This window comes from Bradyrhizobium sp. USDA 4538 (assembly GCF_024171045.1).
In the GTDB taxonomy this organism is placed as follows: Bacteria; Pseudomonadota; Alphaproteobacteria; order Rhizobiales; family Xanthobacteraceae; genus Bradyrhizobium; species Bradyrhizobium australafricanum.
Genome location: NZ_JALJZE010000001.1, coordinates 7,842,240 through 7,897,801, shown reverse-complemented (window position 1 = coordinate 7,897,801; position 55,562 = coordinate 7,842,240). Strand labels below are relative to the sequence as shown.

57 protein-coding genes and 1 tRNA gene (1 of these 58 only partly in view) are annotated in these 55,562 nt (G+C 64.8%); 20 read left to right on the top strand and 38 right to left on the bottom strand.

Features of this window, described 5'->3' with window-relative positions:
* Both J2R78_RS36350 and J2R78_RS36345 read right to left on the bottom strand, forming a co-directional pair.
* Window positions 1–948 carry the 5' portion of a TRAP transporter large permease subunit gene (locus J2R78_RS36350; RefSeq protein WP_253608599.1) on the bottom strand. It extends 939 nt beyond the left edge of the window, so only the first 948 of its 1,887 coding nucleotides appear in the window; its start codon is at window positions 946–948; its stop codon lies off the left edge, out of view.
* A 27-nt stretch (window positions 949–975) separates the two neighbouring features.
* A complete protein-coding gene (locus J2R78_RS36345; RefSeq protein WP_028344051.1) occupies window positions 976–1,995 on the bottom strand; it encodes a TRAP transporter substrate-binding protein in 1,020 nt (339 codons plus the stop codon).
* A gap of 767 nt (window positions 1,996–2,762) precedes the next feature.
* Here J2R78_RS36345 and J2R78_RS36340 point away from each other — a divergent pair.
* The 4 genes from J2R78_RS36340 (at window position 2,763) to J2R78_RS36325 (ending at window position 5,603) form a co-directional block, all read left to right on the top strand.
* Window positions 2,763–4,010 carry a DUF763 domain-containing protein gene (locus tag J2R78_RS36340; RefSeq protein ID WP_253608598.1) on the top strand — a complete coding sequence of 416 codons (1,248 nt, stop codon included), beginning with the start codon at window positions 2,763–2,765 and terminating at the stop codon, window positions 4,008–4,010.
* Window positions 4,011–4,043: 33 nt separating this feature from the next.
* A complete protein-coding gene (locus tag J2R78_RS36335) occupies window positions 4,044–4,796 on the top strand; it encodes a DUF72 domain-containing protein (protein WP_253608597.1) in 753 nt (250 codons plus the stop codon).
* A gap of 50 nt (window positions 4,797–4,846) precedes the next feature.
* Entirely contained in the window at window positions 4,847–5,038 is a 192-nt protein-coding gene (locus tag J2R78_RS36330; protein ID WP_253608596.1) for a hypothetical protein, read from the top strand.
* Between the two features lie 133 nt (window positions 5,039–5,171).
* The gene (locus J2R78_RS36325) at window positions 5,172–5,603 is read left to right on the top strand and encodes a CBS domain-containing protein (protein ID WP_057018654.1); all 432 of its coding nucleotides are present in this window, start codon (window positions 5,172–5,174) and stop codon (window positions 5,601–5,603) included.
* Window positions 5,604–5,795: 192 nt separating this feature from the next.
* Here J2R78_RS36325 and J2R78_RS36320 read toward each other — a convergent pair whose 3' ends face one another.
* From J2R78_RS36320 to J2R78_RS36260, 13 genes are all read right to left on the bottom strand, one after another.
* Window positions 5,796–6,125, bottom strand: coding sequence for a four-helix bundle copper-binding protein (locus tag J2R78_RS36320; protein WP_253608595.1), 330 nt, complete (start codon window positions 6,123–6,125; stop codon window positions 5,796–5,798).
* A 9-nt stretch (window positions 6,126–6,134) separates the two neighbouring features.
* Window positions 6,135–6,359 (bottom strand): hypothetical protein, encoded by a 225-nt coding sequence (locus tag J2R78_RS36315; protein ID WP_253608594.1) that lies wholly within the window; start codon window positions 6,357–6,359, stop codon window positions 6,135–6,137.
* A 56-nt stretch (window positions 6,360–6,415) separates the two neighbouring features.
* Window positions 6,416–7,498, bottom strand: a complete 1,083-nt coding sequence (locus J2R78_RS36310) for a YihY/virulence factor BrkB family protein (RefSeq protein WP_253608593.1) — start codon at window positions 7,496–7,498, stop codon at window positions 6,416–6,418.
* 2 nt (window positions 7,499–7,500) lie between these two features.
* The gene (locus tag J2R78_RS36305; protein ID WP_253608592.1) at window positions 7,501–8,013 is read right to left on the bottom strand and encodes a hypothetical protein; all 513 of its coding nucleotides are present in this window, start codon (window positions 8,011–8,013) and stop codon (window positions 7,501–7,503) included.
* A gap of 95 nt (window positions 8,014–8,108) precedes the next feature.
* Window positions 8,109–8,552, bottom strand: a complete 444-nt coding sequence (locus J2R78_RS36300) for a hypothetical protein (RefSeq protein ID WP_233475468.1) — start codon at window positions 8,550–8,552, stop codon at window positions 8,109–8,111.
* A 5-nt stretch (window positions 8,553–8,557) separates the two neighbouring features.
* Window positions 8,558–8,779 carry a hypothetical protein gene (locus J2R78_RS36295; RefSeq protein ID WP_050385371.1) on the bottom strand — a complete coding sequence of 74 codons (222 nt, stop codon included), beginning with the start codon at window positions 8,777–8,779 and terminating at the stop codon, window positions 8,558–8,560.
* A 33-nt stretch (window positions 8,780–8,812) separates the two neighbouring features.
* On the bottom strand, window positions 8,813–9,661 hold the full coding sequence (locus J2R78_RS36290; RefSeq protein ID WP_253608591.1) for a hypothetical protein: 849 nt from the start codon (window positions 9,659–9,661) through the stop codon (window positions 8,813–8,815).
* A 246-nt stretch (window positions 9,662–9,907) separates the two neighbouring features.
* Window positions 9,908–10,162: a hypothetical protein gene (locus tag J2R78_RS36285; protein ID WP_156436345.1), complete on the bottom strand. Its 255-nt coding sequence runs from the start codon at window positions 10,160–10,162 to the stop codon at window positions 9,908–9,910.
* A gap of 359 nt (window positions 10,163–10,521) precedes the next feature.
* The gene (locus tag J2R78_RS36280; protein WP_028331978.1) at window positions 10,522–10,722 is read right to left on the bottom strand and encodes a hypothetical protein; all 201 of its coding nucleotides are present in this window, start codon (window positions 10,720–10,722) and stop codon (window positions 10,522–10,524) included.
* A 300-nt stretch (window positions 10,723–11,022) separates the two neighbouring features.
* Window positions 11,023–11,769 (bottom strand): Crp/Fnr family transcriptional regulator, encoded by a 747-nt coding sequence (locus J2R78_RS36275; protein WP_253608590.1) that lies wholly within the window; start codon window positions 11,767–11,769, stop codon window positions 11,023–11,025.
* On the bottom strand, window positions 11,770–14,940 hold the full coding sequence (locus tag J2R78_RS36270; protein WP_253608589.1) for a CheR family methyltransferase: 3,171 nt from the start codon (window positions 14,938–14,940) through the stop codon (window positions 11,770–11,772).
* 364 nt (window positions 14,941–15,304) lie between these two features.
* Window positions 15,305–15,574: a hypothetical protein gene (locus J2R78_RS36265; protein ID WP_253608588.1), complete on the bottom strand. Its 270-nt coding sequence runs from the start codon at window positions 15,572–15,574 to the stop codon at window positions 15,305–15,307.
* Window positions 15,574–16,584: a chemotaxis protein CheB gene (locus J2R78_RS36260; protein WP_253608587.1), complete on the bottom strand. Its 1,011-nt coding sequence runs from the start codon at window positions 16,582–16,584 to the stop codon at window positions 15,574–15,576. Before J2R78_RS36260 ends, J2R78_RS36265 begins: the two co-directional genes overlap by 1 nt.
* On the opposite strand from J2R78_RS36260, the gene J2R78_RS36255 reads away from it, so the two are divergent.
* Both J2R78_RS36255 and J2R78_RS36250 read left to right on the top strand, forming a co-directional pair.
* A complete protein-coding gene (locus J2R78_RS36255; protein ID WP_309145052.1) occupies window positions 16,478–17,098 on the top strand; it encodes a hypothetical protein in 621 nt (206 codons plus the stop codon). The genes J2R78_RS36260 and J2R78_RS36255 overlap by 107 nt on opposite strands.
* Before the next feature lie 86 nt (window positions 17,099–17,184).
* Window positions 17,185–17,364 (top strand): hypothetical protein, encoded by a 180-nt coding sequence (locus J2R78_RS36250; RefSeq protein ID WP_253608585.1) that lies wholly within the window; start codon window positions 17,185–17,187, stop codon window positions 17,362–17,364.
* 313 nt (window positions 17,365–17,677) lie between these two features.
* Here the strand turns inward: J2R78_RS36250 and J2R78_RS36245 are convergent, their stop codons facing one another.
* The 3 genes from J2R78_RS36245 to J2R78_RS36235 form a co-directional block, all read right to left on the bottom strand.
* Window positions 17,678–17,857, bottom strand: coding sequence for a hypothetical protein (locus J2R78_RS36245; protein ID WP_253608584.1), 180 nt, complete (start codon window positions 17,855–17,857; stop codon window positions 17,678–17,680).
* Between the two features lie 223 nt (window positions 17,858–18,080).
* Window positions 18,081–18,278, bottom strand: a complete 198-nt coding sequence (locus tag J2R78_RS36240) for a hypothetical protein (RefSeq protein ID WP_253608583.1) — start codon at window positions 18,276–18,278, stop codon at window positions 18,081–18,083.
* A 192-nt stretch (window positions 18,279–18,470) separates the two neighbouring features.
* On the bottom strand, window positions 18,471–18,818 hold the full coding sequence (locus J2R78_RS36235; protein WP_057018642.1) for a response regulator: 348 nt from the start codon (window positions 18,816–18,818) through the stop codon (window positions 18,471–18,473).
* Between the two features lie 107 nt (window positions 18,819–18,925).
* Between J2R78_RS36235 and J2R78_RS36230 the strand changes: the two genes are divergently transcribed.
* From J2R78_RS36230 to J2R78_RS36220, 3 genes are all read left to right on the top strand, one after another.
* Window positions 18,926–19,066, top strand: a complete 141-nt coding sequence (locus J2R78_RS36230; protein WP_253608582.1) for a hypothetical protein — start codon at window positions 18,926–18,928, stop codon at window positions 19,064–19,066.
* Window positions 19,067–19,468: 402 nt separating this feature from the next.
* On the top strand, window positions 19,469–21,874 hold the full coding sequence (locus tag J2R78_RS36225) for a phosphoketolase (RefSeq protein WP_253608581.1): 2,406 nt from the start codon (window positions 19,469–19,471) through the stop codon (window positions 21,872–21,874).
* Between the two features lie 3 nt (window positions 21,875–21,877).
* Window positions 21,878–23,062, top strand: coding sequence for an acetate/propionate family kinase (locus J2R78_RS36220; protein WP_253608580.1), 1,185 nt, complete (start codon window positions 21,878–21,880; stop codon window positions 23,060–23,062).
* A 227-nt stretch (window positions 23,063–23,289) separates the two neighbouring features.
* Here the strand turns inward: J2R78_RS36220 and J2R78_RS36215 are convergent, their stop codons facing one another.
* Entirely contained in the window at window positions 23,290–24,096 is an 807-nt protein-coding gene (locus J2R78_RS36215) for an enoyl-CoA hydratase/isomerase family protein (protein WP_253608579.1), read from the bottom strand.
* Window positions 24,097–24,170: 74 nt separating this feature from the next.
* On the opposite strand from J2R78_RS36215, the gene nthA reads away from it, so the two are divergent.
* The 4 genes from nthA to J2R78_RS36195 all read left to right on the top strand — a co-directional run bounded on the left by nthA (window position 24,171) and on the right by J2R78_RS36195 (window position 27,635).
* Window positions 24,171–24,800 (top strand): nitrile hydratase subunit alpha, encoded by a 630-nt coding sequence (gene nthA / locus J2R78_RS36210; protein WP_028344028.1) that lies wholly within the window; start codon window positions 24,171–24,173, stop codon window positions 24,798–24,800.
* A complete protein-coding gene (gene nthB, locus J2R78_RS36205; protein WP_076828791.1) occupies window positions 24,797–25,456 on the top strand; it encodes a nitrile hydratase subunit beta in 660 nt (219 codons plus the stop codon). Before nthA ends, nthB begins: the two co-directional genes overlap by 4 nt.
* The gene (locus tag J2R78_RS36200; protein WP_229161973.1) at window positions 25,456–25,833 is read left to right on the top strand and encodes a nitrile hydratase accessory protein; all 378 of its coding nucleotides are present in this window, start codon (window positions 25,456–25,458) and stop codon (window positions 25,831–25,833) included. Before nthB ends, J2R78_RS36200 begins: the two co-directional genes overlap by 1 nt.
* A 485-nt stretch (window positions 25,834–26,318) precedes the next feature.
* Window positions 26,319–27,635: an ISNCY family transposase gene (locus J2R78_RS36195; protein WP_253608578.1), complete on the top strand. Its 1,317-nt coding sequence runs from the start codon at window positions 26,319–26,321 to the stop codon at window positions 27,633–27,635.
* Window positions 27,636–27,837: 202 nt separating this feature from the next.
* Here J2R78_RS36195 and queC read toward each other — a convergent pair whose 3' ends face one another.
* Window positions 27,838–28,557 carry a 7-cyano-7-deazaguanine synthase QueC gene (gene queC / locus J2R78_RS36190; protein WP_253608577.1) on the bottom strand — a complete coding sequence of 240 codons (720 nt, stop codon included), beginning with the start codon at window positions 28,555–28,557 and terminating at the stop codon, window positions 27,838–27,840.
* A 128-nt stretch (window positions 28,558–28,685) separates the two neighbouring features.
* Between queC and mazG the strand changes: the two genes are divergently transcribed.
* Window positions 28,686–29,531: a nucleoside triphosphate pyrophosphohydrolase gene (gene mazG / locus J2R78_RS36185; RefSeq protein WP_253608576.1), complete on the top strand. Its 846-nt coding sequence runs from the start codon at window positions 28,686–28,688 to the stop codon at window positions 29,529–29,531.
* A gap of 172 nt (window positions 29,532–29,703) precedes the next feature.
* Here the strand turns inward: mazG and mgtE are convergent, their stop codons facing one another.
* The 8 genes from mgtE to dusB form a co-directional block, all read right to left on the bottom strand.
* The gene (mgtE, locus tag J2R78_RS36180) at window positions 29,704–31,074 is read right to left on the bottom strand and encodes a magnesium transporter (RefSeq protein WP_225162186.1); all 1,371 of its coding nucleotides are present in this window, start codon (window positions 31,072–31,074) and stop codon (window positions 29,704–29,706) included.
* 154 nt (window positions 31,075–31,228) lie between these two features.
* The gene (gene hflX / locus J2R78_RS36175) at window positions 31,229–32,611 is read right to left on the bottom strand and encodes a GTPase HflX (RefSeq protein WP_253608575.1); all 1,383 of its coding nucleotides are present in this window, start codon (window positions 32,609–32,611) and stop codon (window positions 31,229–31,231) included.
* Window positions 32,612–32,622: 11 nt separating this feature from the next.
* Entirely contained in the window at window positions 32,623–32,871 is a 249-nt protein-coding gene (hfq, locus tag J2R78_RS36170) for an RNA chaperone Hfq (RefSeq protein ID WP_006020546.1), read from the bottom strand.
* Window positions 32,872–33,245: 374 nt separating this feature from the next.
* Complete coding sequence (locus J2R78_RS36165; protein ID WP_028331957.1) at window positions 33,246–34,616, bottom strand: sigma-54 dependent transcriptional regulator; 1,371 nt, start codon at window positions 34,614–34,616, stop codon at window positions 33,246–33,248.
* A 17-nt stretch (window positions 34,617–34,633) separates the two neighbouring features.
* A complete protein-coding gene (locus tag J2R78_RS36160) occupies window positions 34,634–37,117 on the bottom strand; it encodes an ATP-binding protein (protein WP_253608574.1) in 2,484 nt (827 codons plus the stop codon).
* A 189-nt stretch (window positions 37,118–37,306) separates the two neighbouring features.
* Window positions 37,307–38,749 carry a nitrogen regulation protein NR(I) gene (ntrC, locus tag J2R78_RS36155; RefSeq protein ID WP_050419700.1) on the bottom strand — a complete coding sequence of 481 codons (1,443 nt, stop codon included), beginning with the start codon at window positions 38,747–38,749 and terminating at the stop codon, window positions 37,307–37,309.
* A 9-nt stretch (window positions 38,750–38,758) separates the two neighbouring features.
* Window positions 38,759–39,934, bottom strand: coding sequence for a nitrogen regulation protein NR(II) (locus tag J2R78_RS36150; RefSeq protein WP_026192783.1), 1,176 nt, complete (start codon window positions 39,932–39,934; stop codon window positions 38,759–38,761).
* Complete coding sequence (gene dusB, locus J2R78_RS36145; RefSeq protein WP_253610012.1) at window positions 39,931–40,932, bottom strand: tRNA dihydrouridine synthase DusB; 1,002 nt, start codon at window positions 40,930–40,932, stop codon at window positions 39,931–39,933. Before dusB ends, J2R78_RS36150 begins: the two co-directional genes overlap by 4 nt.
* Window positions 40,933–41,217: 285 nt before the next feature.
* On the opposite strand from dusB, the gene J2R78_RS36140 reads away from it, so the two are divergent.
* From J2R78_RS36140 to J2R78_RS36130, 3 genes are all read left to right on the top strand, one after another.
* The gene (locus J2R78_RS36140) at window positions 41,218–42,429 is read left to right on the top strand and encodes a bifunctional 2-C-methyl-D-erythritol 4-phosphate cytidylyltransferase/2-C-methyl-D-erythritol 2,4-cyclodiphosphate synthase (RefSeq protein WP_253608573.1); all 1,212 of its coding nucleotides are present in this window, start codon (window positions 41,218–41,220) and stop codon (window positions 42,427–42,429) included.
* Between the two features lies 1 nt (window position 42,430).
* Window positions 42,431–43,030 carry a CinA family protein gene (locus J2R78_RS36135; protein ID WP_038386736.1) on the top strand — a complete coding sequence of 200 codons (600 nt, stop codon included), beginning with the start codon at window positions 42,431–42,433 and terminating at the stop codon, window positions 43,028–43,030.
* 174 nt (window positions 43,031–43,204) lie between these two features.
* A complete protein-coding gene (locus J2R78_RS36130) occupies window positions 43,205–43,600 on the top strand; it encodes a BA14K family protein (protein ID WP_253608572.1) in 396 nt (131 codons plus the stop codon).
* A gap of 86 nt (window positions 43,601–43,686) precedes the next feature.
* Here the strand turns inward: J2R78_RS36130 and J2R78_RS36125 are convergent, their stop codons facing one another.
* The 3 genes from J2R78_RS36125 to lipA all read right to left on the bottom strand — a co-directional run bounded on the left by J2R78_RS36125 (window position 43,687) and on the right by lipA (window position 45,743).
* Window positions 43,687–44,154, bottom strand: a complete 468-nt coding sequence (locus J2R78_RS36125; RefSeq protein ID WP_076828775.1) for a type II toxin-antitoxin system RatA family toxin — start codon at window positions 44,152–44,154, stop codon at window positions 43,687–43,689.
* On the bottom strand, window positions 44,154–44,693 hold the full coding sequence (locus tag J2R78_RS36120) for a DNA topology modulation protein (protein ID WP_253608571.1): 540 nt from the start codon (window positions 44,691–44,693) through the stop codon (window positions 44,154–44,156). The genes J2R78_RS36125 and J2R78_RS36120 overlap by 1 nt, the downstream gene beginning before the upstream one ends.
* 90 nt (window positions 44,694–44,783) lie before the next feature.
* Entirely contained in the window at window positions 44,784–45,743 is a 960-nt protein-coding gene (lipA, locus tag J2R78_RS36115) for a lipoyl synthase (protein ID WP_225646693.1), read from the bottom strand.
* 164 nt (window positions 45,744–45,907) lie between these two features.
* Here lipA and J2R78_RS36110 point away from each other — a divergent pair, with 164 nt between their 5' ends.
* Entirely contained in the window at window positions 45,908–46,513 is a 606-nt protein-coding gene (locus tag J2R78_RS36110; protein ID WP_092084129.1) for a DNA-3-methyladenine glycosylase, read from the top strand.
* Window positions 46,514–46,531: 18 nt separating this feature from the next.
* Here the strand turns inward: J2R78_RS36110 and J2R78_RS36105 are convergent, their stop codons facing one another.
* The 7 genes from J2R78_RS36105 to J2R78_RS36075 all read right to left on the bottom strand — a co-directional run bounded on the left by J2R78_RS36105 (window position 46,532) and on the right by J2R78_RS36075 (window position 54,227).
* Window positions 46,532–49,399, bottom strand: a complete 2,868-nt coding sequence (locus J2R78_RS36105) for a valine--tRNA ligase (protein WP_253608570.1) — start codon at window positions 49,397–49,399, stop codon at window positions 46,532–46,534.
* Window positions 49,400–49,590: 191 nt separating this feature from the next.
* Window positions 49,591–50,325 (bottom strand): PopZ family protein, encoded by a 735-nt coding sequence (locus J2R78_RS36100; RefSeq protein WP_253608569.1) that lies wholly within the window; start codon window positions 50,323–50,325, stop codon window positions 49,591–49,593.
* A gap of 334 nt (window positions 50,326–50,659) precedes the next feature.
* Window positions 50,660–52,063 carry a TolC family outer membrane protein gene (locus J2R78_RS36095; protein ID WP_028331944.1) on the bottom strand — a complete coding sequence of 468 codons (1,404 nt, stop codon included), beginning with the start codon at window positions 52,061–52,063 and terminating at the stop codon, window positions 50,660–50,662.
* A gap of 215 nt (window positions 52,064–52,278) precedes the next feature.
* Window positions 52,279–52,944: a protein-L-isoaspartate O-methyltransferase gene (locus tag J2R78_RS36090; protein WP_253608568.1), complete on the bottom strand. Its 666-nt coding sequence runs from the start codon at window positions 52,942–52,944 to the stop codon at window positions 52,279–52,281.
* A gap of 135 nt (window positions 52,945–53,079) precedes the next feature.
* A complete protein-coding gene (locus J2R78_RS36085; RefSeq protein WP_016842100.1) occupies window positions 53,080–53,259 on the bottom strand; it encodes a hypothetical protein in 180 nt (59 codons plus the stop codon).
* A gap of 135 nt (window positions 53,260–53,394) precedes the next feature.
* Window positions 53,395–53,469 (bottom strand) — tRNA-Asn (locus J2R78_RS36080).
* 272 nt (window positions 53,470–53,741) lie between these two features.
* A complete protein-coding gene (locus J2R78_RS36075; protein ID WP_253608567.1) occupies window positions 53,742–54,227 on the bottom strand; it encodes a DUF1772 domain-containing protein in 486 nt (161 codons plus the stop codon).
* A 94-nt stretch (window positions 54,228–54,321) separates the two neighbouring features.
* Here J2R78_RS36075 and J2R78_RS36070 point away from each other — a divergent pair, with 94 nt between their 5' ends.
* The gene (locus J2R78_RS36070; RefSeq protein ID WP_253608566.1) at window positions 54,322–54,966 is read left to right on the top strand and encodes a TetR family transcriptional regulator; all 645 of its coding nucleotides are present in this window, start codon (window positions 54,322–54,324) and stop codon (window positions 54,964–54,966) included.
* Between the two features lie 396 nt (window positions 54,967–55,362).
* Window positions 55,363–55,545 (top strand): hypothetical protein, encoded by a 183-nt coding sequence (locus tag J2R78_RS36065; RefSeq protein WP_016842103.1) that lies wholly within the window; start codon window positions 55,363–55,365, stop codon window positions 55,543–55,545.
* Window positions 55,546–55,562 lie beyond the last annotated feature (17 nt).

Below are 55,562 nucleotides of genomic sequence, written 5' to 3'. Positions count from 1 at the left end.
TCCGGAGATGCCGGAGACCAGATACATGGCGCCGACCAGCACATAATGCAGGCCGCCGCGGACATGGCCGAGCAGGCTCGCCAGGAACGCCACCATAGCCCGCGCCATGCCGGTCATCTCGATCAGGAGGCCGAGGAAGACGAACAGCGGCACCGACAGCAGGATCAGATGGCTCATGCCCTCGTCCATCCGGCCGACCAGCACCATCAGCGGCGTCCGGGTGGTCAGCGCCAGGTAGCCGAAGATCGCCATGCCGAAGGCAAAGCCGATCGGCACGCCGGCGAACACGCAGAAGCCGACCACGCCGACGAAGAAGATGATCAGATTGAGGTTGCCGAGCGGCCGCAGCATCGGCTGTGCCAGCCAGAACGCGCCGATCAGCGCAGCCACGGTCAGCGCGGCCAGCAGGAAGGTCCTGAAATCGCCGACCCGGGCCAGCCGCAGCAGCGCGAACAGCGCCATCAGGCAGGTGCCGACCGGCAGCGCCGCCGCGCGCCAGGTGTTGGAAATCTGCAGCGCCGGCGTCGTGATGAAGCTTTCCTCGTAGGCGTATTCATAGGCCGGCCGCACGATCAGGATCAGGAACGCCAGTGCGGCGCAGGTTGCGACGACGTCGAGATAGGCCCACAGCCGCGGTCCCGCGCTTGCGACCAGCGCCGTCATCCGCATGTGCTCGCCACGGCGGAACGCCACCGCCGAGCCGAGCATCGCGAGCCACAGGAACAGGATCGACGCCAGTTCGTCGGACCAGATCAGCGGCGCATGGAGCACGTAGCGCGACACCACGCCGGCGAACAGGATCACGACCTCGGCGACGACAAGGATCGCCGCCGGGATTTCCACCAGCATCCCGAGCGCCGCGTCGATGGAACCGAGGACGGAGCGGCGGCGAGGGGGCTGCGACGCCGCCTCGCCGGCCACGGCCGGCGTCATCTCGACATGAGCCATGGCAAGCCTCCTGCTTGATTTGATCGATCAGGACAGTTTGCCGACGGACTTCTCGAGCAGATCCCAGGCCTTCTCGCCGTACTTGCCCTTCCACTCGGCGTAGAAGCCGGCGGTGCGGAGCTTGTCGCGGAACGGCCCGACCTCGGGCTGGTTGAACACGAGCCCCTTGCCCGTGAGCTCCTGCTTCACGGTGGCGTTCAGCTTCTCGGTGTCCTCACGCTCCTTGACGGCCGCCGCGTTGACGTTCTTGGCGACGATGGTCTTGATATCGTCCGGCAGCGCCGCCCAGGCCCGGCGGTTCATCAGGAACCAGAAGCCGTCCCACATGTGGTTGGTCATCGAGCAGTATTTCTGCACCTCGTAGAGCTTCGCCGCCGAGATCAGCGCCAGCGGGTTCTCCTGGCCCTCGACGATCTTGGTCTGCAGCGCCGAATAGACCTCGCTGAAATTGATCGAGGCGGGCGATGCATCGAACGCCTTGAACATCGAGGTCCACAGCGGTGACACCGGCACGCGAATCTTGAAGCCCTTGAGATCGTCGGGACCGGTGATCGGCTTGGTCGACGACGTGGTCTGGCGGAAGCCGTTGTCCCAGATCTTCTCCATGACCTCGAGGCCGGCCTTGTTGATCTCGCCGCGCACATAGGCGCCGAGCTCGCCGTCCATCGCCTTCCAGACCGTGGGATAGTCCGGGAATGCGAAGCCGATGCCGTTGATCGAGGCGGCCGGCACCAGGGTCGCCAGGATCAGGCCGGACAGCGTGAAGAACTCGACGCCGCCGGAGCGCACCTGGCTCAGCATGTCGGTATCGGAACCGAGCTGGCTGTTCGGGAACACCTGCAGGTCAAACCGGCCGTTGGTCTCGGTCTTGATCGCCGCGGCCATCTCCCGGGCGCGCGCCACGAACGGATGCGACTCCGGCAGGTTGTTGGCGAACTTGTAAGAGAACTCGGCCGACTGGGCGCGCGCGACATAGGGCGCGCCGATCCCGCCGAGGACGGCGGAAGCGGCGGAAACCTTCAGCAGCGTGCGTCGTGAAAAGCTCATTGGTTGCTCCCTCAAGAGGCTTGTTGTTGTTCTGAGATGCCATCCTATACGGACCTGATGCCGCGGGGTCACCAGCGATCTCTGCACAGCTGGGGCTTATTGCAGCGTCCGTACGCGGCGGCAATATCGGCTTTCAGACGAGATGCGCGCGCGTGCATCGCTGCGGCACCAGCACCGGCTAGGCGACAGTTCGGGACACACCATCACGCGCGCCAACTTGCGGACCAGTGCGAAGATTTCCCACTAAATATCTGATCTAATTGTAGATATAAATATTCCATAATATACCTTATGCGAATTACGGATATGGGCCTAGCCATGATCGCCGGCAGCTTTCCCATTGCTCCGCTCACCTTCGCCGCGACGCCGAGAATCAGGAACCTTGGCACCGTCTGACAGATCGACGGCCCAGTCCTACCTTCCAGCGGTTGAGCGATGAGCCGTATCAGCCAGGCGCGCCTGCCTCGACTTGTGCGGTTCGGTCATCTCGATCGTCTCGCATGGTCAATCGCTGTCGGGACCAGAACGGCTGCCTCGCAGCTACGCATCGCCAGCGTCAGCTCAGCCCCAGGAAGCAGGTATTGCCACCCCTGCTCCGATCGCCCTGATACCAGTACCTCGTTTCGGATGAAGCGCTCACCAAGCTCGCCGTCAGCGGCATCAACGCCGAAGCCGCCTGACGAGACGCGCGATGAAGCGACGTCCGCTTTGTACACACGCTCGCATTTGCTGGTAGATTGGACGTCGATTCAGCATCTGGGAGCCCGATGGCCCGACGCACCGGCAGCGCCGATCTTCCGCTCCATGGTGGCCGCGTGCCGCCATGGCTGGCGGCGCGCATGGCGACGCTGGGTGGCATCATCACCCAGGCCATCGTCCACCATTACGGCCGCGATGCCTTTTTGCAGCGACTGTCGCATCCGTTCTGGTTCCAGTCGTTCGGTGCCGTGATGGGCATGGACTGGCACTCGTCCGGCATCACCACCAGCGTCATCGGCGCGTTGAAGCGAGGTCTGGCGCCGCTGCAAGGCGAACTCGGAATCCACGTCTGCGGCGGGCGCGGCAAGCATTCGCGCCGCACGCCCGATGAACTGTCCGTCCTCGGCGACCGCGTCGGATTCGACGGTGCCGCCCTGACCCGCGCGAGCCGGCTGGTGGCCAAGGTCGACAGCGCCGCGGTGCAGGACGGATTCGAGCTCTACCTGCACGGCTTCTTCGTTACCGACGACGGCAAATGGACCGTCGTCCAGCAAGGCATGAACGGCGACAAGCGGCAGGCCCGCCGCTATCACTGGCACTCCGAAGGCCTGCGCAGCTTCGTCGACGAGCCGCACAGCGCGATCGACGGCCCGACGCAGGGCGAGATCGTCAATCTCACCGATCACCGCGCCGAAAGCTCACGCCAGGCGCAGCTCGATCTGCTCGCTGCGCTGGGGCCGGACGGCATCACGCGCGAATATGCCGAGCTGACGCAGAGTGCGACCGCGCAGCCGGATCTCCTGCACCTGATCATGCCCGCGCATCACGACGTGCGCTCGAGCGACGTGTTCGTCCGACGCCTGCACGGCACCCTGGCCGCGGCTGCCGATCGCGGGCCGCTGGATTTTCCCGAACTGCTGCTGACGCCCGGCGTCGGCGCCCGCACGGTGCAGTCGCTCGCGATGGTCGCCGAGGTCGTTCACGGGACGCCCTACCGCTTCCGTGACCCGGCGCGCTTCTCGCTCGCCCATGGCGGCAAGGACCGTCATCCCTTCCCGGTGCCGATCAAGGTCTATGACGAGACCATCCGCGTGCTGAAGTCGGCCGTGCAGCAGGCAAAGCTCGGCCGCGATGAGGAGATGCAGGCCCTGAAGCGGCTCGACGATCAGGCCCGCAGAATGGAACGAACCGCCACCGGCCCCTCCTTCGAGGCGTTTGTCGCGAACGAGCGCGCCCGTTCGCCCGCGCTCGACGGCCGCTCGGTGTTCGGCTGGGAAGCCGACCTTGCCGAGCGCGACGGGATCACCAAGCCTTAAAGCGAAGGCTTGATCCACCGCTTGGACCATCGCATGGCGCGCGTATTGATTGGCACCTCCGGCTGGCACTATTCTTCCTGGCACGGTCCGTTCTTTCCCAGGGGCTTGCCGCTCAAGCGGCAACTCGACTACTACGCGACGCAGTTTCCAACGACTGAGCTGAACGGCGTCTTCTACCGCACGCCGACCGAACAGGCGGTCACAGGCTGGCGCGATGCGACCGATGCGGAATTCGTCTTCGCCTGGAAGGCGTCGAAATTCATCACGCACTGGAAGCGCCTCTCCGCGAACTCGGTCAACAGTCTCCAGCTGCTGGAAGAGCGTCTGTCGTTGCTGCGCAACAAGGCCGGCCCGGTCCTGTTTCAGCTGCCGCCGAACTTCACGATCGATGCCGATCGGCTGGCCTCGTTCCTGACGCTGTTGAAGCGGCGGCGGCGCTATGCGTTCGAATTCCGCCACCCCAGCTGGTACGCGCCGCATGTCCTGAAGCTGCTGGCGGATCGCAATATCGCGCTCTGCATTTCCGATCATCACGATGCGCCGGCGCCGTGGAAGCGGACCGCGGATTTCGTCTATGTCCGCGGCCATGGCCCGGGCGGCCGATATCGCGGGCACTACAAGCCGGCCGAGCTTTCCGACTGGGCCAAACGCATCCGCGGCTGGAAGCGGCAGGGATGCGACATCTATGTCTATTTCGACAACGACCAGAAGAGCGCAGCGCCGGCGGATGCCAAACGGCTTTGCGCGCTGCTCGGCTCCGCCGTTCCGCGGCGGCGTTCGCAATAGGAACGAACGGTTCCAGCCTGCATTGGCTCCCAAGGAAAGGAGCCGGTGCGATGCCATCCGATGCGGTGAAAGCCATTGCGCTGAACTACACGCTGAAGCGGGGCAAGGATCCCTCCCCGACCCACTACAAGGACCTCGAAAAGCCCTACGACAAGACAGTGCAGACCACCGCCATGCTTGCGGCCAACGCGGCACATCTTGCACGCCTGCTGAAGTCGGCGACCTATCCCGGCGTAGCCTAGGCACGGAGCGGGACATGCCGCTTCATCCGACCTGGACCAACATCGCCATCCGCCTCGCCTTGATAGGAACGCCGTTCCGGGCGGCATCGTTAGGCCGTTGACGCAACCAGCCAAATCAAATGGAGAGGCTATCATGAAGGTTTGCGACGCGATGACACCTGACGTCCAGCTGTGCACCCCCGACGATACGCTCCGCGATGCCGCAGAAGCGATGGCAGCGCTCGGTGTTGGCCTGCTGCCGGTTACCGATAGCGAGCGCCTGGTCGGCATGATCACGGACCGCGACATCGCGCTTCGCGGCATCGGAATGGGTCGCGGCCCCGACTCGCGGGTCGGCGACGTCATGACGGCCGAGGTGAAGTATTGTTTCGAGGATCAGGAGCTCGACGACATCGCGCAGAACATGGGTGCGATCCAGGTTCGGCGCCTGCCGGTGCTGAGCCGGGACAAGCGCCTGGTCGGAATCATCGCTCTCGGGGATATCGCCCTGATCCAGGCCAGCGATGGTACGGGCATGGCGCTCAGCCAGATCTCACGCCCGACCACCCAACACGCGCAACTCTAGACTTACACGGCTCCGCTTCGCGGCCCTGGCTCGCAAAGGCTCGGCTCGCGAAGCGGAGCGTCAGGCGGGCCCATGGCCGACTATGTACCGTGGATTGTGATTGCCGCCGGGGTCATTGCCCTGATCGTCACGGCGCTGCTCTGGCGCGCCCATTACGTCAGCTCCGATTGACCGAACGGGGAGCTCGCGCCGTCAGGCCGCCATCCTGCGGCAGGATTCCGCGCATACACGGCACATCGCCACGCATTCGTCCATGCCGCCGATGCGAGCGCAATCCTCGGCGCATTCACTGCAGATCTCCGCGCATTCCCGGCAGGTGTGCTTGTGGTGCGGGGTGTTGATCAGCATGAAATGGGCCGCCGTCCGGCACATTTCCGCGCAAGCCATCATCAATCGGAAATGCGCCGGCTCGACATGCTTGCCGCCGGTGACGAGACAATGGTTCATGGCCGTGCCGAGGCAGGTCCTATAGCAGGACAGACAGGTCTCGACGCACCGGTTCATTTCCTCAGAGAATGCCATGTCGATACCTCACGCCTGCGCCAGCAGCTGGCGCAGGTAGCAGAGCCCGTCAAGGGTCAGCTTCGACTCGCGGACCTCGCCCTGTGCGATCTCGGCGTCGAGGAAGGTCTCGAGCTCGGGAAGCGCGCGGTCGAACCTGTCCGCGATGCCCATCAGCTCGCAGGTTTGCTTGATCCGCTCGATCGGTTTTTCCAGCACGTTGATCTCAACCATTTTGGCATAAGCGCGGGTCATGCCGTTGGTTCCTATGCTCATTGCCGGGGGGTGCGCTGCTGCGGGGTCTGCGCCGGCTAAGATGCCCTGCCGACCGTGTCGGCCATGGTTGCGCCACGCGCTCCGAGCGGCTTGCGGCGGCCCTCGGTCGAATCGAGCATGGTCTGATGCTCGATCTCTGAATTCAGCTCTGCCCCGCACAGCACAATGATGGCGGACATCCACATCCACGTCATCAGACCGATGGCAGCCCCCAGCGAGCCATAGGTCGCGTTGTAATCGCCGAAGTTCGCCAGATACCAGGAGAACAGCACCGAGCCGGCCAGCCACAGCACGGCCGCTGCGACGGCGCCGACGCTGAGCCACTGCCAGCGCGGCCTGGTTCGGCTCGGACCATAGCGGTACAGCACCGCGAGCGCGGTGAGGAGCAGGAGCACCAGGATCGGCCACCGTCCGAACCGGATGACGAGCTCGGCCGTCGTGCCCAGTCCGACCTGCTGTAGCAGAAGCGGGACGACGACCACCGCTCCGACCATCAGCATGATGGAAATCAGCCCGGCGATCGTGAACGAGAGGGACATCAGATTGAGTTTGACGAAGCTGCGCTTTTCCTTCTCGTCATAGACGACGTTGAGCGCATCGAAGATCGCCTTCATGCCGGCATTGGCGCTCCAGATCGCGATCAGCAGGCCGGCGGCAAAGGTCAGGCCGAGCGTCGAGGTCCCCTTCGCGAGCACGCGCGCGATCTGGTCCTGGACGATCGCAAACGAGCCTTCCGGCAGCATCAGCGCCAGGCTCTGCAGGTTCGATGAGATCGTGGACGGATCGGCGAACAGGCCGTAGCTCGAGACCAGCGCGGTGATCGCCGGGAAGATCGCGAGCAGGCCGTAGAACACGACGCCGGCCGCGGTCGCCAGCAGGCGGTCCTCGTCGATCTGCTGATAGGTGCGGAGCAGAATGTCCTTCCAGCCGGCAGTTGGAATCTCGAGCGGCGTGTCGGCGAGCCGTCCACGATCCTGCGTTTCGGCCAGCGCGGGTTCGACGCCCTGCTCCCGAGCGGACGGCCGCTCCGATCGGGACAACTGGCGAGAGATCGCCAACGTCGCCAGAGCCGTTGCACCAGCGAGCATCAGGTCGTTCGTCCAATTGCGCGGCGCCATCGCTAGTCCTGGATCGCGTCGCGCTGACGCCGGGCGCGCGATGCAGCAAACCAGCCGACAAGCATGATTGCAGCCCCGGCGGCCAGTGCGCGGGTGGTGGGATCTACGCTCGCCCCTGCTCCCGTCCGAGTGGTGGCGATCAGCCGCGCGGCGACGGGCACTGCGATCGCGCGCTTGAGCATGTCGACCTGTCGGCCCGGGCGCGGCACGGCCGGCGCAGGACGTGCGAGCAGCACGCGGCCCATGAGCAGCCCCAGGATCCCGAGGAGGACAAAGGCGCCGCCGATCGCGGCATATGCGATCCAGATGCCGTAATGCATTTCAAGGGCGTGGAAAGCCGCGCCAACCCCGATCCCGGTCGCGATCAGAAGCGAGACCGCACCCGCCAGCATGAAGCTGCACGCAAATGCGTAGCCGGTCACCAGGCGCGTCAGCCATTGTCGCAAGTCCGCAAGGTAGGAGCGGAAGATCAGGCTCAGCGAAGACGACGTGTTGACGCGCATGACGAGGTCCATTGCAAGTCGGCATCCGACAACCCGGCGGGAAGATCGACGTTCCTCCCCGGCAACGCGCAACAGTTTGCGCCATGCGGGACAGCGCGAACCGAGCGCTAACTGACCGGAGGGAGATTTGCGCGTGGCGGCATGGAGCTCGGGAATGGCTTCGCGACCATGAGCGTCCCGCGCTCGTCGGTTTCGAGCGCGATCTTCTGGGCGAGCATCACGTCGCCCGCCGCCAGCGCGCCGACGGGCCGGAAGCACCAGCCCAGCACGATACGATCGCCGCCGTCCATCTCATAGACGTTGGTCGAGGTGCCGTAGCAAATCCGGTATCGCTTGCCGGAGTCCGAGCCGATGACGTCGAAGCGCTTATACTTTTCGAACTGCGCCCGCTGCTCGGGTGACAGCCACGCGGACAGCAGCGCAAGTCCGCGCGCCTCAATTCGCTCATAGGCCTGCCAGCGATCCCAGATCGCGGCCAGCGTCGCACCCAGCGTGCCGGCGGCGCGCCGGAGCACGGACCGCAGGGACATCTCGCGCAGACGGGCGAGCATTGGCGTCAGCCGCCGACCAGCCTCGGATAGAACAGGGTTTCCTCGGCGGTCGGATCGAGCGCGCGGACCAACTTCGCCTCTCCGGTCGCTTGCCGGATTGCGGCGGTGTAGCCGTCCGACGTGAGCTGGGTGAAGCGAGCATTCGCCCAGGCCAGCTGCTCACTGTTGTCGGGGTCGAACTGCTGTCTCGTGTCGCCGGAGTGGTCCATCACCAAGATCGTTGCCATCATCGTCTCCCTTGAAGGACATTCACAACTGCATCAGACAATCGGCACGGCCGTCGTCGGCCTGCCGCCCATCCACTCCGGCAGCGCGGCGCCGTCGCGGTGACGGCCACCCGCGCCGGCCGCGGCCCACGCGGCGACCGCACCGAACAGCAGCGCCGCTGCAACCGAGAACGCCAAAATCACCGCGCTGCGCCGCGACCGCTGGATGGCGGTCCTGGCATCGCCCATCACGCTGTCGACGCGCTTCTCCGCCTCCGCAGCAGGCAGACCGGTCGCGGCCGCCACCTGCTGGATCAGATAGCTGCGATCGTCGGAGCTGACGCCACTGCGGCTGGAGCTCGTCAGCAGGATGCGACCGGCCTCTGCCCGCTCATAGCCGATATCGAGATTGGCCGGACGCCGCACTGACCGGTACAGGCGGTCGAGCTCGGCGCTCAGCAGCGGCTCCGCGGCCGTCGCAGATGGCCGGTTCTGAACCACCGGACGCGCGGTCGACAGGCCAACCAGCCCGACGATCGTAGCACCGAGGATGACGGCGAGCGCCCAGGCGGTCAGGCCGTGAAGCCCGTCGCGGCTGTCGATCTCGTCGGATGGCGTCGCGCCGATCACGCGCTGAGCCCGGCCGGCGATGTAGCCGCCGACGCCGAAGCTCACCAGCGCCTGCAGGATCAGATACAATCCCGACAGCAACGCGAGCGCGGCTGATGCGTCGCGCCATGACGGCGAGCTTGAACTCACACCCAACCCGACCGCCGCGCCGAAGCCGATCAAAATCACCGACAGCGCCGCCGCGGCCAGCGCGCCGGCAATGACCGGGCTCCATTGCAGCCGAAGCCCGGTCCTGTTGGCGGCGGACACGGCAAGCCCTCGCTCGCTATCCATGACGCGCCTACCGCAGCCCGAAGAACGACAGTATCGCCAAAATGACCACGATCAGTCCGACCAGATAAATCAACTGGTTCATGAAAACCTCCTCCGTCCTTCTCGTCCTGACAATCTGGTGGAGGAGCCAAGGTTCCTACGCCGACGAACGGGCGCGATGCGGCAAGCCAACAAAAAAGGGCCCCGCCGAAGCGAGGCCCTCATTGGTCGTCGCGATCTGCTCATCACGACGTGCGACCAGCACCGTTAGTCGTCGTCCCAGTCATGACCACGGATCACGAAGCCGCGGTCGCGGTAGTAGTCGCGATGATGGTTGTACCAGCCGTGGTGCCAGCCCCGGTCATGCCGGTATACGTCGACGCGCGGGCCACCATAATATCGATCGCCGTAGTAGCCGTGGTCGCGGCCGACATAGATGCCCACACCCTGCGCGCTCGCAACGGTCGGTGCCGCTATCGAGAGTGCCGCAGCCGCGGCAAGAGCGTAAGTAAGCTTCGTCATGGCATCCTCCTTTCTAGTACGCCGTGATAACGACCGGCGTCCGCGCATGTTGCAGGAACAGGATCGGAACTTTCCTGAACGTTCCTTCACCATCATGGCGGCTGGACGTGACCGGAGGACGAGATCGAGGAGCCCTCGATGAGCTCTGCTCGATCGCTGTGGCTCCACTCTCTGTTCGACACAAGTGACCCCAGCTCAGGGGTGGAGAGCTGGGGTCGTAGCGGGGTTCTCCTGGTTAGCGCTGACGGCCGGTCGGCGCGTCAGCTCGCGAGAGCATGCGCGTCGCAATCAGTTCCGGCACTAACGTCTGCAAATGTGCGACGCACAATCGTGCCGTTGCGATTGCCCGATCAGACCGCCTAGCGCCACATGCTCGGGGCGGTGCGCAACGCGGCCTGGCCTGCGATGCGCAGCTCATCGATTGACGAGCGTCCCTCGCGAATGGCCTGCAGCAATCCAGAGGCGACGTTGGTCCGCTTTGTCGTATCCGAACGCGGCACGCCTCCGCAGACCTCGTCGAGCACCGCGCGAAGCACTGCCGCCGTCTCTCCATCGAGCATGATTGCCTCCCTGCCCTCGTGGATCGAACTGCATCGTAGCGTGAGACCGCGCGAGAGGAGTTCAAGTATGTTAACAGCCGTATCCAAATCTTGCGCGGCCGACCGTCGCGCTGTCTTCGTCGTGACAAATCACTGTCACGTTCAGATCGTCAGTGCGCTCTGCAAAACGACGCGCCCGCGTCAGTCCCGCTGCGCCATTTCAAGGATCGCATCAGCGAACGCCTGCGGCGCCTCGCGCACCCGCCGCACCGGCATCCATCGCGATTTCAGGGGAGCAGCACAGAGCCGCCTTGTCGCGTCTCAGCCGCGCCGCTTGGTGTGCAGATAGTCGGCCGAAAACAGCGCCGTGTCCTTGAGCAGCTTCAGGTCGTTGATCGTCAGCATGCGGTCGCGCAGCACGATCAGGCCGGCGCCGCGCAGCTCCTGCAGCGTCCTGTTGACATGGACCACCGACAGGCCGGTGGCATCGGCGAGATCCATCTGCGTGACCGGGAACAGGCAGGAATCGCCGTCGATCATTCCAACCGGCAGCAGGCGCTCATGGAGTTCGCACAACAGATGCGCGACCCGCTCCAGCGCCACGCGCCGCCCGATATTGACCGTCCATTCCCGCTGGATCGCGCTGTTCACCATGGTTTCGCACCACAGCGCTTCCTCCAGCGAACGGTCGCCCGCCAGCAACTGCTCGAACGCCGGGCGCTTGATGTCGGCGTAGGTGACCGGGGTCAATGCGCCGATCGAATGATCCATCACCGACAGCAGATAAACGCAGGCATCGCAGCTGTCGCCCGGCAGGATGAAATTGACGATCTGGCGGCGGCCGTCCGGCAGCGTCTTGTAGCGGCAGAGCCAGCCCGACAGGATGATCCTGACGCTCTCGACCGGATCGCCTTCGGTCGCGAGGTCTTCGCCCGGGCGGGCGCGGTGCAACCCCTCCTGGATCGCCTGTTGCAGCAACGCGATCCCGCGTTCGGACAATTGCCGCAGGGCATTGAGCCGCCGGATCACCGGCTGCGCCAGATTTCCCTCGAGGATCGGGGGGTGCATCTAGCTCCCCATGCTCGGCGTATGGATCGCTTGCGGGTTCATCGGTATGGCGATCGTGCAGTGCAGTCCCGACGGATTGAACTCGAGCGTGCTCTTGCCCTTGAACTCGAACGCCAGCGTCCGCTCCAGGAGATCGGATCCAAATCCCCTGCGGCGCGGCGGCGCCACCGCGGGCCCGTTGCGCTCGCGCCAGTCGAACAGCAGTTGCCGCGGATCGGCCGCATCATCGATGCGCCATGAGACGTCGATGCGCCCGGCCGTATCGCTCAGCGCGCCATACTTCAAGGCATTGGTTGCGAGCTCGTGGAGTGCCAGCGCGAAGGTCTCCGCGGCCTTGGGCTGGAGCCGGATCCTGGGACCTGCGACCTTCAGTTGCTCGCCTTCCTTCGCGTTGTACGCAAGCAATTCCTCGACCACGAGATATTCGAGGTCGACGCCGCCTTCCGGATCGCGGGTCACCAGCGACTGGGTCCGCGCGAAGGCGTTGAGCCGGCCGTCGAGATGCGATGCGTAGTCCTCGACGTTCGCACTGGTCTCGGCCGAGCGGCGCGCGATCGAGCGGACCACGCCGAGCGTGTTGCGGACGCGATGCTGCAGCTCGGCGAGCAGCAGCCGCTGCCGCTCCTCCGCCCGCGTGATCGCGGTGACGTCGATGAAGGTGATCACGACGCCGGCGATGAAATTGTCGATGCTGCGGTACGGCAGGATGCGCACGATATAACGCGTGCCGCTGTCGGGCGCGGTCAGCTCGCGCTCGGCGCTGGCCAGCGTCCGCAGCACGCGCCGCACATCGTCGTAGAGCTCCTCGATCGGAATCCGCGCCTTGATATGCGCGATCGGGCGGCCGACATCGGTCTCGACCAGATGCAGCAAATGCGTGATCGCCGGCGTGAAGTTCATCACCTTCAGATCGTTGTCCAGGAACACGGTCGCGATCTGCGTGCTCTCGAGGAAGTTCTTCAGGTCGCTGGTAGCGCGGGTCAATTCCTGCACGCGGTGCGCCAGCTCGCCGTTGACGGTCGTCAGCTCCTCATTGACCGACTGCAATTCCTCGCGCGAGGTCTCCAGTTCCTCATTGGCGGATTGCAGTTCCTCATTGAGCGATTGATATTCCTCGTTGGAGGATTTCAGTTCCTCATTGGTGCTTTCGAGCTCCTCGATCGTGGCCTGCAACCGCTCGCGGGTGGCGCGCAGCTCGCTCTCCAGCCGCTCGACATGCTCGGTCCTGACCAGAACGTTGGGATTGGTTTCGGCGCGATCCACAGGGCGGATCGGCCCATCCTTGAACAGCACGACGAAATTCCGGTGACCCGCAGGGCCGTCGAGAATTGGTTCGGCCGTGATGTCGACCAGCACGCGATGCCCGTTGACGCCGAGTTGCACCTGCTCGGCATGCGCGGCCTCGTTGGTTTCCGCGGCACGGCTGAGCGCCGTGCGCAGCTCAAGTCTGAGGTCGCGGTGCACGAGTTGCAGCAGGTCGAGGGTCGCCGTGCCTGCGGTCGGCTCGATATAGCGGCCGGTGCGGCCGGAGAAATGCAGGATGTGAAAGTGGTCGTCGGTGATCACATAGGCCGGCGCATAGCGCTCGGCGATGCGCTGGGCGCGGCGCTCGAGGCCGACATCGGGGCCGATGGAGCGGACCGGTGGTATGTCGATCGCGGCGCGCCCGGCCGCCGTCGTGATCGGGAATTCCGGCGGCAGCCGCGTCCCGGTCTCGAGCTTCTTGAAGATGCGTGCGCGCCGGTCGACCGGCGCGAACAGCTTCGGATGCCGGGTGACGTTCTCGGAATTGCCGAGAAACAGGAACCGGTCCGGCAGCAGCGCAAAATGGAACAGCGGGATGACGCGATTCTGCAGCTCGGCATTGAGATAGATCAGCAGGTTGCGGCACGAGATCAAATCGAGCTTGGAGAACGGCGCGTCCTTGATGACGTTGTGCTGCGAGAAGATGCACATCTCGCGCAGCTCCTTGACGACGCAGTAGGTGTCGCCTTCGCGTACGAACCAGCGCGCCAGCCGTTCCGGCGTCATATCGTTCTCGATGCTGGTGCGATAGCGCCCGACGCGCGCGGCGGCGAGCGCGCGCCCGTCGATGTCGGTCGCGAAGATCTGCACCTGCGGCACCGAGTCGAGACCGGCCATATGCTCGCGCAGCAGGATGCCGATCGAATAGGCCTCTTCGCCGGTCGCGCAGCCAAGCACCCAGACACGCACCTGCTGGCCGACGCCCTTCCCTTCGAATATCTTCGGGATGATCTGGGTTTCCAGGACATCGAACTCCTTCTTGTCGCGGAAGAATTCCGTGACGCCGATCAGGAGGTCGTTGAACAGATGTTGCGCCTCGTCCTTGTCGTTTCTCAGGAAATCGACATAGGCGGAGATATCGTCGATCTGCACCACCTGCATGCGGCGCTGGACGCGGCGCAGGAAGGTGTTCTGCTTGTAGCCGTGGAAATCGTTGCCGGTCTTGTTGCGGAGGATATCCGCAATGCGCGCAAGCGAGGTTGCCGCCGCGGCCAGCACCTCGTCGAACCCCTGCTTCTCCTCGAGCCGGCGCAGGTGGCGGGCATAGACGTCGATATGCTCGGGAATGGCCTCGGGCGGCAGGACGAAATCCGCAATCGCGACGGCCGAATTGCCTTCGGCGTGCGGATCGGGTTCGCCATCCCCGATGCGCTCGGCGATCGCCAGGCCGCCATGATCCTTCAGGGTCGCGACCCCGAGCGTGCCGTCGCCACCGGTGCCGGCCAGCACCACGCCGATCGATTCCTCGGCGCGCTCCTCCGCCAGCGACACCAGGAAGCTGTCAATGGTTGCCCGCTCGGCGCGCGCCTGCTCGGCGCGCCGCACGGCGAAACGGTCGCCATGAACGGTGGTGATCATGTCAGACGGACACAGATGGATCACGCCGCCCTCGACGAGCTGTCCGTCGCTGATTTCGGACAGCCGGGCGCCTTCCGATCGCTGCAACGCTTCGCGCAACCGGGTGTCCTCGATGGCATCCCGGTACTGCAACACAAGCACGACGGCCTGGTCCGGATTGAGCCGCAGCTTCGAGAAGAACCGCTCGATGCTGTCGAGGGTGCCGGCGGACGCGCCCACACCTATGATCAGCGGCGCCTTGGACTGGCGCTCTTCGTCTCCGCTCTGGGGTTGGCCAACGTCATCCATGATTGCAGCGGTTCTCACTCTTCTGCAGGCGTCTCGCCTGCGTCTGCTGATAGCAGAGTTTAGTCCTATCCCAATGGGATAGGTAGGAATTCTCCAACCTCGCCGGAACCTCGCCTTCGGGACCGATTGCCGTCCAAAGCCGGAAGGGTCATAGTTAGGTGATGGCAGCCGACCCGACGATAGATGGATCCGGAGAGCTCGCGGCCCTGATCAGGCGCGCGGAACGGGCGACCGCAGAAGCCCATCGCCTCATCGACGAGAATGACCTCTGGCGCCGGCGCGTCCTCCAGCAGTTTGACCACATGTTCGAACTTGGAGCGGAGTTCAGGGCACTGAGGCGCATCCCCGATCCTCCTCCAAGGCGCTAGTGTGATGTCACCCGCTCCTCGAGATATGCGACCCGCTGCACGATCAGGGTTCGATGCCGCTCCCACTCGATCAAGGTCTGCTTGAGCAAGCCGACCAGCCGCTCGGCTTGCACAGTGTCGTGACCGGCCCGCTGCAGCCAATCCAGCAGATCTTGCTGGCTGCGCAGCCGCCTCCAGCCCTCCTCGATGTCGACGTCCGCCTTGACCAGCAACTCGCGCTCGGACCGCAACTGTTCGGCCCAGTTCGCATGCTCAGCGCTGGCCATCACGGTTCCTTCCGCGCCGGTCGCTTCGGATCGAGCGATTGTAGCATGACTCGCCGGATCATGTCGGCGTATTCGCGGTATTCAGCGGCGCGCGCGTCATACATTTGCGCGACCGCCGGGCGACCGCTCTGGCGGCCGTCCTCGGCCATCCGGTGCACCAGTTCGGCGCGCTCCTCGATGATGCGGAGCGCGACCCGGAGCGCCTCGTCGACCCGGCCCTCCTGCTCCTTGGCAAGCGCGTCGGCCGTATAGGCGTGACCGACCTGACAGCGAAATCGCAGCGGGTGCCCCACCTTGAGCTCGGAAAGGACGCCGCCGCATCCCGGACAGGTCAGCGGTGCTGGATCGGCAATCTCGACCAGCGTATCGCTGCCGATGCGCTCGCCCGCCGCAATTTTCACCTCCAGCACGATCTCCGGCGGAATCGGCAGGATCGCGCCGGGCCGCTCCCGAGCCAGATCGGACAGCACATCGCCAAGTCGTGCACCCGGGATACAGAGGTCAACCGTGGTCGCTTCCAATGCCCTGAGCGGCATTTCATCGGACATCGCGTCCCGGGGCTCCTGAACCAGCGCGACCCCACCGCAGCGCTTGATCGCGTTCAGGCCCGCCGCGCCGTCGGACAGCAGGCCGCTGAGCACAACGCCAATCACGCGCGGTCCATAGTGCAGTGCGGCCGAGCGAAACAGCGCGTCGATCGCCGGCCGGACCAGATTTTCGCGTGGCCCGCGGCCGAGCATCAGGTGGCCGTCCTGGATAAGCAGATGGTGGTCCGGCGCCGCCAGATAGACGTGACCATTTTCGATGACCATGCCGCTTTCCGCCTGCCGGACCGGCAGCTTGCCGGCTGCGCTCGCGACCGTGGAGAGAATGCCGATGCCCTGAGACGGTATGTGCAATACGATGAAGACCGCGGCCGGCAGATCCACCGGCAGCCGGCCCAGAATCTGCTTCAACGGTGCAGTCGCCCCAGCCGAACCGCCGATGACGATGATGTCCCGATTGGACATGGAACCTGCCTTTTCCAATATTGTTTACAACAAGGCGAGCATTCTGCTTATGTTCCAATTTTGCGACGACATCACACCGGGTACGGCCGGAATCGACATGTCTGAATTTGCACCTTTGCGCGAACGCCCTCTCCTGACCGGCCGGCGCGTCCTGATTGTCGAAGACGAATATTTCCTTGCCGACGACATGCGCAGCGCGCTGCGTGCGCTCGGTGCCGATATCGCCGGGCCGGCCGGTGACATCGACGATGCGCTTCGTATCCTTCACGACGGCGGCGTGATCGATGGTGCGGTGCTCGATGTAAACATCCGCAGGCAGACGATCTATCCGGTCGCGCGCGAGCTGCAGGCGCGCGGCGTGCCGATGGTGTTCACCTCGGGATACGACAAGATCGTGCTGAGCAGCGAGTTCGCGGACGTTCCGTTGTGGGAGAAGCCGTTCGATCATCGCGCCATGGCGCACGGGCTCGCCGGCATGATCCTGCGCGGCAATGACGCTGCCGGACACGAATAATCCGCTGGAGCATTTGCAAATGTTAGTGCGGAGGTCTGCAGAGGGCCTCACGATACCCCGGTCACGATATCGGACGGGGGTGCGTAATGACCGAGATCGAAAGACGTATCGAGCTGCTGGAGCAGACGGCCGCAGAAAGCGCGCTGATCGCCGACCTCTCAACCGTCACGGAAACCCGCATCCGTAACGCCCAATTGGCAGACGAGTTGCGCCTCGTCGTCGCGCAGCTCAGGACTTTGAGGCCGGGTGACGCTCATATTGTCTGATTGTCTCGGTCCACGATCTCCGGTGAACCGGCGGCGTGATGCATCCTCCCATCGTTTTCAGGAAGGACAACGACACTGCACGATTCAACGGATCGGATCGCGGAATGCCGGCAACTGGCCGACGAGGCCGACCGTCTGGCCTCGACGTCCGGCGTCGAAAGGACGCGCAAGGATTACAAGTTGCTGGCCAGGTCCTGGCGACGATTGGCGCTGAGCTACGAATTGTCCATGCATCTCGAGCGATTCATCAAAGCCCGCTAGTCGGCTTGTCGATAGGGAATATTGCCCGTGCCCGCCCCCACCAGCGAAAGCGTTACGCACTGTTGTCGCGGTGGGCCTTGATCTCCATGCGCGTACTCGCGGAATTACGCACCGATTGCCGCAACTCGGCGAGCTGATCGTCTCGCTGATCCGCGAGCGATCGCTTCTGTGCGCGCAAAGTGAGACTTTCTTCAATGGCAAGCTGAGCGCGGGCGAACAGAGGATCGATCATCGACGAAACATGTCACCCGATCGCTGCCGCCGCCCTGTCATGTGATAAGTCCGAAGCGGGTTTGCTCCGAGGCAGTGCGACAAACGTATCTCATGAGACATCGAAGATTGTTCGAACGCGGCCGTCGCCGGCGTCGATGCGCCGCTTCATGGCCTGCTTCCTTGCGGGGCTGATAAAGTAATCACCCATCCAGCATGGTTCCGCCCCCGCAAGATGCGAAAGCTCAACACAGGTCAGGATTCAGGATTCCATATTGGCTTTCCGCCTGCGGGAAGGGTTCCTGCGTCTTGCGGCCCAGAAACGTGCTGGCGCGGCTTTCGGCGAGGAGCTTGCGCGCGTGCTCGACGACCTGGATCATCCGCTCGGTATCGTTGAGATCACGGTATTTGGAAAGACGATAGATTTGCCGCTCGATGGGCATGGCGTGCTCCCTGTTATGCAGGCGGGAGCACAATCGGTCTCTCAGCCACCGACGCCTACGGACAGAGCCTTGGCCGGTGATGAGGAGACAACAAACCTCGGCCGGGAAAGTTGCCATCGCGCCGCGAGAACGAAATTGCATGTCCGCGGTGCGGCGGGTCTGCAGCGCATCGATCCGAGTCCAGCCGACCAGCTATTCGGCGACGCTCATCTGCTTGCACAAGATCCCGAGAGCCTCCGCACACCCGCGCGGCTTGGTTACCACGGGGAGGTGCGCATACTTCTCGGGCAGCGTGCTGGGGTCGTAGCCGGTATACAGGGTGACCGGTGTTCCCATCGCAAGCAGGGTATCGATCAACTTGTAGGACGAGGTTCCATTGACGTTGATGTCGATCAGCGCGCCGGACGCTCCGGACGCGTGCGGGCGGGCTTCGTCGATCGAAGCGAACGGGCCGACGACGTGATAGCCGGCCTGTCGTGCCAGCGTGGCACAGTCATCGGCAATGAAATACTCGTCCTCCACGATCAAGATCGTACGCATAGCAGTACCTCTGCCAGTTGATCTTCGCGGATGATCGAGGCGTTAACGTTCTCCCGCCGGTTGGGTTTCCCAGGCGCGTCGTTCCGCGCACCGTTAGGACAGCGGTCATGGCCCATTTCAAGGAGCGGGAATTCAAGGCGGAGGGTGGTCCCGATTTTCCAGGCGCGCGCCGTCAGCTACCGGCCACCAGCAACCCGACGTACAGCCAGAGTACAATTGTCACAGTGATCGTTGCGGCGAAAAAGTAGCGGTCGATGAGATTCATCAACTGCACCTTCGGCTGACTATGGCGGATATCGAATCGCGGTCGAAACATCAGTCGCTGCCGCTTGTCATCTCTCTGCCTGGTTCCGGCATTTACATATGAGAGACCGGTGATCCCGCCCGGAGATGGCTCGTTTGCCGATGCCGAAGAACAAACCAGTCGCCGTCACCGCTAGGCTGCAGCGGGTGCGCCGCTCCAAGGCGGCAAACGAAGGAACGAGGGTCGGCGCCTGCGGTTGGAGCCAGCGAACGCAATGCATCAGCCAAGAACCGCCGCCGCTATCGCTGCCCGACGTCCCGCCCGGCCCCGCCATCAGTCGAGCGCGATCATCACCGGCCGGATCAACCTGTAGCTGTTGTGATAGTTTTGGGGAGGAGTTGGCTCCATGAAAGCAACCATCGAACAAAGAACGACCGCCAGCAATCTCGACCTGCTCGACCGCTACTGGCGCGCCGCCAATTACCTTTCGGTCGGGCAAATCTATCTTCTCGACAATCCGCTGCTCGGCGAGCCGCTGCGCAAGGAACACATCAAGCCCCGCCTGCTCGGCCATTGGGGCACCACGCCGGGCCTGAATTTCGTCTATGCCCATCTCAATCGGGTCATTCGCGCGCTCGATCTCAACGTCATCTACATTTGCGGTCCGGGACACGGCGGTCCGGGCATGGTGGCGAACACATATCTCGAAGGCACCTATAGCGAGATCTATCCCGATGTCGGCCGAGACACGGACGGTCTGCGCAAACTGTTCCGGCAGTTTTCCTTCCCCGGCGGTATCCCAAGCCACGCCGCACCGGAAACGCCCGGCTCCATCCATGAGGGTGGCGAACTCGGCTATTCGCTGGTCCACGCCTATGGCGCGGCATTCGACAATCCGGATCTGATCGTGGCCTGCGTCGTCGGCGACGGCGAGGCGGAAACCGGTCCGCTCGCTGCATCCTGGCACTCGAACAAGTTCCTGAATCCCGCGCGTGACGGCGCGGTGCTGCCGATCCTGCATCTCAACGGCTACAAGATCGCCAATCCGACGGTGCTCGGGCGGATGGGCGACGGGGAAATCCGCAGCCTCTTTCGCGGCTACGGACATGAGCCGCTATTCGTCGAGGGCGACGATCCGATGCCGATGCATCGCGCCATGGCCGCTGCCCTGGATGAGGCGCTTGCAGCCATTCACAAGATCCAGACCGAGGCGCGCGGCGGCAAACGATGGGAGCGGCCGCGCTGGCCGATGATCGTGCTGCGCAGTCCGAAGGGCTGGACCGGTCCGAAGGAGGTCGACGGGCTGAAAGTCGAGGGCTTTTGGCGCGCGCACCAGGTGCCGATCGCGCAAGTCCGCGACAACCCCGCGCATCTCAGGCTGCTTGAAGACTGGATGCGCAGCTATCATCCAGAGCAACTGTTCGACAAGGATGGTGCGCTGATCCCGGAGCTCGAGGCCCTCGCCCCGACCGCGAACCGCCGGATGGGCGCCAATCCGCACGCCAATGGCGGCCTTCTGAAACGCGAGCTCCGGCTGCCGGATTACCGCGCATTTGCCGTCGACGTGAAGCATCCGGGTCAGACGGTCGCCGCAGCGACCCACGAGCTCGGAAAATACCTGCGCGATGTCCTCAAGCTGAATGCCGATACCGGCAATTTCCGCATCATGGGGCCTGACGAAACCGCCTCGAACCGGCTGGACGCCGTATTCGAAGCCACAGACCGCGTCTGGATGGAGCCGACCGAGCCGTATGATGTCCATCTCGCTCAAGACGGCCGCGTCATGGAAGTCCTCAGCGAACACCTCTGCCAGGGCTGGCTGGAGGGCTATCTATTGACCGGACGCCACGGCTTCTTCTCCTGCTATGAAGCATTCATCCACATCGTGGATTCGATGTTCAACCAGCACGCCAAATGGCTGAAGGTCTCGCGCCAATTGGCGTGGCGGCGTCCGATCGCCTCGCTCAATTATCTGCTGACGTCGCATGTCTGGCGACAGGATCACAACGGTTTCAGCCACCAGGATCCCGGCTTTGTCGATCTGGTCACCAACAAGAAGGCCGACATCGTCCGTGTCTATTTCCCGCCCGACGCCAACACGCTGCTATGGGTCGCCGATCACTGCCTGCGGACCTACGATCGGATCAATGTCATCGTCGCCGGCAAACAACCATCCGCGCAATGGCTTTCGATGCAGGACGCCGCCACCCATTGCGACGCCGGCATTGGCATCTGGACGTGGGCCGGAACCGGAGATGCCACAAGCGAGCCCGATGTCGTGATGGCTTGCGCGGGTGACGTTCCGACGCTGGAGACGCTCGCCGCCGTTGATCTGCTGCACAAGGCCCTCCCCGACCTCAAGATCCGCGTGGTCAACGTCGTCGACCTGATGACGCTGCAGCCGAGGCAACAGCACCCTCATGGCCTCAGCGATCGCGACTTCGACAGCCTGTTCACGCGCGATCGCCCCGTCATCTTTGCCTACCACGGCTACCCTTATCTCATCCACCGACTCACCTATGGCCGGGCCAATCACGACAACATGCATGTGCGCGGCTTTGTGGAGGAAGGCACGACGACCACACCTTTCGACATGGTCGTTCTCAATGGATTAGACCGCTATCATCTCGCGATCGAGGTGATCGAGCGCGTGCCGGGGCTCGCCACCAAGGCCGCACAGATCAAGCAAGAATACCGGAACGCCTTGATCGCGCATGCGCGATATGTGCGCGAACATGGCGAGGACATGCCGGAGGTTCGAGACTGGGTCTGGCCGAACGGCACTGGCGGCGCCACACCTGCGGGCGGTTGAGCCATGCCGACGTCCGATGCGGTTCTGGTCGTCAACTCCGGCTCGTCGAGCATCAAGTTCGGCGTTTTCGATGCTTCGCATACCGATCCCGCGCTGCTCTGCAAGGCACAGGTCGACGAGCACGAGGGCGCGTCGCGATTGGTCTTCACCGACCCGGCCGGCCGCGCGTCGTTCGCGTTGGAGCAAGCCGAACCAGATGCGTCGCCCGATCGGCTGTTCGCCGACGTCCTGGCACGGATCGAACATCATCTTGGCCAGCGGCTGCGTGCCGTCGGGCATCGCGTCGTACATGGCGGCCGCGAATTTTCGCGACCGGTCGAAGTCAATCGGACGGTGCTTGCCGTCCTCGACGCCCTCACCCCGCTGGCGCCGTTGCATCAGCCTCGCTGCCTGACGCCAATCCGGGCAATCAGCGCGATCCGGCCGGAACTGATGCAGGTCGCATGCTTCGACACGTCGTTCCATCATGGCCTCGCGCCCCCCGTCAATCGGTTTGCGATCCCGAGACATCTCGAACGCGCCGGCATTCGGCGCTACGGCTTTCATGGGCTCTCCTTTGAATATGTCGCAGGCCGCCTTGCCGACATCTCGCCGGAGTTTTCCGCAAAGCGCACCGTGGTGGCGCATCTCGGCAATGGCGCGAGCCTCTGCGCCATGCGCAACGGCCGGAGCATCGACACCACGATGGGTCTGACGCCGCTCGACGGCCTGGTCATGGGGACCCGTTGCGGCACGATCGATCCGGGCGTTCTGCTTTACCTCCAGCAGCAGAACGGGATGTCGGTCGACGACCTTGAGCAGCTGCTTTATCACCAATCGGGGCTGCTCGGCGTTTCGGGCATCTCCTCCGACATGCGTGTCTTGCTCGCCAGCCAGGAGCCAGCCGCGAAGGAAGCGGTTGATCTCTTCACGTTCCGCATCGCGCAGCAGGTCGTCGCGATGGCTGGCACGCTGGGCGGACTGGAATGCCTGGTGTTCACCGGCGGTATCGGCGAGCACGCGGGCGAAGTTCGCAGCCAGGTCTGCGAACGCCTGCGATGGCTGGGTGTTGAGCTCGATCCATCCGCCAACGCCGCGGCAGAGCTGCACATTGCTGGCAAGGACAGTTCAGTGGACGTGCTCGTCATGGCGACAAACGAGGAAGCAACGATCGCTCGCCACTGCGTAGCCTTGATCTCGGGAACCTAGGATCGAGAGGCGCGATTCACATAGGCAAATGCGGATGCCGGTGATGGGCGCATGGTGCGCGCTGCCTGCTCGGTCTCGACAACGGTGCAGGCGGATGACCCCAGCGTCGGCCCCAGGGCCCGCAAAGGCGCTGGGGTCGTCTCCGCACCGCAAAGGCCCTGACGCACCGGCCCGGCGTCAGGGCCTTCGCCATTCTGAAGCCTGGAAAGGCTCTTGAACGACACGCATCAGCGCCCCTTGAAGCGCGGCTTCCGCCGTCCGAGGAAGGCCGCGACGCCTTCCTTGTGATCCTCGGTCAGGCTCGCCAGCGCGAACTGGTCGAGGTCCATGTGGCTGGCGAGATCGTCGAGCGCATGTGCGAGCCGGTTGACCGTCAGCTTGGTCATCGCGACCGAGATCGGCGGCTGGGCAGCGACCTTGGCCGCGAGCGCCATCGCGATGTCATATGACTTTCCAGGATCGGTCACCTGCTCCACCAGGCCCCACTCATAGGCCTCCTCGGCCGAGATCCGGTCGTCGGCCAGGATCACCGCCTGCTTGGTGCGCGCCGGTCCCATCAGATGCAGCATGCGCGGCACGCTCTGCCAGCTCATGTTCATGCCGAGCGCGATTTCCGGCACCCGCATATGCGCGTCGCGCGCCATGACGCGGAAATCCAGCGCGACCGCGAGTGCCACGCCGCCGCCGACGCAAAAGCCCTCGATCGCGCCGATCGTGACCTGCTCCATGTCCTGCCAGGCGCGGGTCAGCCGCGGCCCGAGCTTCAGGTGCCGGCGCAGCGTGCCCATGTCCATGGTCTGGCGAGAACGCCCCTCGGCGTCCTTGAGGTCGAAGCCGGCGCTGAACGATTTGGCGCCGCCGGTCAGCACCACCACCGAGGTCTCGCTATCGTCCTCGAAACTGCGCGCCGCGTCGGTCAGCTGCCGCAGCGCCTCCGGCGACAGCGCGTTGATACCGTCGCCGCGGTCGAACCGCACCACGGCGATGCGGCCCTCCGGCCCGAGGCCTTTCTCGATCGTCACATAGTCAACCACGCATACCTCCCCGCTCGCATTCTTGTGTACTGCCTGCCTCGACATAGCATGACGGTTTCGCCTATTCTGTGGGCATGAGCGAACATGATCATCACCACCACGATCACGACCATTCCGAACTGTCGGAGACCGAACTGCGCGTCCGCGCGCTGGAATCGATCCTGACCGAGAAGGGCTATGTCGAGGCTGCCGCGCTCGACGCCATCGTGCAGGCCTATGAGACCAAGATCGGCCCGCATAACGGCGCCCGGGTCGTCGCCAAGGCCTGGACCGATCCCGCCTTCAAGAAGGCGCTGCTCGAGGACGCCAGCAAGGCGGTCGGCACCCTCGGCCATGTCAGCCGGGTCGGCGACCATCTGGTCGCGATCGAGAATACACCCGGCCGCCACAACATGGTCGTCTGCACATTGTGCTCCTGTTATCCCTGGGAAATGCTCGGGCTGCCGCCGGTCTGGTACAAGGCCTCGCCGTACCGCTCGCGCGCGGTCAAGGATCCGCGCGGCGTGCTCGCCGATTTCGGCGTCAGCCTGCCGAAGGAGACGGAAATCCGGGTCTGGGATTCGACCGCGGAGACGCGCTTTCTGGTGCTGCCGATGCGGCCCGAAGGCACCGAGGGCTGGAGCGAAGACCAGCTCGCCGAGCTGGTGACGCGCGATTCCATGATCGGCACCGGCTTTCCCAAGAAACCGGGGGCGCCGTCATGAACGGCGTCCACGACATGGGCGGCATGGACGGGTTCGGCAAGGTCGAGCCCGAGCCGAACGAGCCGATGTTCCATGAGGAATGGGAATCCCGGGTGCTCGCCATGGTCCGTGCGATGGGCGCAGCCGGCGCCTTCAACATCGACGCCTCGCGCTTCTATCGCGAGACCCTGCCCCCGCAGGTCTATCTGTCGAGCTCCTACTACAGGAAATGGCTGCTTGGGCTGGAAGCCCTGCTGCTCGACAAGGGCTATATCTCCAAGGACGACGTCGCCGCCGGGCATTCCGTCGCGCCGGCGAAATCGCTCAAGCACGGCAAGTTCTCGGTGGCCGACATCGAGCGCATCATGGTGCGCGGCAAGTTCGGCCGCGCCGCGCCGGGGCCTGCGAAATTCAAGGCCGGCGATCGGGTGCGGGCGAAGAACATCCATCCCGCGACGCACACACGGTTGCCGCGCTACGTGCGCGGTCACGTCGGGGTGGTCGAGCGCGATCATGGCTGTCACGTATTTCCCGATACGGTGGCCAACGACGCCGGCGAGCATCCGCAATGGCTGTACACCGTCGTGTTCGACGGACGCGAGCTGTGGGGACCGGACTCCGATCCGACCATCAAGGTCTCGATCGACGCGTTCGAGCCGTATCTGGAGGCCGTGTGATGGATGCAGGTGCCGCCGCGCGCGCCACCAGCGCCGTCTCCAGCATTCCCCGCGACCAGGACGGCCCGGTATTCCGCGCACCGTGGGAGGCGCAGGCGTTCGCCATGGCCTTGACGCTGCATGACCGCGGCGTGTTCACCTGGCCCGAATGGGCCGCCGCGCTCGCCGACCAGATCAAGCGCGCGCAGGCGGCCGGCGATCCCGACACCGGCGAGACCTATTACCAGCACTGGCTCGCGACGCTCGAACATCTCGTCGCCGCCAAGGGCGTCACGACGCATGAGACACTGCACCGCTACCGCGACGCCTGGGACCACGCCGCCGACCGCACCCCGCACGGCCAGCCGATCGTGCTGACGGCGGGGGATTTTAGGTAGCCTCGAATGCCATGATCACCTGCATGCGCATGTGCGGGCGATGACATCACGTGGTGGGGCGCCTTGAATCGCGAACTGATCCTCATCGTCGTCCCGGCGAAGGCCGGGACCTATAACCCCAAATGCAAACTGTTACGCGATGCTGGAACGACGAGTCCCACCTACAACGCCTGCCGCGGCGTATGGGTCCCGGCCTTCGCCGGGACGACGACGGGGAGAGAACCGCGCACGGATTCCAGAGACGCCAGTGCTTGAGCCGAGCGGCCGCGGCGTGCTGGATCGCCCGGTCGAACTGGTCCCTGGGACGATTTCTGTATAATGGAAGAGTACCGTTGAGTTGCCCGACGTGTCAAGTTGCCGTCTCGACCGTGTCAGTAGCTCGTGATCTGTCGCCTGTTTGTAGCTCGTGAAGTGTCGTGTTTTCGGTGCTCCGGAACAAGGGGGGCACGATGGGCACGGCATCCATTCACGAGGGTGTACGAAGGATGCGGTTTTCAGATTTGCTGGATCGGACGGAGGCGAAGGAACTGACGCAGGAGGCAGCTTCGGAGGTTCTTGGGATCAGTGTTCGGACGTTTCAACGCTGGGCGGAGCGCTATGAGGCGGAGGGCGACGACGGGCTTGTCGACCGCCGGCTGGGGCGTCGTTCGCCACGGCGGGCGCCGGAGGAGGAGCTGGAACGGATGCTTGCGCTGTACCGGGACAAGTACGCGGACTTCACGGTGAAGCACTTCCACGAGCAGATGCAAAAGCGGCACGACTATGTGCTGGGCTATACGGTGACGAAGCTGGCGCTGCACGCGGCAGGGCTGGTGCGGAAGGCTCCGAAGCGTTCGGCGCACCGCAAGAAGCGGCCGCGGCGGCCGCTTCGGGGCATGCTGCTGCACCAGGACGGATCGCGCCACGTTTGGATCGAAGGCCTGCCCGCGAGGGACCTGATCGTCACGATGGACGATGCGACGAGCGAGATCTACTCGATGGTGCTGGTCGAGGAAGAAGGAACGGCCTCGACCTTCCAGGCCTTGCGCGAAGTGATTGGCGAGCATGGCCTGTTCTGCGCGCTCTACACCGACCGCGGCAGCCATTATTTCCTGACCCCAAAAGCTGGCGAGAAGATCTCGAAGACGCAACAAACCCAGGTGGGACGGGCTTTGTCGCATCTTGGGATCGAGCATATCGCAGCCTATTCGCCGCAGGCGCGCGGGCGCTCCGAGCGGGTATTCGGCACCTTGCAGGATCGGCTGCCGAAGGAGCTGCGGCTTGCCGGGATCACGACGCTCGAAGCTGCCAACGCGTGGCTGAAGGCGCATTACATCCCCGGGCACAACGCCGCGTTTGCGATCAAGCCCGAACAGGAAGGCTCGGCATTCGTAGCCGACCGGCATGAGGCCTGGCGCGAGGCGCTGTGCGTGATCGAGGAGCGAACCGTCGCCAACGACAATACCGTTGCATGGAACGGTCGGCGGCTGCAGTTGCCGGAGAGCCGGCTAAGACCTCACTTCGTCAAGGCCTTGGTGCGGCTACATGAGTATCCCGATGGCACCGTCAGCGTGTTCCTTGGACCGCATCGATTGGCGAGGTTTGCGCCTGACGGACAGCAGATCAGCCCCGACGCGCTTCAGCCTGGCGGCGTGCTCGGAGCCGTCAACGACAAGCCCTGGCGGGCGCGCAAGCGCGCGTCCTTGACCGCTCCTGCGCGCGCCGCCGTCGAGAAAGCGCGGGTCGGGACGGAGAAACGGGCTTCAAGTCGAACAAAGAAACTCACCCACAGGGCTAAAACCGCCACAACAGCCGTGGCATGATCAATCAGGGAAAGCCGTCCCCGCCTTCCGGCTCCCCTGCAAATCAGAAACGAAGGCGACAGATCACGAGCTACAAAAACACGACATCTTCACCCGCTACGGACAGTTGCCGTCTCGACCGCCGACAGCCGCCGACTCCTTTGCATGGGGTTGTTTTCGATATTTTGGCAGTGCGCCCCTGCGGACGGCTATCAGTCCACGGTTACGGGCCGCCCTGCGCGACGTACTCCCGCCAGCCCTTGGCCCGCAGGCTGCAGGCCGGGCATTCGCCGCAGCCATAGCCCCAATCGTGCTGCGCGCCGCGTTCGCCGAGATAGCAGGTGTGCGAGTGCTCGCGGATCAGGTCGACCAGCCCTGCTCCGCCGAGCTCGTGCGCGAGCCGCCAGGTCGCGGCCTTGTCGAGCCACATCAGCGGCGTGTGCAGCTCGAAATCCCTGGCCATGCCGAGATTGAGCGCGGACTGCAATGCCTTGATGGTCTCGTCGCGGCAGTCCGGGTAGCCGGAATAGTCGGTCTCGCACATGCCACCGATGATGTGGCGGATGCCGCGCCGATAGGCCAGTGCCCCCGCGAAGGTGAGGAACACGAGGTTGCGGCCGGGCACGAAGGTGTTCGGCAAGCCGTCCGCGCCCATTTCGATCGCGACGTCGCGGGTCAGCGCGGTGTCGGAAATCTCCGACAGCGTCGGGATATCAAGCGTGTGGCTGTCGCCGAGTTTCGCAGACCATTCCGGCCGGACCCGCCTGATCCCGGCAAGCAGCTGGTCCCGGCAATTGAGCTCGATCGCGTGCCGTTGGCCGTAGGTGAAGCCGAGCATCTCGACGCGGGCAAAGCGCGACAAGGCCCAGGCAAGGCACGTGGTGGAATCCTGGCCGCCGGAAAACAGCACCAGCGCCGTGTCGGAAGTGTTCTGATCGGTCATGGAACGCGATTTAGCACCTGACGGCGCCGTGGCCAATCCGTGGACAGCGTCGCGATTCCGGCGTGTTTTACTGGGATCGGGAGGGGTGTTTTGGCATAAAGCCAATACCTCTTTGATGCCGGTGCCCCATGACCCCATCCCGCGACATTTCCCGCCTGATCGAGATCATGGCTGCGCTGCGCACGCCGGTCACCGGCTGCCCATGGGACCTCGTGCAGAATTTCGAGACCATCGCGCCCTACACGATCGAGGAGGCCTATGAGGTTGCGGATGCGATCACGCGCGGCGATCTCGACGATTTGCGCGAGGAGCTCGGCGACCTGCTGTTGCAGGTGGTCTATCACGCCAGGATGGCCGAGGAGCAGAACGCGTTCGCGTTCGGCGATGTGGTCGAGGCGATCACCAGGAAGATGATCCGCCGTCATCCGCACGTCTTCGCCGACAAGGACGGCAATATCCAGCCGGCCGGCGTCAAGAGCGCCTGGGAACGGATCAAGGCCGAGGAGAAGGCCGAGCGCGCGGCGCGGCGGCCGCCAGAAGAGGCCGCGCACAAATCGCTGCTGGCGAGCGTGAAGGCGGGCCTGCCTGCCCTGACGCGCGCGATGGAGCTGCAGCGCAAGGCGTCCACCGTCGGCTTCGACTGGAACGACCCGCGCGCGGTGCTCGCCAAGATCCGCGAGGAGGCCGACGAGATCGAGGCCGCGCTCGACCGCAACGACAAGGCGGAGATCGCGGAGGAAACCGGCGACCTGATGTTCGCGCTGGTCAACCTCGCCCGTCACGTCGACGCCGATCCGGAAGCGGCGCTGCGTAAGACCAACGCCAAGTTCGAGCGGCGCTTTGCCTATATCGAGAAGGCGCTGGCGGCGAAGGGGCGTTCGCTCGATGGTGCGTCGCTGGAGGAGATGGACGCGTTGTGGAATGAAGCCAAAACCGCCGTCGTCCCGGCGAAGGCCGGGACCCATACCGCGTGATCTAACGATCGGGTGACGGTGACAGTCCCGCGCGAGTCACCGGCGGTCGCAATCGCAACGCGGAACTGCGACCGAGCTCAACAACGACAGCCGGTGGTTATGGGTCCCTGCCTTCGCAGGGACGACATCGAAAATGTGGATGGGCCGCGTCAAAACACGCAATCCCCTCGCCTCACAACAGCGTCCCGCGCAGGATCACCGCGGCAACGCCGAAATAGATCACGAGACCTGTAACGTCGACCAGTGTCGCGACGAACGGTGCCGACGCGCTAGCCGGGTCGAAGCCGATGCGTTTGAGGATGAAGGGCAGCATCGAGCCGCACAGCGATCCGAACGTGACGATGCCGATCAGCGCGGTACCAACGGTCGCGGCGACGAGCACCCAATGCGGGCCGTAGTCGAACAGGCCGAGCGTCTGCCACAGCGTGATTCTGACGACGCCGATCAGGCCGAGAATGGCGCCGAGCACGATCCCGGTCGGCACCTCGCGCACGGCGACACGCCACCAGTCGCGTAGCCGGACCTCGTGCAGCGCCAGCGAGCGGATCAACAGCGAGGTTGCCTGCGAGCCGGAATTGCCGCCCGAGCTCATGATCAGCGGGATGAACAGCGTCAGGACGATCGCCCTCTCGAGCTCACTCTGGTACGACTGCATTGCGGTCGCGGTCAGCATTTCCGACAGGAACAGTGCGCACAGCCAGCCGGCGCGCTTCTTGATCATCTCGCCGAAACCGATCCGCAAATACGGCTCGTCGATCGCTTCCATGCCGCCGAACTTCTGGGCGTCCTCGGTCGATTCCTCGACGATGGCGTCGATGACGTCGTCGACCGTGACGATGCCGAGGATATGGCCGGGGCCGTCGACGACGGCGACGGCGAGCAGGTCGTAGCGCGAGATCAGCCGCGCCGCCTCCATGCGGTCGGCCTCCGGCGAGATCATCAGCGGCTTCCGCGCCGGCGCCGCGGTCAGCACATTGGCGTGCGGATCGCCCGAGATCAGGCGACGCAGCGGCACGGCCTGGATCAGGGTCTTCTTGACCGGGTCGATCACGAAGATCGAGTAGACGGTCTCGCGGGTGCGCTCGACCATCCGGATGTGATGCAGGACCTCGGCGATGGTCCAGCTCGAGGGCACGCTGACGAACTCGGTCGTCATGATGCTGCCGGCGCTGCGCTCGGGATAGGCCAATAGCCCGGAGATGACGTTGCGGGTCTCCGGATTGAGCCCGTTCAGCAGCGTGGTGCGCAGCGGCTCGACCAGCTCCTTGAAGATATCGGCGGCACGGTCGTCGGAGACGCCCGACAGCAGCGAGACCGCGGTATCTTTCGGCAGCTCGGCGAGGATCTCGCAGGTGTTGTCGAGCCCGGGCAGGTCAAGCACCTCGATCGCCTTCTCAGCCGGCAGCGATCGCAGCAGCTTCGCGGCATCCGCGGGCTCGCGGGCATTGAGCGCCTCGACGATTTCGGGCGCCCGCTCCTGGGCAAGATCACCGCTCTGGCCGGCGAGCGTCTCTTTCGTGATGGTTTCGCTGGTGTCCTGCATCGATCCGCCTCGGCTTTGCGTTCCGCAGCGCAATGAACCAAGGCGGCGCGGATTTCAAACAGAAAGTGCGACGCCGCGTCGCAGGCGCATCGGCGCCCTGCAACGTCACGGCATCGTCATATTTCGGAAGATTGCAGGGCCCGTATTCGAGGGCTTACGCCTCGTGGGGGACGGCGGCGAACCGGCTCATCACGATGTCGCGCTTGGTCTCGTCGACGCGCACCGTCATGTCGAAGCGCTCGCCATGCAGCTCCTTGTTCAGAACCTCGGCATTGCGGTGCAGCCAGCTGATGCCGGCGCCATCGGAGGCGTCGATCGAAAGATTGAGCGTCGAGCGCTTGGCCGCGAGGCGATCCTCGATCGCGGCGAGCAGCGCATCGATCCCCTCGCCTGTTGCGGCCGAAACCAGGAAGCATGGCCGCTCCGGCGGACGGCGCGCGGCGATATTGCGCAAATTGTCCCGCTCCTCGGGATCGAAGCGGTCGATCTTGTTCCAGACCTCGATGATGCGCTGGCCACCGTCGGCATCGGGATCGATGCCGAGCTGGCGCAACACCGCCTCGACGTCGCGCTCCTGCGCCTCCGCGTCCTCATGGGAGATGTCGCGGACATGCAGGATGATGTCGGCTTCCAGCACCTCTTCCAGCGTGGCGCGGAACGCGGCCACCAGCTGGGTCGGCAAATTGGAGATGAAGCCGACCGTGTCCGACAGCATCGCCTTGCCGCCATGCGGCAGGTTGAGCGCGCGCAGGGTCGGGTCGAGCGTCGCAAACAGCATGTCCGCGGCCTGCACATCGGCGCGGGTCAGGCGGTTGAACAGCGTCGATTTGCCGGCATTGGTGTAGCCGACCAGCGCCACCACGCGATACGGCACGCGCTGGCGGCCGGCCCGATGCAGCCGCCGCGTCGCCTGCACCTTCTTCAACTCGCCTTCGAGCTTGGTGATGCGCTCGCTGATCAGGCGGCGGTCGGCCTCGATCTGGGTTTCGCCGGGGCCGCCCATGAAGCCGAAGCCGCCACGCTGGCGCTCGAGATGGGTCCAGGACCGCACCAGACGGCTGCGCTGATAGTTGAGATGGGCGAGCTCGACCTGCAGCGCGCCTTCCTTGGTCTTGGCGCGGCGGCCGAAGATTTCCAGGATCAGGCCGGTGCGGTCGAGCACCTTGGTGCTCCAGGCCTTCTCGAGATTGCGCTGCTGGATTGGCGACAGCGCGCAATCCATCACCACGAGCTCGACCTGGTTGCTGGCGACGAGGCCGTTGATCTCCTCAACCTTGCCCTTGCCGAGATAGGTCGCGGGCCGAACCTGGCTGATCGGCGCGATCACGGAGTCCACCACCGTGAGGTCGATCGCACCAGCGAGGCCGGCGGCTTCCTCGATCCGCGCTTCATAGTCGCGGACAGACGAATCTGTTTGCGCATCGCCGTCGCCACGGCGCGTGCGCAGGTACGGGCCGATGACGATCACCCGCCCGGTGCTGCCGTCCCCCGCCGACCGTGCACGGTCGGCGCCCCCTTCACGATTGAAGGGTTCCAATCAGTTCACTCTCAAGCCGGTGCGTCCTCACCACCTTCGAACAACTGAATCGGAGCTCCGGGCATGATGGTCGAGATCGCGTGCTTGTAGACCAGCTGCGAGTGACCATCGCGCCGCAGCAGCAAGCAGAAATTGTCGAACCATGTGACAATGCCCTGCAGCTTTACTCCGTTGACCAGAAATATCGTCAGTGGCGTCTTGGTTTTACGAACGTGATTAAGGAAGGTGTCTTGTAGATTTTGTGCGCGGTCTGCCGCCATTGTTTTTGTCCCGCAAGCTTGTGCTTCTTTTTATTGAACCGGTTGTTGCTCTCTGACGGAGCCTCCTCCGGCTGCCCACCTGCCACGAGATCCCCCTCCGGCAGGCATAGCGGTAGGATTAGAGGCTACGCGCGGTTTTTAGGCAAGCCAGTTCGCGGTGCAGTCGGTAGGAACACGGTGGCAATTCTAAGAAAGTGCGGGGAAAGAGACGAATATTCTCGTGGAGAGTGGATAAATCCCCGGTTGTACCGGCCCCGCCCTCGCCCCGCTGATCGATCCAAACCGCCCCGAGAGCCGCCTGTCGGCTCCCCGGCGGGTGACCGCCGGGGCTTCGCTTCGAGCCGCCAGCGGACTGCTGGCCTGCCGCGCCGGGGTCAGCCGACCCCGAGCGCCTTCAGCTTGCGATGCAGCGCCGAGCGCTCCATGCCGACGAACTCCGCGGTGCGCGAGATATTGCCGGAGAAGCGGCTGATCTGGGCGATCAGATAGTCGCGCTCGAACACCTCGCGCGCCTCGCGCAACGGCAGGCCCATGATGTGCTCGCCATTGTTGGAGGTCGGCATCGCCGGCACCATCGAGCCGACGTCCTGCGGCAGCATGTCGGCGGTGATGATCGCCTCCGGACCGCCGCCGGCCAGGATCATCACGCGCTCGACATTGTTGCGGAGCTGGCGGACGTTGCCCGGCCAGACGTGCGACTGCAGGACCGCCATCGCGTCCTGCCCGATCTGCCGCTTCGGCAGGCCGGTGGCGGCCGAGATCTGGTCCATGAAATAGTCGATCAGCTCGGGGATGTCCTCGCGTCGCTCCGACAGCGGCGGCACCCGGATCGGCACCACCGAGAGGCGATGATAGAGGTCCTCGCGGAAGCGGCCTGCGGCGATCTCCTCCTCGAGATTGCGCGCGGTCGAGGAGATGATGCGGACGTCGACATGGACTTTGCCGGTGCCGCCCTGGCGCTGGAAGGTCTGATCGACCAGCACGCGCAGAATCTTGTTCTGGGTCTCGCGCGGCATGTCCGCGATCTCGTCGATGAACAGCGTGCCGCCATGCGCCTCCTCGAGCGCGCCGGCCTTGCGCTGCTGCTCGCCGTTCGATCCCTCGATGCCAAACAGCTCGATCTCCATGCGCTCCGGCGTGATCGCGGCCGCATTGATCACCACGAACGGCCCCTCGGCGCGCCCGGAGGCATGGTGCAGCGTGCGCGCGGCAAGCTCCTTGCCGGCGCCGGAGGGACCGACGATCAGGATGCGGCTGTTGGCCTTGGCGGCGCGGTCGATGGTCTGGCGCAGCTGGTTCATGCAGGCCGAGCGGCCGGTTAGGACGCTCGCCGCCGGCGCCAGCTGCTTGAGCTCCTTCACCTCGCGCTTGAGCCGCGAGGTCTCCAGCGCCCGGGTCGCGACCAGGATCAGCCGGTCCGACTTGAACGGCTTCTCGATGAAGTCGTAGGCACCGCGCTTGATCGCGGCGACCGCGGTCTCGATGTTGCCGTGGCCCGAGATCATCACGACGGGCAGATCGGCATTGTCCTTCTTGATCTGCTCGAGCAACTGCAGGCCGTCGAGCTTGGAGCCCTGCAGCCAGATGTCGAGGAAGACAAGGTTGGGCCGGCGGTTGGCGATCTCGGCGAGCGCCGAGTCGCTGTCGCGCGCGGTGCGCGTGGAAAAGCCCTCATCGTCCAGAATACCCGCAACGAGGTCGCGAATGTCAGCTTCGTCGTCGACAATCAGAATGTCACTTGCCATGGGTTACACCTGCCTTGTCAGTCGCTCGTCGCGGCTTTGAATTTTGGCTTTTGCGCATTTGGCTCTTGATTGTTGGGCCCCTGATCAGCGGGATCTCGGATAGGTTCTTGGATTGGTTCTTGGGTCGGTTCTTGGATTTTTGGTTCATTGTTGGTCGCTTGTGCCGGGCCGTTGGTCGGCTCCTCCGGCGGATTTTTTTCACTTTCCGGTTCGGCCTTGTCCGGTTTGACGTCCGGTTTTTGGTCCTTGCTTTCGGGCTTGTTCTCCGGCTTGGCCGCCTGGCCCGTGACGGCAAAGCGCAGCCGCATCCAGGCACCGCGCTGGCCGTCGCGGAAATCGGAGGCATCCTTGAGCTCGATGCGGCCGCCATGGTCCTCCAGAACGCGGCCGACGATCGCCAGGCCGAGGCCGGTGCCCTTCGCCCGGGTCGTGACATAGGGCTCGAGCAGGCGCGCGCGGGCGACCTTGGGCAGGCCGATGCCGTTGTCGACCACGTCGATCAGGATGTCGTCGTTCTCGCGCTGCGCCACGACGTCGATGCGGCCCTTGCCGAGTTCCTCGCGCGGCACCTGCTCGATCGCCTCGGTGGCGTTCTTGATGATGTTGGTCAGCGCCTGCGAGATCAGCCGGCGGTCGAACTGCGCGGGCAGCGGCGACTGCTTGATGTCGGCCTCGATGTCGAGATCGGGATGCGCGACCTTCATCAGGAACACCGCCTGGCGCACCACGTCGGCGACGTCCTCCCCTTCCATCACCGGCTTCGGCATCCGCGCAAAGCGCGAGAACTCGTCGACCATCCGCCTGATGTCGTCGACCTGGCGCACGATGGTATCGGTGCACTGCTCGAAGATCGACTTGTCCTTCTCCTCGGTGATGGTCTTGCCGAACTTGCGGCGGATGCGCTCGGCGGAGAGCTGGATCGGGGTCAGCGGGTTCTTGATCTCGTGGGCGATGCGGCGGGCGACGTCGCCCCAGGCCGAGGTGCGCTGCGCCGACACCAGCTCGGTGATGTCGTCGAGTGTGATGATGTAGCTGTCGCGCGACTGGCTGGTCTGCTCGGCCGAGACGCGGACCGACAGATTGCGCTCATGGCCGTCGCGCAGGATCGTGACTTGCCCCTGCACCAGGCGCTGCGTTCCTTCGCGCGCCGTCTTCATCATCTCGTCGAGCTCGGGCAGCACGTCCGAGAGCGGATGGCCGAGCGTCTCCGACTCGGCGTGCCCGATCAGCTTCTCCGCCGAGCGGTTGAGAACGCCGATGGTGCCTGAGGCGTCGACCCCGATGATGCCGGCAGAGGCCGACGACAGCACCGCTTCGATGAAGCGGCGGCGGCTGTCGATGGTTTCGCTGGCGTCGACCAGCTCGTTGCGCTGGGTGCGCAGCTCCTGGGTCATCTTGTTGAAGATTTCGCCGAGCAGCGCGAGGTCGCTTTCCGACTTGTTGACCGGCACCTGGACATTGAGATTGCCGGTCGAGACCTCGCTCGCCGCGCCCATCAGCTGGCGGATCGGCGACACCAGCCCGTTGGCGAAGTTCAGCCCGATCAGCACCGAGGCCATCAGGATGGTCAGCGCGATCACCGCGAACATCAGCGCGAACGCGACCTGGATGCCGAGCCTGCGGGTCTCGAGCTGGGCATATTCGGCCGCGCTGGTCTGGGTCTGCTTGAGCTGGGCAACCACCGCCGGATCGAGCAGCCGCGCCACATACAGGAACATGTCGTCATAGGCCCGCAGGCGGACCACGGAGGCGACGTAGTTTTCCGGAAAGACCGAGATCTTCGGCTCGGTCTCGTTGATGTCCTTCAGGATGTCGGGCGGCGGCGCCTCGTAGTTCAGGCGAACGCCGGTCTCGGCGCTGGCGACGATCTTGCCGTCCTTGTCCATCAGCACCGCGACCGGAAGATTGCGCGACTCGGCGCCGGCCGTCATCAGCTGCAGGAACGTCATGCGATCCTGGTCGTAGAGCGGCCGGGCATGGGCGAGGTCATTGGCCATCGCCAGCGTGTCGCCGTTGATGAGCTGGGCGTGCTCCTGCATGTAGGCACTGGCGATGGTCAGCGAATTCTGGATCACCTGCTTGGTGGGACCCGAGAACAGCCGGTCGAGGCCGCGCTCGATGGTGACGTTGGCGACGATCGACACCAGCACGGCGGGCAGCACCGCGATCACCGAGAACAGGCCGACAATCTGCACATGCAGCCGCGCCGCCGCCCGGCCGCGCCGCCTCGCCTGCACCATCTGCCAGACTTCCCGGACGATGATGCCGACCAGCAGCAGGATGGTGCCGGCATTGATCATCAGGAAGGAGCGGACCACCTCGGACGTGGGCTCGATCGGGGTCAGCCCGGTCAGCACCACGAAGGTCAGGAAGGCGGACAGCAGCGCGATGGCCACGGCAAACGGCGCCAGCCAGCGCCGCAGCGGGAAGCCCCGCGCCTCTGCATTGGGCTCGGCCGACGGGGCGCGTAATGTTGAAGCGGTGGTCTCTGCGCTGGTCATACCGGCAATTGAGCTGAGAGCGATCGCCCGCGGGAATTGCGAACTGATGCAATCATATCACAATGTTGCCGAATTGCGACATTTCCGCGGCGCAAACCCCTGGTGCGGCGCCGTGTCCCCAAAACCATTTGTGACTACTCAATAACGGTAGCGAGCTTGAAGCGAGGCTCGCGCCCCGCCCTGGCAGCCCTAGCCGCCGCTCCGGTAGACCTGGATGTCGAGGTCGCGGATCTTCTTGCGCAGCGTATTGCGGTTCAACCCGAGCAGGTCGGCGGCCCGGATCTGGTTGCCGCGGGTCGCCGCCAGCGCGGCGGTCAGCAGCGGGATCTCGATCTCCTTGAGGATACGGTGGTAGAGGCCCGGCGGCGGCACGCCGTTCGGGAAGCCGGAGAAGTGCGAGGACAGATAGGCCTCGACCGCGCCGCCGAGATTGTCGACGCCGACGGTCGCCGTGCTGCCCGAGGTGACCGCGGGCGGCGCCAGCTCGCCGTCGATGACGGACGAGGTGATGACGTCCTGCGGATAGAGGGCGGCGAGCCGCCGCGCGAGGTTTTCCAGCTCGCGGACGTTGCCCGGCCAGCGGTGCTGCTTGAGCCGCTCCAACGCCTGGGCGTCGAGCTTCTTCGGCGGCAGGCCGTCCTTCTCGGCGAGCGAGAAGAAGTGCCTGATCAGGTCGGGCAGATCCTCGATGCGCTCGCGCAGCGGCGGCAGCCGCAGCGGCACCACGTTGAGGCGGAAGAACAGGTCCTCGCGGAACAGGCCCTGCTGGATCAGGATGCGCAGGTCCTTGTTGGAGGCGGCGACGATGCGGACGTCGGTCTTGATCGGGGTGCGGCCGCCGACCGTGGTGTACTCGCCCTGCTGCAGCACGCGGAGCAGCCGGGTCTGCGCCTCCATCGGCATGTCGCCGATCTCGTCGAGGAACAGCGTGCCGCCCTCGGCCTGCTCGAAGCGGCCGGAGGCGCGGGTGTTGGCGCCGGTGAATGCGCCGCGCTCATGGCCGAACAGCTCCGATTCGATCAGGTCGCGCGGGATCGCCGCCATGTTGACCGCGACGAACGGGCCGTTGCGGCGCCGCCCGTAGTCGTGCAGCGCGCGCGCGACCAGCTCCTTGCCGGTGCCGGATTCGCCCGAGATCATCACGGTGAGGTCGGTCTGCATCAACCTCGCCAGCACGCGGTAGATTTCCTGCATCGCCGGCGAGCGGCCGACCAGCGGGATCGAGTCGAACTCGCCGTCATCGGCAGGGCTGGAGACCCGCTCCTTCGGCTCGGCCAGCGCGCGGCCGACGATGGTGATCAGCTCCTTCAGGTCGAACGGCTTCGGCAGATATTCGTAGGCGCCGCGCTCGGAGGCGCGGATCGCGGTCATGAACGTGTTCTGCGCGCTCATCACGATGACCGGCAAATTCGGCCGCATCTTCTTGATCCGCGGCAAGAGATCGAACGCGTTCTCGTCGGGCATCACGACGTCGGTGATGACGAGATCGCCCTCGCCCTGGCTGACCCAGCGCCACAGCGTGGCGGCATTGCCGGTGAGGCGAACCTCATAGCCGGCGCGCGACAGCGCCTGGTTCAGGACGGTCCGGATGGCGGTGTCGTCGTCAGCGACAAGTATGCTACCTGCAGGCATTGGTGTTCCTCATCGTGCATCCTGAGAGGCAGGCGAGGACGTACCCGGAACGTCATCGCGGTTGCTTTGGTCGAGTTGCTTGGCGGCGCTGTACATCGGCATCAGCACGCGGAAAGTGGTTTTGCGCGGCTGCGACTCGCATTCGATGATGCCGCCGTGATCGCCGACGATCTTGGCGACCAGCGCGAGGCCGAGCCCGCTGCCGGTCTGCTTGGTGGTGACGAAGGGATCGAACAGGTTCGGCAGCAGGTCTTCCGGCACGCCAGAGCCGTTGTCCTTGACGCAGAATTCCAGCGGCAGCGAGACCCGCGATTTCTTGCCGGGCACCGACAGCCGCACGCCTGGCCGGAACGCAGTGGTGAGCTGGATCTCGGCATCGGTGCCGAGATCGGCCACCGCTTCGGCCGCGTTCTTCACGAGGTTGAGGAACACCTGGATCAGCTGGTCCTGGTTGGCCAGCACCGGCGGCAACGACGGATCGTAGTCCTCGATGAAGCGGACATTGCGGGCAAAGCCGGACTGCGCCAGGCGCTTCACATGATCGAGCACGGAATGGATGTTGACCGGACCGCGCGCCACCGGGCGGTCGTCGCCGAACACCTCCATGCGGTCGACCAGCGTCACGATGCGGTCCGCCTCGTCGCAGATCAGTCGTGTCAGCAGCCGGTCCTCGGAGGACGCCTGCTGCTCCAAAAGCTGCGCCGCGCCGCGGATGCCCGACAGCGGGTTCTTGATCTCGTGGGCGAGCATCGCCGCCAGCGCGATCACCGAGCGCGCCGCGCTGCGGTGGGTGAGCTGCCGATCCATCTTGTCGGCGATGGTGCGCTCCTGCAGCATCACCACGATATGCCCCGGCCGCTCGGTCAGCGGCGCGACGTGCAGATCGACCTGGCGATCGCCGCCGATCCGCGGCGTGCCGAGATCGACCTTGTATTCGTTGACCGGCGAGCCGCTCGTCCGCACCTGCTCGATCAGCGCCAGCAGCGGGCTGCCGAACGGCACCAGTTCCTTCAGCGACTGCCGGCGCAGGAACTGGGTCGATATCTCGAAGAATGATTCGGCTGCGATATTGGCGTCGACGATCCGCCCGTCGGGTGCGACCAGCAGCACCGGATTGGGCAGCGCATTGAGGATGGCCTCCCCGTCAGTCGGCACCGGCCGGCGGAATTCCATGGCTGACGTCATGCGGCAGCACTCCAGGCAAAATCGTCGTAGGCGTCGGCGAGCGAGCGATGCACGCTGGACGGCTCTTCCGCGGTCAGGATCGCCTGCCGCCAGGTCTTCAAGGTCGCGGCCGGCGCGCAGCTATAGGCCGCAGCAGCCTCCAGCGCCCAGCCCAGATGCTTGCGTGCATGCTTGAGCCCGATGCGCAGGCCATAGTGGCTGCAAACCTCGTCATAGAGCGCGCGAACGTGCTTGAGCTGCTCGGCGAGCGACGGCGCGGCCTCGGCGATCCCGGTCTCGAGGCGACGGCCGATCTGTCCCGGCAGCCAGGGCTGCCCCTGCGCGCCGCGGCCGATCATGACGGCGTCGGCGCCCGACATCTCGAGCGCACTGACAGCCTTGTCGAACGAGGTGATATCGCCGTTGACCACGACCGGGACGGTGACGGCGTCCTTGACCGCGCGCACCGCGTTCCAGTTCGCCTCGCCCTTGTAGAACTGGCAGCGGGTCCGGCCATGCACGGTGATCATCTGCACGCCGGCGTCCTCGGCGCGGCGCGCCAGTTCCGGCGCATTGAGCGAGCGGTCATCCCAGCCGAGCCGCATCTTCAGCGTGACCGGCACCTTGACCGCCGACAGCGTCGCCTCGATCAGCGTGATCGCGTGGTCGAGGTCGCGCATCAGGGCCGAGCCGGACTGGCCCCCGGTCACGTGGCGGGCCGGACAGCCCATGTTGATGTCGATGACGTCGGCGCCGGCGCCTTCGGCGATCCGTGCGCCCTCCGCCATCCAGTGGGTCTCGCAGCCCGCCAGCTGGACCACATGCGGCCCGACCCCGGCTGCCTCGCAACGCAGCTTCGACATCGGCTTGCCGTTCACCAGATCGTTGCTGGCGGTCATCTCGGAGACCACCAGGCCGGCGCCCAAAGTGGCAACGAGTCGCCGGAAGGGCGCATCGGTGATGCCGGACATGGGCGCGAGGAGAACCCGGTTGGCGACAGCAATATCGCCGATCTTCAATGGGTTACGAGGAGTACTTTGCACGCCGGTCACAGCCGTCTCGTCGTTCTGTCAGCCACGCCATTGCAGCTGACGTCGCCTATTCTGCGCACAATTCTTGTGCAGTCAAGGCTCATGCCTACGGTTTAGACATTCCTATCATCAGTGCAGGTGCACTGCAACAAAATCTGCTTTTCCCACAGTCATCGGCAAACGCTCTGTTTTTGCGCAGCGGTCATGCTAAGGGCTGTGCGCGGCGATCCTCGCCGTCCCCCTCATCCCCGATTCGTCTGTCACTGGTTCAAAATGCCGAAGCCTGAGCGTACCGCAGCCATCCTTGTTGCAGCCGGCCGTGGACTGCGCGCCGGCGCAGGCGGGCCGAAGCAATACCGGACGATCGGCGGACAGACGGTGATCTACCGCGCCATGGAGGCGTTCTCCGGACATCCGGACGTGTTTGCGGTGCAGCCTGTGGTCAATCCTGACGACACCGCGCTGTTCGATGAAGCAGTCGCAGGCCTCCGCCATCGGCCGCCGACGCCGGGCGGCGCGACCCGGCAGGCCTCGGTCCATGCCGGGCTCGAGGCGCTCGCAAGCGAAAAGCCGGACATCGTGCTGATCCACGATGCCGCGCGCCCCTTCGTCACATCAGCCGTGATCTCGCGCGCGATCGCCGCGGCCGGCCGGACCGGCGCTGCGATCCCCGTGATTCCGGTCACCGACACCATCAAGCTCACCGGCGATGCCGGCGACGTCGAGGCGACGCCGGAGCGCGCGCGCCTGCGGATCGCGCAGACACCACAGGCTTTTCGTTTCGACGTAATATTGGAGGCGCATCGTCGCGCAGCGCGCGATGGCCGCTCCGATTTCACCGACGATGCGGCGCTTGCCGAGTGGGCGGGATTGACGGTTGCGACGTTTGAAGGTGATGCTGCCAACATGAAACTCACCACACCCGAGGACTTCGTGCGCGAGGAAGCGCGGCTCGCAAGCCAGCTCGGCGACATCAGAACTGGCACCGGCTACGACGTGCATGCCTTTGGCGACGGTGACCATGTGATGATCTGCGGCGTGCGCGTGCCGCACACGAAGGGATTCCTGGCCCATTCCGACGGCGATGTCGGGCTGCATGCGCTGGTCGACGCGATCCTCGGCGCGCTGGCCGACGGCGATATCGGCTCGCATTTCCCGCCGAGCGAGGCCAAGTGGAAAGGCGCCTCCTCCGACCAGTTCCTGAAATACGCGGTCGAGCGCGTCACCGCGCGTGGCGGACGGATTGCCAATCTCGAGGTGACGCTGATCTGCGAGCGGCCGAAGATCGGGCCCTTGCGCGACACCATGCGGGCGAAGATCGCGGAGATCTCCGGCGTCCACATCTCGCGCGTGGCAGTCAAGGCCACTACCAGCGAGCGACTCGGCTTCACCGGCCGCGAGGAAGGCATCGCGGCAACCGCGAGCGCCACGGTCCGTCTCCCTTGGGACGATAAAGGCTGGGACGATAAAGGCCGGAGTGCCTGACATGGGCGGCAGCGACGCTCGTGCCCTCTCCCGCTCGCTGCTCGACCTGTGCCGGATGCGCAAGCTGACCATAGCGACCGCCGAATCCTGCACCGGCGGCCTGGTCGCGGGTGCGCTCACCGACATTCCCGGCTCTTCCGACGTGATCGACCGCGGCTTCGTGACCTATTCGAACGAGGCCAAGCGGGTCATGCTTGGCGTCAAGGCGGCGACGCTCGAAACGTTCGGCGCGGTGAGCAAGGAAACCGCGACCGCGATGGCGATCGGCGCGTTGGAAAAGGCCGGCGTCGACCTTGCGGTCTCGATCACCGGCATCGCGGGCCCTGGCGGTGCGACACCAGGCAAGCCGGTCGGCCTGGTGCATTTCGCCGTCGCCGCGCGCGACGGCCGCATCATTCATCGTGAACAGCGATTTGGCGCAATCGGCCGCAGCACGGTGCGGCAGCGCTCCGTGGTCGAAGCCTTGCGCATGCTGATGGAGCTTGCGCGCCCGCCGCAGGCCGCCAAGCCGCGTCGCGAGGCCGCCAGCCGGTTGCGGCCAAGGGTGGCCCGGTCGCCGCGGAGCCACGCTGCGAAACGCCGCCGGCCGCCGCGCGGATAGGCCCACCCCCAAAGTCGAGTGGCGCCACGGCCCGCCTTACACGGGCTTGTGTCAAGTGCGGCCCGGTGACGCTTACCTGAAATGGAACTTTGACGCGGCTTCGCCGCTTTATGTTGTTCCAACTCTGCTGTTTCGATTGTTCGTCCAACAGCAAAATCCCACAACAAGGAGAAAATGATGAAGTTGGGAACTTTGGTCGTGGCCGCCATCAGCGCTGGCGCCATGACGCTGTCGACTGTTGTGCCTTCGTCCGCCGCACCACTCGCTCCCGCGCGATTGCAGGATCAGCCTACCTCCGTCGAGCATGTGCAGTATCGGCACTGGCACGGTGATCCGCGTTACGGCTATCGCGGCGGATACGGCTACCGCGGTGGTTACTATCGCGATCGTGGCAGTAACGGCGCGGCGATCATCGGCGGGCTGGCGGCCGGCGCGATCATCGGCGGCGCGATTGCGGCGAGCCAGGCCAAGGCCAACAACGACGCCTATTGCTCCCAGCGTTTCCGCACCTACGACCCGGCTTCGGGCACCTACATCGCATCCGGCGGCGTGCGGCGATCCTGCCCGTAAGTCGGCGAACGGTCTCCCGCATCATCCGTCGTGCCCGGCCTCGTGCCGGGCATTTGCGTTCCAGAGATGTAGACGAGACGGCTTCGCTACGTCGACAGCTGCGGCTTGCCGTAGACCTGATCCGCGCGCTTCTCGAACGCCGCGGCAAAGCGCGAGAATGCGGCGTCGAACATCGAGCCCATCAGCATCGCCAGCATCCGGCTCTTGAATTCGTAGTTCAGGAAGAAGCCGACATCGCATTCTGTTTCTGACTTCGGCTCAAAACTCCAGCGATTCTCCAGATTGCTGAACGGGCCGCGCAGATATTCGACCAGGATATTCAGATTGGCCCGGTCGAGCGTCACCTTGCTGGTGAAGGTTTCCCGCACCAGCTTGAAGGACACCGTCATGTCCGCCACCACGACCTCGGTGCCGTCGTCCTTGGGCGTGCGCTGGCGGATCTTGAGCGACTGGCATAGCGGCACGAATTCGGGATAGCGCTCGACGTCGGCGACCAGATCGAACATTTGAGGTGCGGTGTGCCGGACCCGCCGCTTGCTTGAGAATCGTGGCATCAGTGGATACTCGCACGGCTTTGCCCGAGTGCGAGGCGCTTCAGATAATCATCCGCCTGCGCCCGATCGGTGAAACAGACCAGCGATTGATCGGGCCGCAAGCCGGCAAAATACTCGATCAGCTTCGGCCGCTGCTGCCGGCGATAGGTCCAGACGTAGCGGAAGAATTCGAGATCGATCTTCTCAGGGCAGCCTTCCGCCATCTCCGGGCGGACCTCGCCATAGCTCCCGGCTATCCGCCTGAAGATACCGAGCATGCAGGTCGACCGCGGCAGGTCGAACCAGATGATCGTATCGGAGAGCTCCCGGCGCAATTGCCCTGCACCATGCCTCATGTAGTTCCCATCCATGATCCAGCGCGGCTCCTGGGCTGCTTCGGTCATGCGGCGCTCGAATTCGTCCCTGCCCGACTCGACCCAGCCCGGTTTCCAGAACAGCGCATCGATCGACACGGCCGGAATCCCTGTCATCGCGGACAGCCGCCGCGCAAAGGTCGACTTGCCGGATCCCGACGATCCCATCACCAGAACGCGCTGCATTGGTCCAGTCCAAGGTTCGCTCAAGGTTCGGTCAAGGCCCGATCAAGCAACGGCGCGTGACGGCGCCGGCTTACCGCCGTTTGCAAAAATCTAGCGGCCGCGGGCCGTGCGCGCCGCCTGCAGTTTGGCGAAATCCTCGCCGGCGTGATGCGACGAGCGCGTCAACGGGCTCGCCGACACCATCAAGAAGCCCTTGGTATAGGCGACGCGCTCGTAGCCTGCGAACTCGTCCGGCGTCACGTAGCGCATCACGGCGTGATGCTTGCGGGTCGGCTGCAAATACTGGCCGATGGTCAGGAAATCGACGTCGGCCGAGCGCAGGTCGTCCATCACCTGCAGCACTTCGTGCCGCTCCTCGCCGAGGCCGACCATGATGCCCGACTTGGTGAAGATGGTCGGATCGATCTCCTTGACCCGCTGCAGCAGCCGGATCGAATGGAAATAGCGGGCGCCGGGACGGACCGTCAGATAGCGCGACGGCACGGTTTCCAGATTGTGGTTGAAGACGTCGGGCTTGGCCACGACCACGCGCTCCAGCGCGCCGTCCTTGCGCAGGAAGTCCGGTGTCAGGATCTCGATCGTGGTGCTCGGGCAGCGCGCGCGGATGGCGCGGATGGTCTCGGCAAAATGCTCGGCGCCGCCGTCGGCGAGATCGTCGCGGTCGACCGAGGTGACCACGACATGACTGAGCCCGAGCTTGGCGGTGGCCTCCGCGACGTATTCCGGCTCGCTCGCCTCGAGTGCGCCGGGCATGCCGGTCTTGACGTTGCAGAACGCGCAGGCGCGCGTGCAGGTGTCGCCCATGATCATGAAGGTGGCGTGCTTCTTGTCCCAGCACTCACCGATATTGGGGCAGCCCGCCTCCTCGCACACCGTGACGAGGCCGTTCTCCTTCACGATCCGGCGGGTATCCGCATAGCCGCGCGTGTTCGGCGCACGAACGCGGATCCAGTCCGGCTTCGGCGGCGACACGGCATCCGGCCGGTTGACCTTTTCGGGGTGCCGCGGGCGGAGCTGAGTGGTGGAGATGGTGTCGACGATGGTGACCATGGATGCCTACAAGTCGCGGGAGCACGATCCAGGCAGATCATGCTCCGAACCAAGGGCTTAGCTAATCGGTGTTGACGCGGCTCGCAACCCGCCCCGCGACCCTAGCAGACCTGCCCATATATTGGCAGTCTTGCGGTCCGTTCCACGCCGATTCCCACCTCAAAATGGCTCAAAAACCCCGATCCATCCGCGCGACCGCGCCGCGCCTCGGCAAGGCGCTGAAACGCTCCTTCTTCGATCGCAGCGTCCACGAGGTCGCCCCCGACCTGATCGGCGCGACCTTCCTGGTCGGCGGCGCCGGCGGCATCATCACCGAGGTCGAGGCCTATCATCACACCGACCCGGCGGCGCATTCCTACCGCGGGCCGACCCCGCGCAACCAGGTGATGTTCGGCCCGCCGGGCTTCTCCTACGTCTACCGCTCCTACGGCATCCATTGGTGCGTCAACTTCGTCTGCGAGGAAGCGGGCTCGGCCAGCGCCGTGCTGATCCGCGCGATCGAGCCGACCCATGGGCTCGCGGCGATGCGCCGGCGGCGCGGGCTGGAGGACGAGCGCGCGCTGTGCTCGGGGCCCGGCAAGCTCTGCGAGGCGCTCGGCATCACCATCGCGCACAGCGAATTGCCACTCGACCGCGCCCCGATCGCGCTCCATGCGCGGACCGAAGCACCCGACATCATCACCGGGGTGCGGATCGGCATCACCAAGGCCGTCGACCTGCCCTGGCGCTACGGGCTGAAGGGATCGAAATTCCTCAGCAAGCGGTTTTGAGCGCCACGGCGTTATCAGCTATGACGCCTTCTTCAACCGCTCGATCGCCTCGAGAATCTTGGCGCGGCGCTCCGCTGCTGCCGCGCGCTTTTCCTTCTCTTCCTCGACGAGCTCTTCCGGCGCGTTGGCGACGAACTTCTCGTTGGCGAGCTTGGCATCGACCCGCTTGATGTCGGCGTCGGCCTTGCCGAGCTCCTTCTCCAGCCGCGCGCGTTCAGCCGCGAGATCGATCACGCCCTTCAGCGGCAGCGCGACCGCCTCGCCGCGGACAAGAAGCTGCACCGCGCCCTCCGGCGGGTGATCGGCGAACGAGATATCCGACAATCGCGCGAGCCGCTTGATGGTGTCGTTCCAGCGCCGCGCGCGGTCCCGCGTCTCGTCGGAGGCGCCCGCGATCACCAGCGGCGTCAGTGTCGACGGCGGGATGTTCATTTCCGCCTTCACCGACCGCATCGCAGTGACGAGATCGACCACCCAGCCGATCTCGGCCTCGGCCGCAGGATCGCTGAACTCGTCGGCGTCGAGCGCGGCAATCACCGGCGGAATGATCGGATCGACCACCGGACCGGCGGTCGCGATCGCGGCCAGCTGCTCGCCGGTCACGCCCGACTTGCGCGGCCAGGACGCCAGCACCAACAGGCCGTCGCGCTTTGCGGTCACCGCCCACAGCTCCTCGGTGATGAAGGGCATGAACGGATGCAGCAGCTTGAGGATCTCGTCGCGGGTCCAGGCCACCATGGCGCGGGTCTCGGCCTTGGCCGCGCCCTCCTCGCCCATCAGCACGGGTTTCGCGAGCTCAAGATACCAGTCGCAGAACACGTTCCAGACGAAGCGGTAGATCGCGCCCGCGGCATCGTTGAAGCGATGATCCTCGATCGTCTCGGTGACCTCGCGGGTGACGCGCGAGGTTTCGTGCGCGATCCAGCGGTTCAACGTCTCCTTTGCGCCCTTCGGATCGAAACCGTCCGGCTTGACGCACTCGTTCATCTCGGCGAAGCGGCAGGCGTTCCAGAACTTGGTCGCGAAATTGCGGTTGGTCTCGACCAGATGTGGCGACAGGCGGATGTCATGGCCTTGCGCCGCCTCGCGGGTCAGCGCGAAGCGCAGCGCGTCGGCGCCGTATTCGTCGATCACGCCGAGCGGGTCGATGACGTTGCCCTTCGACTTCGACATCTTGGCGCCCTTCTCGTCGCGGACGAGACGGTGGATGTAGACGGTCGAGAACGGCGCCTCCTTCATGAAATGGAGGCCCATCATCATCATGCGGGCGACCCAGAAGAAGATGATGTCGAAGCCGGTAACCAGCGTATTGGTCGGGTAGTAGCGCGCGACCTCCGGCGTGTCGTCCGGCCAGCCCAGCGTCGAGAACGGCCACAGGGCCGACGAGAACCAGGTGTCGAGCACGTCCTCGTCACGCGTGATGAAGCCCTCGCGCTTGGCGGGGTCGACCGCCATGTCGTGGCCCTGCTCCGGCGTGATGACTTCCTGTTCGACGTAATAGCCGAGCGCGTGGCCGACCGCCTCTTCCTCGGTCTCGGCGACGAACACCTTACCGTCGGGTCCGTACCACGCCGGGATCTGATGGCCCCACCAGAGCTGGCGCGAGATGCACCAGGGCTGGATGTTCTCCATCCACTCGAAATAGGTCTTTTCCCAGTTCTTCGGCACGAACGTGGTTTCGCCGGAGCGCACCGCCGCAATCGCCGGCTGCGCCAGCGTCTTGGCGTCGACATACCACTGGTCGGTCAGATACGGCTCGATCACGACGCCGGAGCGGTCGCCATGCGGCACCATGTGGGTGTTGGGCTCGATCCGCTCGAGGAAGCCGAACTCTTCCAGCCTTGCGACGATCTTCTTGCGCGCCGCGAAGCGCTCGATCTTGTCAAACTCGTCGGCGAACTCGTCGGCGCCCATCGGCAGGCCGCGCAGATAGTCCTCGTTGCCCACCAGGCTGAGGCTGCCTTCCTGGTCGAGTACGCTGATCTGCGGCAGGCCGTGACGCTTGCCGATTTCGAAGTCGTTGAAGTCGTGCGCCGGCGTCACCTTGACCGCGCCCGAGCCCTTCTCCGGATCGGAATAGTCGTCGGCGACAATCGGAATCCTGCGGCCGACCAGCGGCAGGATGACGTGCCGGCCGACCAGATCGGCGTAGCGCTCGTCGTCCGGATGCACCGCGACCGCGGTGTCGCCGAGCATCGTCTCGGGACGCGTCGTCGCGACCACGATGAACGATTTCGGATCCTCGGGGCTGAAGTTGCGGCCCTCGATCGGGTAGCGCAGGTACCAGAGATGGCCCCTGACCTCGACCTGCTGCACTTCGAGATCGGAGATCGCGGTGAGCAGCTTCGGGTCCCAATTGACCAGGCGCTTGTCCTTGTAGATCAGGCCATCGCGATGCAGCTCGACGAACACCTTGACGACGGCGCGCGACAGGCCCTCGTCCATGGTGAAGCGCTCGCGCGACCAGTCGCAGGAGGCGCCGAGGCGCTTGAGCTGGTTGACGATGGTGCCGCCGCTCTCGGCCTTCCACTGCCAGACCCGCTCGAGGAACTTGGCGCGGCCCATATCGCGCCGGCCTGGCTCCTGCCGTTCCATCAGCTGACGCTCGACCACCATTTGGGTGGCGATGCCGGCGTGATCGGTGCCGGGCTGCCACAGCACGTCGCGGCCGCGCATCCGCTCGAAGCGGCACAGGATGTCCTGCAGCGTGTTGTTGAGCGCGTGGCCCATATGCAGCGAGCCGGTCACGTTCGGCGGCGGGATCACGATGGTGAAAGGCGCGGCGTCCTTGCGTTCAGGCCGGCCGGCCTTGAACGCACCGCTCTCCTCCCAGATCCGGGCCATCCGTTGCTCGATATCGGCGGGCTGGTAGTTTTTCTCGATCATGACAATGCGCTGTGGACCATGGAGAGCGTTAGAAACCCGCCGGAGCGCACCAAGTCAACCGGACCGGCACGTCAAATCGACGTTTAGGGCATTTGGGGAGCTGATTGAGGGCCGCCAGGCCCAACGGCAGGAGCCAGCCTCGCGCCGGCGGCGGAGCTAGCTCCCGCGGCGGAGCTCGCGCCCGCGCGGAGCTAACGCCCGCGGGATACTCGCTCGATCTCGGCCTTGACGATCCGCTCGACCAGCCCGGGCAGATTGTCGTCCAGCCAGGACTTCAGCATCGGCCGCAGCATCTCCTTGACCAGATCCTCGAGCGTCCGCGCATTGTTGCTCAGCACGGTGTTGGCCAGCGAGTTGAAGGCCGATTCGACGGCCCGCATCGTGGTTCCCGAGATGATCTGCTGCATGGGCGCGGTCTCGATTGCCGGCGGCTCCCGGGCCGGTTCCGGCGCCCGGCTCCGCGCTTCCGTGAACTCGAGGTCGTCCTGTGGCTCGACCTTGCGGAACGACGGCGCGGCGGCTGGGTCCGGCAGCGCCATCTCGTCGGTGAGTTCGAACACGTCGGCTTCGGGCTGGGCTGCGGGCTGCGGCGATGGCCTGATCTCGGCTGCGGGCGTCGCCTCGTCGAGGCTGGCGAGCAGCGAGTCGATGTCGTCCTGACTGTTGCTGGCCGCCGGTGCTGGCGCAGGCGGCGGTGATTTCGGCGCGGGCGCGGCGGCCTTCGCAGCTGGTGGCGCTGCGGGCGGCGGGCTCTTCATCGCGGGCTTGGCTGCTGGTGCTGGCTCGACCTTCGGCGGCTGCGCTGCAGCGGCGGCCGCAGGCTTCTCGGCCGCGGCCGGCTTCGCCTCGTCGTCGGCAATGATGCGACGGATCGACGCCAGGATCTCCTCCATCGAGGGCTCTTGGACCTTCGCAGGTTGCGTCATCTCCGACTCCACATCGAAACGATTTTACATCAAGCCCGAGAGGATTCGCCGGTTCCGATGATGCGGGCGGAGATTTTGACTGCTCCCGCCCGACTTGTCCCCAGATCAAGCCCGCCCGAGGCTTTGTGCAAGCTTCGTGTCGCCCAATGCAGCGTGATCACAGGTGGCGTCGCACCTGTCATCACGCTACGCCGGCGCGCCGCGAATCGCCTTGCTGCCCGACAAAACGGTATGTCAGGCCAATTATCGAATGCAAGCAAACGCGCCTGTTTGTGATCCTGATTAACTCAGAACCACAAACATGACGCGACAAGCGATGATGATGCGAAGGTGTTTAGCGGCCGTCGGGCGTGCGCACGCCGGCCCAGTTGTCACGAACCTGTTGGTAATGCACGCTCGGATCGTAGACGTTGGTCGAAAGGCCGAGCACCTGCGGCGACAAGCGGCCAACCGCGCTCAGCACGTTATAGGACGCGACGACGCGGTCGTGCTGCGCGGTCACCAGCGCGTTGCGCGCGTTGACGAGCGCCTGCTGCGCGTTGAGCACGTCGAGCGTGGTCCGCTGACCGGCCTTGGCCTCTTCGCGCACGCCGTTCAGGGCGATCTCCGACGCGGTCACCTGCGCCTGTGCCGACGCCACCTGCGACTTGCCGGCGACCAGCTGGCCCCACGCGGTGACGACGTTGGCGCGCGCCTGATCGCGGGTCTGTTCGAGCACGAGGCGCTGCTGCGCCAGCGATTCCTTGGACTGGCGGATCAGCGAATATTCCGCACCGCCCTGGTAGAGCGGCACCGACAGCTGGACCGCCGTTCCCGCGCTGAATGCGCGCTGGCTGATCAGGGTCTGCTCGTATTGCTGCTGCACGGACGTTTGCAGGTTGACCGACGGGAACAGCGCACCCTCGCTGACCTTGACCTGCAGGAAGTTGACGTCGACGCCGTACATCGCCGAGGTGACGTTCGGATTCTGGGTCAGGCTGAGATCGACGGCGGAGGCAAGCGTCGTCGGCAGGAAGCGGTCGACCGGCGAGCCCGGCGCGAGATTCTGCGGCTCGTTGCCGATGATGCGGCGGAAATTCGATCGCGTCGTCGTCAGGTTCGATTCGGCGGTGAGCTGCTGGGTTTTGCCTGCCGCGAGCTGCGCTTCGGATTGCGCGACGTCGGTGCGCGTCACTTCGCCGACATTGAAGCGGTCCTGGGTCTGCTTCAGCGTCTGTTCCAGCACGCGCGTGTTGCTGCGCTGAACCTCGACGATGGCGGAGTCGCGGAGATAGTCCATGTAGATCGTGGCCGCGCTCAGGATCACGGTTTGCTCGAGCACACGCAGGCCCTCGCGCGCCGCCGAGACCTGGCTTTCCGCCGCGCGCACCCTGGGCGCGGTCTGCGCGTTGAACAGCGACTGGTTGACCGTGAGGCCTGCGCTGCGTGGGGCGTTGGCGCCATGGATTTGGGTGCGGACAAGATTGTTCGCGTCGCCACCCTGTGTCGTCAGCGTATCGGTGTATTGGTACCCCGCGCTTGCCGTCAGTGCGACTTTCGGGCGGTAGCCCGACAGTGCCTGCGGAACGTTCTCGTCAGTTGACCGCACCTGCGCGCGTTGCGCGTTCAGCTGGGGATTGTTTTGGTAGGACCGCACCAGCGCGGCCTCGATTGTATCGGCGAGTGCGGGCACGGGGCCCATCTCCGCCAACAGAAGGACGGCAGTCGCAGCCGCGGTGACAACCTTCACCCCACGCATCCCCGGAAATCCAATCATTGTAGTCGCCGTCTCCCACACGCAAATCAGTCCGGCGGTCGCTTCAGTCGAAGTGAGTCCCGCCTCACCTTAGTCCGCAGCTAGGCCCAACGGAACTACCCCGCAACGGAACACGGTCGAAACTCTTCACATGGGGCAAACGGGCCACACTTCTGATTCGGAACGGGATTTTATCAGCCAATGCGCCGCGATCACGGTTAGAAGACGAAGGCGGGAACTCGCTCGAATCCGGGTAAAACGGGGGCCGAGGCGTCGAACAGCTCGCGATGGCCGAAATCCCCGTGGGAGTGCGTCACCAGGGTGGCGCGCGGCGGCGGCAACAGGCCGAACACTCCGACCAGCCGGCCCCCCTCCTTGAGCTGGCCGAACAGCCCGGTCGGGACGATTTCCGTCGCACCATTGAGGATAATGACGTCAAACGGGGCGCCCGCGGCATCGCCGTCGGCGGCCGCGGCCGTTTTGACGGTGATATTCTGGATCCCGAGTTCGGCGAAAGTCGTATTCGCCTTTGCGGCAAGCGCCGGATCGCTTTCGGTCGCGCTGATCTCTGCGGCAAAGCGCGCCACGACGGCGGCGGCGTAGCCGGTCGCGCAGCCGACCACCAGGACCCGGTCGGTGGCCTTGATCTCGGCGGCCTGGAGCATCCGGGCGAGCAGCGCCGGCGTGATCAGGCAACGCCTGGTCGCACCGCCCTCGGCGACATCGAGGTCGAGGTCGAGGTAGGCCAGCGCCTGCTTGCTGGCCGGCACGAAGACCTCGCGCGGCACGGTCAGCATGGCATCGAGAATACGATCATCGGTCACGTCGCTCGGACGCACCTGACCATCGACCATATACTGGCGCGCGGTCGAAAAACCGGTCATTGGCGGAGACCCTGCAAGTCGCGGCATTGCCGCTGGAGAAGCTAGAACAGGGCCATCTTTTGGAACAAGCTCCGCAAAAACGCAACACGCCGCTGGCGTGCAAAACGCGCTCCCAAAACGCGCTCGTGGCGCCGTCTATTCGATCGTGACGGCGAGTCGGCCGATCAGGCGGGCCACTTCATCGAGATGCTCGGAATCATGCTCCTCGACGGCCCTCGCGAGCCGGCGGACGCACTCATCGTCACTGATGTCGGGGGCATCATTCGGAACGAGCGTCGGCTGCGGCATCGACAGGTCGATCAGGTTAATAGCCATCAAGATCACCTCTCAAGACCCGGCGGGAGCAAGTGTCGACGGCTATTGAGTCGATTTGACGACGTTTTCGGCCTGTCCGCTGCGGACCACGGGCTTGTGATGGCGATTTGGGGGATCGATGGGGCCAGACCAAACTGGCTCCCCGGGCTGGATTCGAACCAGCGACCATTCGATTAACAGTCGAATGCTCTACCGCTGAGCTACCGAGGAATAGGCGAACATCTGTTCGCGAGCGGGCAGCGTATAACAAAGCCTTTCGGCCTTGCAAAGAACCAAATGGCCCCTCCGGCGAAACTTTAGCGCGCACGGTAAGCCTCTGCGATACAAGGGCTTACCTGTCGCCCGGCACGCCACATGCTCAGCCTGCCGGCCCGGCCGCGCTCCTGCGGGCGCCTGGAAACCACCGCCAGCGCGGCGGCCACGCGCCGCCCGCGATTCTGTCAGGGGCGCCACGGCCCAGCTCCTCGCGCAAACGGGGTTGGCTACCGCCCGGCGATGGCGACGATGAACAGCGCGGTCGCGGCCAGCGAGGCGATAGTCCGCACGTGGTTCCAGAAGGTCCAGTCGGTCAGATAGCGCGCCCAAACCGACGCCGCCGACGTGCCCGCCGGGTCAGAGGCCGCAAGCTGATCGTTCAGCGGCACATTGAAGACGACGGTGACGACGAACATGCCGACCACGTAGAGGCCGCCGCCGCAAATCATCGCAACCGCGCCCGGCTCCTGCCATCTGAGCCCGCCGAGCACGACCAGCACGGCGCAGGACAGCGTGGTGCCGAGGAACACCGGCATGAACGGCGAGCGGACGATATCGACATTGATCGCGTTCATCGCCGAGATGCCGGCGGCCTGATCGATGCGGCCGAGCGCGGTCATGACGAAAGCCGAGAACGCGAAATAGAGCCCAGCGAGCAGGCCGCAGCCGAGCGCGGAAAACCAAAGCAAGCCCAAGGTCAGGATCTGGCGCATCGTTCCGCCTCCAAATGCGAGATATACTCGTATTTGTAAAATGCGATAAACTCTCGTATTAGAGCCGTCAACCCCGATCGCAGGGAAGAGAGAGATGTCGAGACCAAAGGCCGCGCCCGTGGACGTTCCCCTGCCCGGGCTGGCGCGGCTTGCCCCGACCCAGCAGCGCAGCCGCGAGCGCTTCGAGCGCATCCTCGCCTGCGCGACCGAGATCATGGCGGAAAAGGGCAGCGAGGCTTTCCGCATGAGCGACGTCGTCGCGCGCAGCGGCGTCGCATTCGGCTCGCTCTATCAATATTTCCCGGACAAGGCCGCGATCATCGGCACCCTGGCCGAACGCCATAACGCGGTCGGGCGCGATTGCGTCAGGCGCGATCTGGCCGCGGTGACGACCGCGCGCGACCTGCACCCGGCGCTGTGCAGGATCGTCGACAGCTACTACGAGATGTTCATGCGCGAACCCGTCATGCGCGACATCTGGCAAGCGACGCAGGCCGACCGCGCCCTGCAGAAGCTCGATGCGGACGACATGGCCGTGCTCTCCGGCTTGCTGTCCGACGCGGTCAGGCGAATTGCGCCCGACATGCCGACTGCCGCCCTCGCCACCTTTTCCGCCCTGAGCATGACGCTGATCGCAGCCGCCGTGCGTCACGCGATCACGCTGCCACCGAGGAAGGCGCGGCAGGCGCTGACGCAGTTCAAGACCATGCTGCCGCACGACCTCACCGGTCTGACGTAACGGCTCCGGCACGAGCGTTGGGAATATTCCCTGTACAAAAACGATAGATACAGGCGCATACGGCTTACGCCGTTCGCGTCAGCAGGAGCCGAGGATCGTGCGGCATGCGACTGGTCCCTACCGTGCGATACTTGCCTCCATTGTCACGTCTCCCTAAAATTCCTGCGATATTTGACGGCTATGAATACCGCCGGGAATCCCGGCAAGAGTTTTTAGAAAGTTGTGATTTGTTTCACACGAGGTGCGGCCATGCCGACCTAGGTTCCCGAAGGGATCACCAACGATTCATTAACCAAAGCGGGCGCCATCGTTCTTTTCATAAAATTCGAACGAATCGCTCAATCCGGACCGAAGACAGTTTTGCGACCATGGCGCTCTCGAACCTCGGAGAGCGTGATGAGCGAAGTCGAATTTGATCTGCTGCTGGACGCCGTGCGAACGGCGATCGCGCCCATTGCTCAGGAGGATCTCGTGGCTCAGCCCTCGCCCCGCATTCAGCCGCCACCGCGCGCGGCCAATGACAACCAGGCGCCGTGGCCGCTGATTCCGTTTCCTGAAGGTTGGTACGCCGCGAGTTAATGCGGCTTCTCATTGAC

Coding starts and splice junctions, on each gene's coding strand:
- mgtE (WP_225162186.1), bottom strand. CDS start 31,074: ATGCAGGACACCAGCGAAACCATCACGAAAGAGACGCTCGCCGGCCAG.
- J2R78_RS36250 (WP_253608585.1), top strand. CDS start 17,185: ATGACCGAGATCGAAAGACGTATCGAGCTGCTGGAGCAGACGGCCGCA.
- J2R78_RS36235 (WP_057018642.1), bottom strand. CDS start 18,818: ATGCGTACGATCTTGATCGTGGAGGACGAGTATTTCATTGCCGATGAC.
- J2R78_RS36195 (WP_253608578.1), top strand. CDS start 26,319: ATGCGGTTTTCAGATTTGCTGGATCGGACGGAGGCGAAGGAACTGACG.
- J2R78_RS36075 (WP_253608567.1), bottom strand. CDS start 54,227: ATGCGCCAGATCCTGACCTTGGGCTTGCTTTGGTTTTCCGCGCTCGGC.
- J2R78_RS36270 (WP_253608589.1), bottom strand. CDS start 14,940: ATGGATGACGTTGGCCAACCCCAGAGCGGAGACGAAGAGCGCCAGTCC.
- J2R78_RS36280 (WP_028331978.1), bottom strand. CDS start 10,722: ATGCTCGATGGAGAGACGGCGGCAGTGCTTCGCGCGGTGCTCGACGAG.
- J2R78_RS36240 (WP_253608583.1), bottom strand. CDS start 18,278: ATGCCCATCGAGCGGCAAATCTATCGTCTTTCCAAATACCGTGATCTC.
- J2R78_RS36120 (WP_253608571.1), bottom strand. CDS start 44,693: ATGCAGCGCGTTCTGGTGATGGGATCGTCGGGATCCGGCAAGTCGACC.
- J2R78_RS36130 (WP_253608572.1), top strand. CDS start 43,205: ATGATGAAGTTGGGAACTTTGGTCGTGGCCGCCATCAGCGCTGGCGCC.
- J2R78_RS36320 (WP_253608595.1), bottom strand. CDS start 6,125: ATGGCATTCTCTGAGGAAATGAACCGGTGCGTCGAGACCTGTCTGTCC.
- J2R78_RS36265 (WP_253608588.1), bottom strand. CDS start 15,574: ATGGCCAGCGCTGAGCATGCGAACTGGGCCGAACAGTTGCGGTCCGAG.
- J2R78_RS36150 (WP_026192783.1), bottom strand. CDS start 39,934: ATGACGTCAGCCATGGAATTCCGCCGGCCGGTGCCGACTGACGGGGAG.
- ntrC (WP_050419700.1), bottom strand. CDS start 38,749: ATGCCTGCAGGTAGCATACTTGTCGCTGACGACGACACCGCCATCCGG.
- J2R78_RS36125 (WP_076828775.1), bottom strand. CDS start 44,154: ATGCCACGATTCTCAAGCAAGCGGCGGGTCCGGCACACCGCACCTCAA.
- J2R78_RS36260 (WP_253608587.1), bottom strand. CDS start 16,584: ATGTCCAATCGGGACATCATCGTCATCGGCGGTTCGGCTGGGGCGACT.
- J2R78_RS36095 (WP_028331944.1), bottom strand. CDS start 52,063: ATGCGTGGGGTGAAGGTTGTCACCGCGGCTGCGACTGCCGTCCTTCTG.
- J2R78_RS36110 (WP_092084129.1), top strand. CDS start 45,908: ATGGCTCAAAAACCCCGATCCATCCGCGCGACCGCGCCGCGCCTCGGC.
- J2R78_RS36305 (WP_253608592.1), bottom strand. CDS start 8,013: ATGGACCTCGTCATGCGCGTCAACACGTCGTCTTCGCTGAGCCTGATC.
- J2R78_RS36285 (WP_156436345.1), bottom strand. CDS start 10,162: ATGACGAAGCTTACTTACGCTCTTGCCGCGGCTGCGGCACTCTCGATA.
- J2R78_RS36275 (WP_253608590.1), bottom strand. CDS start 11,769: ATGCACCCCCCGATCCTCGAGGGAAATCTGGCGCAGCCGGTGATCCGG.
- J2R78_RS36325 (WP_057018654.1), top strand. CDS start 5,172: ATGAAGGTTTGCGACGCGATGACACCTGACGTCCAGCTGTGCACCCCC.
- J2R78_RS36335 (WP_253608597.1), top strand. CDS start 4,044: ATGGCGCGCGTATTGATTGGCACCTCCGGCTGGCACTATTCTTCCTGG.
- lipA (WP_225646693.1), bottom strand. CDS start 45,743: ATGGTCACCATCGTCGACACCATCTCCACCACTCAGCTCCGCCCGCGG.
- nthA (WP_028344028.1), top strand. CDS start 24,171: ATGAGCGAACATGATCATCACCACCACGATCACGACCATTCCGAACTG.
- queC (WP_253608577.1), bottom strand. CDS start 28,557: ATGACCGATCAGAACACTTCCGACACGGCGCTGGTGCTGTTTTCCGGC.
- J2R78_RS36230 (WP_253608582.1), top strand. CDS start 18,926: ATGGCCCATTTCAAGGAGCGGGAATTCAAGGCGGAGGGTGGTCCCGAT.
- J2R78_RS36105 (WP_253608570.1), bottom strand. CDS start 49,399: ATGATCGAGAAAAACTACCAGCCCGCCGATATCGAGCAACGGATGGCC.
- J2R78_RS36070 (WP_253608566.1), top strand. CDS start 54,322: ATGTCGAGACCAAAGGCCGCGCCCGTGGACGTTCCCCTGCCCGGGCTG.
- J2R78_RS36220 (WP_253608580.1), top strand. CDS start 21,878: ATGCCGACGTCCGATGCGGTTCTGGTCGTCAACTCCGGCTCGTCGAGC.
- J2R78_RS36140 (WP_253608573.1), top strand. CDS start 41,218: ATGCCGAAGCCTGAGCGTACCGCAGCCATCCTTGTTGCAGCCGGCCGT.
- J2R78_RS36165 (WP_028331957.1), bottom strand. CDS start 34,616: ATGGCAAGTGACATTCTGATTGTCGACGACGAAGCTGACATTCGCGAC.
- J2R78_RS36090 (WP_253608568.1), bottom strand. CDS start 52,944: ATGACCGGTTTTTCGACCGCGCGCCAGTATATGGTCGATGGTCAGGTG.
- J2R78_RS36310 (WP_253608593.1), bottom strand. CDS start 7,498: ATGGCGCCGCGCAATTGGACGAACGACCTGATGCTCGCTGGTGCAACG.
- J2R78_RS36065 (WP_016842103.1), top strand. CDS start 55,363: ATGAGCGAAGTCGAATTTGATCTGCTGCTGGACGCCGTGCGAACGGCG.
- hfq (WP_006020546.1), bottom strand. CDS start 32,871: ATGGCGGCAGACCGCGCACAAAATCTACAAGACACCTTCCTTAATCAC.
- nthB (WP_076828791.1), top strand. CDS start 24,797: ATGAACGGCGTCCACGACATGGGCGGCATGGACGGGTTCGGCAAGGTC.
- J2R78_RS36340 (WP_253608598.1), top strand. CDS start 2,763: ATGGCCCGACGCACCGGCAGCGCCGATCTTCCGCTCCATGGTGGCCGC.
- J2R78_RS36295 (WP_050385371.1), bottom strand. CDS start 8,779: ATGGCAACGATCTTGGTGATGGACCACTCCGGCGACACGAGACAGCAG.
- J2R78_RS36330 (WP_253608596.1), top strand. CDS start 4,847: ATGCCATCCGATGCGGTGAAAGCCATTGCGCTGAACTACACGCTGAAG.
- J2R78_RS36100 (WP_253608569.1), bottom strand. CDS start 50,325: ATGACGCAACCTGCGAAGGTCCAAGAGCCCTCGATGGAGGAGATCCTG.
- J2R78_RS36225 (WP_253608581.1), top strand. CDS start 19,469: ATGAAAGCAACCATCGAACAAAGAACGACCGCCAGCAATCTCGACCTG.
- J2R78_RS36245 (WP_253608584.1), bottom strand. CDS start 17,857: ATGATCGATCCTCTGTTCGCCCGCGCTCAGCTTGCCATTGAAGAAAGT.
- J2R78_RS36300 (WP_233475468.1), bottom strand. CDS start 8,552: ATGCTCGCCCGTCTGCGCGAGATGTCCCTGCGGTCCGTGCTCCGGCGC.
- J2R78_RS36135 (WP_038386736.1), top strand. CDS start 42,431: ATGGGCGGCAGCGACGCTCGTGCCCTCTCCCGCTCGCTGCTCGACCTG.
- mazG (WP_253608576.1), top strand. CDS start 28,686: ATGACCCCATCCCGCGACATTTCCCGCCTGATCGAGATCATGGCTGCG.
- J2R78_RS36200 (WP_229161973.1), top strand. CDS start 25,456: ATGGATGCAGGTGCCGCCGCGCGCGCCACCAGCGCCGTCTCCAGCATT.
- J2R78_RS36315 (WP_253608594.1), bottom strand. CDS start 6,359: ATGACCCGCGCTTATGCCAAAATGGTTGAGATCAACGTGCTGGAAAAA.
- J2R78_RS36085 (WP_016842100.1), bottom strand. CDS start 53,259: ATGGCTATTAACCTGATCGACCTGTCGATGCCGCAGCCGACGCTCGTT.
- J2R78_RS36255 (WP_309145052.1), top strand. CDS start 16,478: ATGAAGACCGCGGCCGGCAGATCCACCGGCAGCCGGCCCAGAATCTGC.
- J2R78_RS36345 (WP_028344051.1), bottom strand. CDS start 1,995: ATGAGCTTTTCACGACGCACGCTGCTGAAGGTTTCCGCCGCTTCCGCC.
- J2R78_RS36290 (WP_253608591.1), bottom strand. CDS start 9,661: ATGGATAGCGAGCGAGGGCTTGCCGTGTCCGCCGCCAACAGGACCGGG.
- J2R78_RS36160 (WP_253608574.1), bottom strand. CDS start 37,117: ATGACCAGCGCAGAGACCACCGCTTCAACATTACGCGCCCCGTCGGCC.